Here is a 55502-nt window from a genome sequence, read left to right as displayed (position 1 = left end):
GAATGGCTTTCTTTTCACATTGGGAAATAAAGGTCACAATCATTCTTCATCTCCATTTTTAGAAGATAAAGCAGCTAATTTCACCTGATCAAACATCCAATCCAAGCAGCGATGCTCCGTAAATTTCTGCAATAACAACGCTCTAAAGTCCTGCTCCTTCATGCCTTCATTAGCACAGATAAAGGCATAAGGCAGTACCACTGCATCTTTAATTAAATCCGCTACGTCAAAGACCAAAGCGCCACGTCGGGTTTTTCCATGCATCACCGCAAAACCATGTGGAATGCCTAATACCCATAAAGTTGTGGCAGCTAGGCCATAAGCTAAATAATTCCCGTGATTTAAGAAGTCATTCGCCAAATCCCCCTGTTCAGGATTACGGCTAAAATCTTTTAAACCGGTACGTGTTGCTGCAATTTTATAAAGCTGCTTGGTCATTGCCGCTTCAGCCAATAACACATCACCCACTTTGGCTAAATACGGAATTTTCTTTTCAAAACCTGTCAAAGCCTGTGTAATATCAACATCATCCAGATAAAAACCTTCAGCTTTTAAGTCACGGTCTTTGTCCCAAACTTTTCTGATAAATTCAATCCGAGCCAACTGAAACTGCTTGGCAACTTCTAAACGTTTTGCATCATCAAACCAGAACCGCATCCAGCCTTGCATATATTCCGTTGGGCGATATTCACTTTGCGGCGTCATCCATTCAATTTCACAGCCCATAAATAACGGTGTACCGCCACCACCGGTAAAACCAACCAATACTCCTGCACTTGCCAGCATCCGCATGGCAGCTTGGGTAATCGATGTGCCTGTACCCAATAAAATGACAGTGGTATTGGCAATTGGAATATTCCAGTACTGATTTTCATTTTTGGCTTCGGTCAGATATAAAACTCGGCCATCTTTTTGCATCACACGGGCATGCTCAAGGTAATACAGGTTTGCCCGTTTTGAATGAAGAATTGCTTTTAAATCTGAGGGATTAAGTTGTTCCATTTTTTATTAATATAAAGTATTTAGTTGAACTAATTATATGAAAATCAAATTCTTATTCAATGCGACCAATATCTATAAGCGTCAGATCATGACGCTTATAGATATTAAAAATTTGCCACGAGGTTCATTGGATGTACATTCAAAGCCGCTGAATACCGCAATCCTGATTTTGTCTTTCTTTAAACGGACAAATACAATTTTGGACAATAAAAAATCGTTAAGCAGCATACTATTTGACATTGTTAAATCGCAGCACACACAGCAAGATCAAGAACGAGCCATTAAACAACATACTTATTAAATATCAATAACTTAAAATCAAAAAGAATCAATGGATACTGCTTAACCATAAAAATATCAATCGACTGCTAGAAAATCCAAACTTCTTCACCTCTTTTTTCTGCAAATTAAAAAAGCCCTCATCTTGCGATCAGGGCTTTTTATTTTCAGTTTTAACCTTGAAATCACATCAACATTAAACTGTTCTGCCACCATCGACTGGAAATTCAACTCCGGTAATAAATGCCGCCTGATCAGAAACTAAATATAACGCAGCATTGGCAACATCTTCGGTTTCCACAAAACGCCCCATTGGAATCGATGCAATAAATTTCACTCGATTTTCAGGGGTATCCGGCACGCCCATCGCGGACTCTAAAATACCTGTTGCGCCCAACGTTGGACAAATGGCATTGACGCGAATATTCCACGGTGCAAGCTCAACTGCCATCGACTTGGATAACATATTCACCGCGCCTTTAGAGCCGTTGTACCACATCAACCCGGGACGAGGACGAATACCTGCAACAGATCCAATGTTGAGAATGACCCCACTCTTTTGCTCACGCATCATCGGAATCACCGCATGGGAAAAATTGAAAATCGACTTAACATTAACCCGAAACACTTGATCAAAGGACGCTTCATCGACCTCTAACATCGGCATATTTTTATGGGTAACTCCGGCATTATTGACCAAAATATTAACCGTCCCAAGTTGGTCACGGACTTGGGCCACCGCATTTTGCACTGCATCAAAATCACCTACATCAACCTGAACAGCAATGGCTTTGCCACCAATTTCATTGGCAACGCGTTCTGCCGCTTGTAAATTCAGATCCAAGATTGCAACGGTTGCACCTTGTTGAGCAAATTGTTTTGCAATCGCTTCACCAAAGCCCGAACCTGCACCTGTAATAATGGCAACTTTATCCTTAAGATTTAACATACTTCTTCCTTACGATTAAAACCCAAACACTAAACCTCTTGCTGAAGTTCATTTTTGATCAATCATTAATTCATAAAGAAAGTACCTCCTTTTAAAGGATGAGCGTAGTTACGCGCAAGAGGGAGAGGATTTATATGAAAAATTCTCCTCCCCCCAAACCTTCTCACTGAGCCATATAGGGCACAAGAGAAGGTACTTTCAATATTAATCTGCCTATCAATTCATGATCATTTTCTGACTTTTACAAGAGATCCATTCATTGTTAAATTAAAATACTTTTACCAATCAAGGCATGACCACGACAGCACTTGATTTAATGTACAGGCGCTTTTTCCAAATCCGCTTGCTTCGCCCCCAATTCCGAACGTACCACTTGCTGTTCAAAACCTGCCCGATCTATTGCCGCGCGTTCACTACGATCCATCAAAGAAACTGCACAACTAACGATAAAGGCCAAAGGCATGGAAAATAATGCAGGATTGTCATAAGGGAAAATCGCTTGCGCATAGCCCAACACGCCGACCCACACCGTTGGCGACAAAATCACTAAAACAATCGCTGAAATAATGCCGGTGAAACCACCCCAAAGCGCACCCTTGGTGGTGAGGTCTTTCCAATACATCGCTAAAAACAGCACAGGGAAATTTGCCGATGCCGCGATTCCAAAAGTCAGCCCCATCAAGAAGGTAATATTCATTTTTTCAAATAAAATACCGCAAGCAATCGCAATGAGTCCGAGTGCAATTACTGCCATTCTGGACACTGCCATTTCTTGTTTTTCAGTCGCTTGACCTTTTTTAATGACTTTTTGGAATAAGTCATGCGAAATTGCAGATGCGCCCGCCAAGGTCAAACCTGCAACCACAGCAAGAATCGTGGCAAATGCAACCGCTGAAAGAAAGCCTAACAACAGATTGCCGCCTAATGCGCCTGCAAGATGGATCGCCACCATATTGGAGCCACCAATCAATTCACCACCGAGTTTGCCATCAACATAAAAACTAGGATTGGTGCCGATAATTGAAATTGCGGCATAACCGAGCAGACAAACTAAAATAAAGAAATAACCGATATAACCTGAAGCATAAAAGACTGATTTACGCGCAGCTTGTGCATCCGCTACGGTAAAGAAACGCATTAAAATATGCGGTAAGCCTGCTAAGCCAAAAATCAAACCCAATGAAGTCGATAAGGCATTAATTGGATTGGACAGCATCGAACCCGGTTCTAACACTTTTTGTCCTAATTGATGGTTTTTGACTGCCGCTGCGGCTAAATTATCAAGGCTAAAACCAAAGTATCTTAAGCATAAGAATGCCAGTACTGTGCCACCGAAGAGCAATAAAATCGCTTTGACAATTTGAATCCATGTCGTTGCCAACATGCCGCCAAACATGACATAGACCAACATCAAACAGCCGACCAAAACTACAGCAACGGTATAATCAATACCAAATAGCAGTTTGATGAGCTGCCCTGCACCCACCATTTGTAATAACAGATAACAACACACCACAATCAGCGAACCACAGGTGGCCAAAATACGTGTCTTATCCGGGTCTAAGCGATACGACACAATATCGGCAAAGGTGTATTTGCCCAAATTGCGTAAACGTTCAGCCATTAAAAAAGTTAAAATCGGCCAGCAGACAAAAAAGCCTGTGACATAAATAAAGCCATCATAACCTTTAAAAAACACCATACTGGATGCACCCAATAAAGTGGATGCTGACATATAGTCTCCCGCAATCGCTAAGCCATTTTGCCGCGCTGAAATTGAACCGCCCGCAGTATAAAAATCTTCTTTGGAATGGGTTTTTCGGGCTGCCCGCCAAGTGATGATCAAAGTAATCAAAACCACAGTGGCAAACATGCCTATTGCAGTCCAGTTTAGACTTTGTGAACTTGCAGCCTGTGCATGGCCGCTGGAGGCAATCAATAAAGTCAGGAGGAATAATTTATTCATATTGATACTCCTGCTTTAATTTTGCTTTGATGCGGTCAAAATATTGATTGGTAATGTAAATATAAATTCCTGTAATCAGCCAGCTTAGGATAATCACCAAAGCTGCAATGGGCATGCCAATCGGCATCACACGGTCACCCAAAGTTTGTGCCAAAATTTGCGGAGAAAAGCTGGCAATTCCAATAAAGATAAAATACATCAGTAACACACTGAAACTTAAGCACATGGCAAAGCGATTACGGGCTTTGACCATATTTTTAAATTGCGTATTTTGAATAATCGCGACTTCTATATTTTCATTATTTTGCATATCAAAAATCCTTTTTTTGATGGCTTTTTAATTACCTATACGGCACTGAGTTGCTGAAAATAGTGCTGATATTGTTCTCTAAGTTGCTTTTTACTGATTTTCCCTGTGGGGGTATGCGGAATGTCTTTCACCACAACCGTAGCTGAAGGCAGTGCCCATTTATGTAAAAGCGTGGATAAATACGAAAGCATTTCTTCATGGCTAATGCTTTGATTGTCCTTGGACACCAAAACCAATAGAGGACGTTCGCCCCATTTTTCATGTTCAACGGCAATCACGGCAGCTTCATGCACTTTGTGATAACCCATCGCCGCATTTTCAACTTCAACGCTGCTGATCCATTCACCGCCTGACTTAATCATGTCTTTGGCACGGTCGGTAATATGCATATAACCTTGCGCATCGATGGTTGCGATATCGCCGGTATCAAACCATTGTTGATTCGCTTGCTGTTGTTTCTGTTCTTCTGAGGCATTCAGATACTGTTGAACCACTGTATGTCCACGGATTTCCAGAACGCCCTCTTGTATCCCATCAAAAGGCAGTTCGGTACCATCCAAATCCTTTAAGCGCATTTGCATGCCAAAAATTGGACGGCCACATTTCACTACTTGCTGATCAAAATTTTCCGAAATCAGCGCTGTACGGTTAATTGCACCTAAAGAGCTGGTCTCAGTCATGCCCCAACCATTTTCCAGTTGAATGCCTAAATCTTGCATACTTTTGATCAGCGCTAGTGGCGCAGATGAACCGCCTGAAATGGCACGTTTTAACTTCAGTTGAATCTGCGGGTGTTGCAGTAAATGATTTTTAATTGATGTCCAGACCGTTGGCACGGCCATAGAAATATCGACCTGTTCTTGTTGCATCAACTGCACCATTTTGTCTGTCTGCCCTGCAAACTGGTTGGGCCATACCAACTTGGCACCACATAAAACTGCATTGAATGGCATATCCCATGCACTGATATGGTAAAGCGGCACCATCGGCATCATCACACTCCCCGAATGCAGCCCAACCACTTCCACCATACTCATGGTCATTGCATGCAATACGGTACTGCGGTGTGAATACAACACGCCTTTGGGTTGTCCTGTCGTCCCCGAGGTGTAACACAAACCGCTCGCCTGCGTTTCATCAATGTCTGGCCATGGATAACTTTCTGCTTGGGTCTGAATTAAAGCTTCATAAAACTGAAAAGGAAAACTTGCTGTTAAGTTCGGGTCAATATCCCCCAGCACAATCACCTGCTTTAAAAATGGTTTAAAACTCGGATATAAACGTTCTAATAGGGCTAAATTTTCCGGTTCAACCAAAAGTACTTCGTCTTGTGCATCACCAATAATTTGTTGAATTTGCTCATCCAAAAGCTTGGGATTAATGGTGTGATAAATACGCCCTGAACATGGAATGGCATAATGCAGTTCCATATGCTGATGAGTATTCCACGCCAAAGTACCGACTTTGGCCTGTTGAGAAATGTTGAGTTGATCTAAGGCATAGGCAAATTGCGCCACACGTTTAAACGCATCTTTATAGCGATAACGATGCACTGTCGTCCCATCAGATTTTAAAGAGACAATTTCTTGTTCCGCATGCACCGTCATTGCATGACGCATGATTGAGATAATGTTTAAATTGCAATGCATCATCAGTCCATTCATGATTCTTATATCCTTACACAATTTCCCAATTGAGTTCAGATAGACTATTGCAATGATGATGCCAACTTTTTATTTATTATTTTTCAATTAGTTATGATTTATAAAAAATTCCAAAACTGAAACCATTTTCAATAATGAAATATCGCCGATTTTAATTTTTCAATAACTTCATTTTGCGCCACAAAGTGGTCCGGCTGATATTCAGATTTTGCGCCACAATGTCCAGATTGCCATCGGCAGCATCAATTGCCTGTTCAATCATTTGCAATTCCTGATTAATTTTGACTGCTTTTAAGGGCTGATGCTGTTCCTGCTGATCAGGCTTTTGAAAAATCTCAGGAATATGCCGCTCAATCGAATGCGGTGACAACATGCTTTGATCTAAACGGCTCATCACCGCCAAACGCTCAATAATATTTTCCAGCTCACGAATATTGCCCGGCCAATGATATTTTTGTAAGGCTTTCAGCAGATGATCAGGCAACTGCTCTATCTTTAGATCATGCTTATTTAAAAAATGCGACACCAATTCCAGAATATCAACACGGCGCTGTCTAAGCGCAGGCACAAAGACCCGTAAAATATTCAGACGATAATACAGGTCTGCACGAAACTCGCCTTTTTTCACTTTGTCTTCAAGGTCACAATGCGTAGCGGCCAAAACGCGAATATTGACCTGATGACTGATAACCGAGCCTAAGCGATTGATTTGGCGTTCCTGCAACACCCGTAAAAATCGGGTTTGTAAATGCAAGGGCATATCGCCAATTTCATCTAAAAACAGCGTGCCATTATGCGCCGCCTCAATCAGGCCAACCTTGCCATTTTTCTTTGCACCGGTAAAAGCGCCTTCTTCATAACCAAAAAGTTCGCTTTCCAAAATGCTTTCAGGAAATGACGCACAGTTAATAGCGACAAACGGCGCTTTGGCTCTGACGCTGTATTGATGAATACTTTGCGCCAGTAATTCCTTACCGGTGCCGCTTTCCCCTGTGATTAAAATCGTGGCTTCACTTTGCGCATATTGCTGCGCCAATTCAATGCTTTGTAAAAATTGTGGGTCTTTGCTAACGAGATCTGAAAAACGATAGCGAGTATTGAATTTTCGGCTGGAAACTTTACGAAACTCACTGCTCGATTTTTCAAAACTCTCCAAATCCTGCGCACTGAGAATAAATCCATCGATGTGTTCATTTTTTAATAATGATAAATGTACGGCTAATTTTTTTGCCCCTACGGTAAGAATCTGATGACTATTGTCCAGATTCAAATCTAGATGCTGAAAAATCGTATGCACCGATTGATTTAAAACCGATGTCGCATTAATGCCCAATAAAGCCGTCATGGATTGATTGATAAAGCGGATATTACCGGTATCTGAAATAAAGCAAATTCCATCGGTCAAATGGTTAAAAATTTCTGTCAGTCGCTGCGTATGCTGTTTTTCTTCAAGAATTTTCTCTAAGCGTTGTAGCGCACTATAAAGATGATCCTGTAAAGAGTTGCTGCTGATTGCCAACTGTGCCGCCATGTTGAGACTCAGCGCCATTTCCACAGCCACCGGCGAACCAATCACCGCGTCAAAATCTTGCTGCTGCGCCAACTCGACAGATTTTTTGGCAGCCAAATAAGAATCATAGCTAAACTGCTGAATTTTTAGGGCAAAAACATCGGAATATTGGGTTAAATTGACACTTGAAGCGCTACCCAATAAGGCAATTTTTTGATACTGCTTGAGATTGGAAATGGCTTGAATGACATCGAAAGCCCCTGTACGAATCGGATGCACTTCGATCGGCAATTTCTTCTGCAAATAATGTGCGGTTGCACCTGTACAGAGTAAAATTTCACTGCCATTTTCCACCAATTTTTGCGTAACATCCAACACATCCGAAATATGACATTCGACAAAACCAATTTTATCGGTAGGTATTTTTTCCAGCGTCTGTTCCGCCAATGCTCGAAAGCCATTAACAGATGGCGTTTTAATATAACTCACCAAAATATTAATCGGCTTTTGATTCAGCATCTTTCAATCTTCCTATGCTTTGCTATGAAATAGGTGAACAGCTATGCCCACAATCAACTTTTATTTCTACGCCAGTCATTCCTCGACCTGCTTCTGATGCTAACAATAATAGCGCACCATTTAAATCGGAAAATTCAACAAATCGACGCATCGGGATACGTTTTAAAATGGCTTGTCCTGCTTCACTGGTCAAATAATCTTCATTAATTTCAGTCACCATATAGCCCGGTGCAATCGCATTAACACGGATATTAAAGCGCGCCAATTCCACTGCCATTGCTTCTGTTAAATGTTTCAAGCCCGCTTTGGATGCGCAATAAGGCGAAACACCTAAATTAATGGTTTCAGACAGGATGGAGGTAATGTTAATCACAGCACCGGCCACTTTCTGCTTCACCATATGCGACACCACTTCCTGTGCACACATCCACGGCGCTTTGAGATTGGTACCGACAATTGCATCCCAATCCTGATCGCTATAGTCTAAAAAGCGTTTGGAATCGCCCACGCCTGCATTATTAATCAAAACATTTACAGCGACTTGTTTTTGCTCTAAATCTTGCAGCATGGCTTGAACAGCAGCACGGTCATTAATATCAAATGTATAGGAATGTACTTTAATGCCATAATCCTGTTCCAACTGGCTTTGCAGCTGTTTTAAACGCTCCTCACGGCGGGCGCAAATAATAATATTCGCGCCTTGCTGTGCATAAAACGCCGCAATATGCTGCCCCAATCCACTTGAAGCACCGGTCACCAGAATATTTTTTCCTTTTAAATCGAACATTTTTTTATTTCATCCTGTCTTATTGCATGCTGAACGCGATGTTTTAAATTTTTTTATTTAATAGTTTTTTCGAAATACTCATACGGTGCACTTCATTGGCGCCATCATAAATACGGAAACCGCGCGCATCTTTAAAGATTTTGCACACTAGATTTTCATCGGTGATCGCCTGTCCACCGAGAATCTGCAAACTGCGATCAATGACCTTCCAGATATTTTCAGAACTGATCACTTTAACCAAACTCGATTCATAGTTGGCTTTATCGTTTAGGTCTAAAACTTGCGCACAATAATGTACCGACAAACGTGTGGTTAGCAGATCCATTTCATTGTCAGCCAGCATAAAGCCCACGCCTTGATGATCTCCCAAACGCTGACCAAAAGATTCACGTTCACGTGCATATTGCGTTGCAATATCGTGCGCACGGCGCGCTTGCCCTAACCAACGCATACAGTGGGTTAAACGTGCCGGCGCTAAACGCACTTGTGCATATTTAAAACCTTTACCAATTTCACCCAAGACGTTTTCTTTCGGGATGCGTAAATTTTCAAAACGCAAAATACCGTGCCCACCTGCAAAACAGGAATCCATGGCATTCATATTTTTTTCTAAAATAAAGCCGTCTACATTGGTATCGGTCAAAAACATTGAGGCAGAACCATCTTCCATTTTCGCCATAATAATCGCCACGGAAGCGCCATCTGCCCCTGTAATCAACCATTTACGTCCATTAATGACATAGTCATCACCATCTAATGTCGCTGTCGTCAATAACATAGAGGGGTCAGAACCTGCGCCCGGTGCAGGTTCAGTCATAGCAAAACATGAACGAATTTTGCCTTCCACCATCGGTTTGAGCCAACGTTGTTTCTGCGCTTCACTCGCCACGATATCCATCAAATGAATATTGCCTTCATCCGGTGCATGAATATTCATCGCAATCGGACCCAATGGAGAATATCCTGCCTCTTCAAAAGCTACCGCTTTTTGTAAATGTGTCCATGCTTGACCGCCCATTTCCACACTGGCATGTGGCGTCAGCAAACCATGTTCACGCGCTTTTTCTACCAATTCAGCACGCAATTCAGCACTCGGACCATGACTGTCCTGACGCGGGTCTTGCTCATAAGGCACAACTACATCGTTAATAAAATTACGAACTTTTTGCTGTAATTCAATTAAATCCTGACTCAGCGTTTTCATGCGACTTCCCCTTTAAATCCATTACTATTCATATAAATGTTGTAGACATGCTCTACAGCATTTTCAGATTCATTCACTTTTAAGATGTTATGAGCGGTAAAATTTTGCAGTAAAATGCGACTTTCCACGATCTGCTGATCTTGCAGATAAACATCAATAATATTCAGACACGCATAGTTTTGTTCTTGCGCTTGCACATCGTGATTGTGCAGACCTTGCACCCAATTCAATACGATTCGATTCACCGCATCATGCGCTGAAACTAAAATATGCTGCTTGCTCTGCTGAGGCTTAGACTGACTCTGTTGCATCAGCATCTGCTGAAACCACCCGATGACCCGCGCTTCAAAATCCGCCCAAGATTCACCCTGCAAAAAGTCATTCAAAGCAAATTTTTTCGGGTAATAGGCTTTTTTAATCAGCACTTCTGCCTGATCTACAGGAATGTCTTTGAGCCTCCCTGATTTAATCTCACGAATCGCATCATAAGAATCAATGTCTTTATGCGCCTGTTGCCTTGCCAAAATTTCTGCGGTTTGAATTGAACGCGGCATAGTGGAAGAAAAAATTTGATCCATCTGAATTGCTTGCAAATGTGTCGCAAGCAATTCAATTTGCTGTTCCCCCTGCGCAGATAAAGGCGCATATTTGGGATTGATCGGTTTTTGATCCGCATCAAAATAGTCCACATGACCATGCCGAACCAAATAAAGGCGTATCGATTGCATACTTAACCCGCCTTGATCATATTTAAGTCAAGCTGATTCAACTGTTGCAAAAGTTCCAACGCTTGTAAATCCGATTGTTTCGCCATTTCAACACACAATTGTTCTGTGCCTTGTTCAGGATCATGCACAGGAAAATGAAAATAATTTTGGAAAATTTCCAACCGTTGCTGTTCATTCTGGGCAGCGACTTCAATATAGTTTTTCAACAATTGAAAACTGCGTTGCAACATCAATAAGTGATATTTCGACTCAGGATGCTTAACCTGCAACTCATGTTTTAAAGTGGCTTGGCTGGCATCAATGAGCTGTAAAATTTGAGCTTGATTCATTCTTTATCCCCTATGATATCGAGAATATTTTTTTCTAATTGCGGTACGAGAAATGCGGTCAGCGCCAGTTCCAAAGACGGCTGGGTATTGTCTAAATTTCGGTTAGCTTGTTGCAATGCAATAATCGCCCAACGCACATGGGCCAACACATGCCAAAACTTCAGCTCAAACTCAGGAATAAAAATATCTGCACGTTCAGCATAAGCTTGCATAAAATCTTTGTATGCACCGATGCCGCCCGCCACTTGAGCGTTCTGACCAAAACGCCAGCATTTTGCCGTGAACCAGCCAATATCCTCTCGGCGATCCCCCCAATGGGCAAATTCCCAATCTAAAATGCCAGAGACGTGATCATGGTCAATCATGATATTGCCTGTACGATAATCCCCATGTACCAAAACCAAATCATCAATCACAGGCTGATGCTGCTTCATCCAAGAGATAGCGAATTCTAAAATTGGGCGATGGCTATTGAGCTTATGTAATTGCGATTGCAAGAGTGCAATCGACTGATTTAAATAGTCATCTTTGGCAGGCTTGGGAATAATTTTTTCAATTGCAGCATCAGATGAAATCGCATGCAGATCTGCCAGTCGTAGCCCAATATCTTTTAAAATCGCCACTTGCTGTTCAGGCTGATTCAAACGGACCAATTTATGTCCTTCTGCAATGCCTGAAATTTTCTGCATCACAAAAAAATCACTATTTAAAATATTGTCTTTGGCTTCAAATAATAATGGTTCAGGCACACGTACATTTAATTCATATAAACGCTGTAACAGGTCATATTCTTGTTTACGGTCTGAACTTGCATCGACACTGGTTTCTGCATTTTTTCTGAGTACAATTTCATAATCACTATGATCACGTTGACCCTGAATTGCCCAGTTTTCCTGAATCGCCCCGCCACTGAGTTTCTTAATGGTCATCGGTGAGTCTGTTGTAAAATCCAGTCGTTGCAATAACAGCGTTTGTAAGCCTTGAAGCTGAATGCCATCCATAACATATCTCCTTTTCTACACTGTATTAAGCAAGGAGCATGCCACTTAAAATTTATTTAATTTTCAACATCTTATATTTTTAAAATCTTTTCAATTTTGAAATTTAATTTCAATTATGAAAACAACTTCATGGAGGTTAATCTCAACTGGATCATGCGCTTTATCATTTCACTTTATAAAAAATGAATTGAGCTATTTTATGATTGAAGCATTTTACAAATGCCTTCGATTATATTCTGATCGTTTTGCTGTATAAGAATAAAATAGCGCTCTAAAAAGACTGCACCAAAAACCTACCGTACAGCCAATTGACCTTATTGCAACCAAACTTTGATCAATCATGGAAATATTACAATTTAGTTTGATGCTAAAACTCAGCGGTATACAAAATCAAATTAGACCTTGCATCTGCATAATATTTTTCAAATCATTGCTCAAAAGTCAGATCTATTTGAGATAGGAAAAGATTCTTGAAGTTTTAAATCGAGAAATTTTGCATTCACTCAAGCAATGAATTCCTGCTCAGTATCGTGAACTGCACTGAAGCGCAAACCATTATACCGTACAGCGATACGCTATGATTTACCACGTTGAAGCGGTTTTGGTACATTATTAAACTTTCATTATTTGGGGCCGAAAACGGGCGCCATTCCATTCTTAGACCTATGCAGCAATCCCCAAATAGCATACAAAAGCTCAATAAAAAGTAATGTGCAATACAAATTCAGAGTATTTTGACGGCTCAAAGCTGAACCATTTGACATAAAAAAGGCGAAATTTTTAAAATTTCGCCCTCAATTTATTGATTAATATCAATCAGAATTTTGGTAGGTTTAACCAGATTCGAACTGGTGACCTCTACGATGTCAAGGTTGATAACATACAATAAATATCAGTAACTTAAGTAGCAACGACACAAACACTGACACAGTCATTTTATCTGTTTAATATTGCTAAATTTCTTCTGACACAGTATCAATAGCTACAACTCTATCACTGAAAAATAAAAATGAAAACTTGGCTCTACTTTTACATAGAACACACAATAAAGAACCGCGAACCTTTTTATAAAGAAATCGGGTGGTCGCTTGGATTGAAAAACAGATATGTTGTTTTGAGTGAAGTGAGGAGTTGAAGTATTGATGAAGTGGAAAATAATTCAATTCACGCACTGCACACAAACAGTAACGTGAACTTTTGTTGAGATTGAATGAGCTGTGCAGCCCGATAGGAGGATGCACAGCAATAAAGTGGCCAGCTTCATTTCACTGACCATTTTTTATAAGCATTACCAAGTTTCACATCATAAGAATTTTTGGCATAAGCAGCACCGTTGTAGCCACGCGCAAACGCTTTCCAGTCTTTATTCTTGAGTACGTTGATCAAGCCATTCACTTTGATATAGCGACACATTGCATCAAGCTGTGAAGCTTCATCTTTATACATCGCATTTATAAATGCTTGTAGAGATGCATATCCTAAAGCCTTCCAGTGATAGCCCATGACCTGCCCAATGCCCCAGCTAGCCGACTCTAAAGCTGAAGCTCGATGGTATTGCGCAGCAGCATTTAAGCGACCATGTTGGGCTGAATACAAACCATAGCCACCGGCTGATTTATTGCATAGATCAGGGCGCTTAATCATCATTTTATCTGCGATCTTTGATTGGCCATTTGCGATCAAGCGTTGTCGCATGACATGGCGTTCAAATAAGATGACTGGAGTATTATCTGCGTTGAAACCAGATCCTTTACATTCCACTTCAATCACAGCTTTAAGCGCTGCGACTTCAATGCCGAGCGCCTGAGCTTGCGACTGAATTTGTGAATCAGTCAATTTTTTCATGATCTTCCCCGTGTAATTCAGGCTGCTTCTTAAGTCGAGCAAGCACCATAGCCACACCGACAAACATCCCTACCCATTCGGCAATATTTTCAGGAATTTTATTTTTGAGTTCCTGTGGAATTAAGACCCAAATATTCAAAAACTGCTCTGAAAATAAAATCAGGGCATAAAAAAAGGCGCTTAATGCGCCTACTTGTACTGACTTGAGTTTCCAAGCCTGTTTCCAATTATCAATCAATTTCATTTAATACTCCAGTTGCTCGCTTGACGTTTAAGCCACGATTCGATAAATGTACTTCCTAAAATCCCTAGTGCCGCCGCAATCGCAATCAGCGCAAGTGGCTCAATGTCTGGAATTTGCAATACAACAGCCCCCGCAATTGTTGATGTTGCTGAACCTAAAATTGTTCTGCCGATTGCTAAGCGCCATGACAACTTTTCGTCAGATACAAGCAATTTAGCAAAGCCAATCGCAGCCCCAATAACAATGAGCAGCAGTAAATTTTTCTCATGCTCTTGCATGAATCCCCCTATTTTTTTGACATTAAAAAAGCCCCGATTGGGGCTATGAAATATTTATACCTTATTTAAATGAGGACTAAGACAATCTTTTATATCTAAAGCAGGGACGCTTGGGTTTTTGTCAATAATTAAAATGTCTGTTGCATTATTCGGAACACAATAAATTTTACCGTTTGCGGCTAAAACGCCGCTATACCATTTACCCGTACCGCTTAAACTAGCACCTAAATTTGAACGTGTCGCGGTATCAGTGGATGGGTCAATAATTAAAATGTCTGTTGCATTTACTGGAGCACAATAAATCTTTCCGTTTGGTGCTAAGACTCCACCTAGCCATTTATACGTATCACCTAAACTAGCACCTAAATTTGAGAGTATTGCAGTATTAGTTTCAGGGTCAATGATTAAGATGCCTGTTACATTTAATGGAACACAATAAATCTTACCATTTGGTGCTAGAACTCCACCTACCCACTTCTCACTCCCCGTTAAACTAACCCCCATATTTGAGCGTGTTGCGGTATTAGTGGATGGGTCAATAATTAAGATGTCTGCGGCGTCACGGGGAACACAATAAATTTTACCGTTTGGTGCTAGAACTCCACCCTGCCATTTACTCGTACCGCTTAAACTGGCACCCATATTTGAGCGTGTTGCGGTGTTAGTTTCAGGGTCAATAATTAAAATGTCTGTTGCATTTACTGGAGCACAATAAATCTTTCCGTTTGGTGCTAAGACTCCACCTAGCCATTTACCCGTACCGCTTAAACTAGCACCTAAATTTGAACGTGTCGCGGTATCAGTGGATGGGTCAATAATTAAGATGTCTGTAGCGTTTTCAGGAACACAATAAATCTTACCATTTGGTGCTAGAACTCCACCTACCCACTTCTCACTCCCCGTTAAACTAACCCCCATATTTGAGCGTGTTGCGGTATTAGTGGATGGGTCAATAATTAAGATGTCTGCGGCGTCACGGGGAACACAATAAATTTTACCGTTTGGTGCTAAGACTCCACCTAACCATTTATACGTATCACCTAAACTGGCACCCAAGGTTGATCTTGTTGCGCTTGACTCAAAAGTATTAAAGTTACTTGCTGCTCTTGTTAAGTCAAACATCACTTTTTTATTTCCGAACCACAGACCCGCTGTTGTGTCCACAACAATCTCATTACTGATTTTCTCAGTTGTCGAATTATACGACCCAAATCGCACGTAATAAGTTTTATTGATTTCTGCCGTTGTATCTGCGTATGTCAAAACATCTATGCCTGTTGCAGTGGCAACAGGCATAGATTCAGGATTCATTGTTGTTTCAGACCGATAATAATTTGCAGCACTGTAACTGCCGTCGATCAAAAATTCATAGTCAATTTGAACACTCATGTTATCGTCACCGTTTCCCAAATATCGTATGGCGCGCTAAAGAAGATTGAAAGCCCTACAGTGTGTTGAAAAAATTGATATGAATCATATCCATCTCTCACTGTTTTTGCTGTTACTTCAATAGAACCTGTTTCGGCTTGCATTGCTGAAATTGCTAAAGTGTAAGTGTTGGTTCCAGTGGCATCTACGTTGTGCGTCGCAACAACTAGGCCATCTGCATCAAGCTCTTTGATAGTCAGCATTGTTGAAGTGCCACTTTCAATTGTAACGCCACCATCAGTCCAACCAAGAATTGAACCGCCCGTTTGCTGCACACGATTGCGATCTACCCACGTTAAAACCAAGTCTGTTTCAATTTCAGCTGGATAATACTCACCATTAATTTTGACATTTGCTGGCGGATAAGGGCGATTTGCCTCACCGCGCAATGTGATTGAATGCTCAGTTGCCAAAGCTGCTGAAAGTTGTGCAGAGCTGGTATTTGTCAATACTTTGGCATTTACGCTTTCACCGGCATAGTAGTCTGTATTGTCTACCGCCAGCCATTGATCGCAGAAATAAAGCCGCGCGTCAGCTGCATGAATCGCTGGAACAGTCCCAAGCACACCGCGTTTGACTGTAACTGTGTTTGCAACCAGATCAATTGCAGTAACAGCAAGCTTTTCGTCACCAAGCAGCAGCCATTCATTTATCTCAACTAGATTCAGATCTGTACCGTCTTTAATTGAAAGTACAGTCTGCATGCGGTCAATATCTGCACTTAATAGTGCAGATGGACAATAGTCCAATGTTGCTTTTGTGCTATAGCTGCCCTGCCCAGTCTGAACGTCTGCATTAATTGAATTGCGCTGATGTCGCGCCGCAATCACAGCCACCTTTGAAAGCGTTGGATCAGCGGCGAGCTCCGCATTCACTTCTGACTCACTCGCTAATTGCACAGCATCAAAATACGGCAGCTCGATCACACGGACTGTCGGATTGTCCTGCGGCGGCTGAATTGCAGGATTTTCCGCAGGCGGCACATAGGGTGCTACTGAGTTCATTGGTGTGCTGAATACATCCTCAATCGCTTCAATTTTTACACTAAGATCATGCGCATCACCGTAATCAATCGACTTTACGCGCATGATTGCGCCTGCGACACCATGAACATTCCAGTTCCAGGTAAAAGCATCGCCGACCGACAGCTTGCGGCCAAAATCGGGATGCACTTCATTCAATGTGACCACTTTCAGCGGACTTGAAAGCGCATGCAAATCACGCTCTGCCGCACGATATGCGGTGGCTGCATTGGTAAAGCCATCGTATTCAACAGGCTTATTAACTAAACCGTTTTGCGCAATACGCGCGGGATCTTGTGCGGTTGATGTCGCATTTTTACCGGTTTCTTTATTCCAGTAGGTCATAGTGACTTGATTGACCTGCTCCGCAGCAGTACGTATTTCATAGTCGGAGATTGAACGCACATTAGATTCATCCAGCACAACCAAAGATTCTGCTTCATAGTCATCGCGAATCAGCTTTAATGTCCATTTATTTGTTTTTTTATCAACAAAACAAGACGCATCAATGTGCTCGCAAATCAGATTGATGATGTTTTGAATCTGCCCTTCATCATCAAACACAATGCTCATATACATGTCTTCAGTGTTCAGCACACGCCACGCTTCAAGAAATGAGTCTTTATCCAGCGCCGATTCAGGCTGTCCAAGCCCCCATTGCACATTTGTGATGCACAGCCACAGCATATCCGCTGGATTCATGTCAGGCTCACCGGTGCGGACGCCAAACCATGCCTCTTCATTAATCAGTGCAGAGCCGTCATCTGTCCAAATTTTTGGACACAAAAAACCGCCGCCATAATTCAAATCAGAGCGCCACCAGTTGTCTTCTGGTGTGTTGTCAAGACTTGAGAGCGCGATATGATCCGGCATATCTGCATTGCCCGCATCTTTAATGAATTGTGTGTATAAGCAAAAATGCTTCACAGTGCTGAAATGGCCCTGCGCTGTTGCTGTATGCGCAGCTGTCACATCCTGCCCATCTGCAATAATCGCAAATGTATTTCGCGTTGCGCTTGAGTTTTCAGCAAAAAATGCATAGCCGGTGCTCATCATTGCAGTGAATGAATTACCGCTGACTTGATCTTTTTTAGCAATAAAATCACCGAATGCGCCGGCATCACTGACTTGAAAATCAATAAAATCCTTGAATGTGACTGTTGCATCAAATGCAATCACACGCACATTCATCACACAGTTAAAATACGTCTCTTTAAAAAAAATCAGTGTATTCACGATGCTTGAGAGCGTGTTTTTAAGACGCACAAAATCATTTACAGATAATGATTTTGAGCAGTCAAAAGCAAAGACAAAATTTGATGGTGTATTTGTCACATTTGAATTGATGCCGCCCACATACGAAACGCGGTACTTCCAGTCCTTCATGTAATTCTGATTGCCGATATATCCTTGCTTCCAGACAAATGAGCTGACGCCGCGGTATGCCGGCACGTTGCCGGCGCCTAGAATTGACTCTAAGTAAGGGTCAGGCTGCTGATCCGGTGTGCCAATGTAATAATTGAAGTCGCCGGCGATACCGCCGCTGGAATCATCACCGCCGAATAAATTCGGCTGTGATATACGGCTGGATTCATTGCCGACACCACCATACCAGGCTTCTTTGTCTTCTACCCAGATTCTGCGCAAGTACGCGCCTGCATGCGCCAGCACTGCATGAAAGCCTACATAATACTTATGCCCGACTGTTTGCTTCTTTCCGCCGCTCATCTTCTTCCGCCTGTGCAATTTCTACAATTTTTAAAGCCATCGCATCATTTGTTTTTTCAACAATGTCAGCATCAATGCCGTTCGCTAAAAAGTCTGGCCAATCCCATTTTTGGGCATCAAAAAAAGGCTTAACGCCCTCTTTTCTGCAGTACCCCGCCGCTCGGATGTGCCGAATATAAATTTTCATTTTCTAATCGCCTGTGTTGCTTGATCGCCGAACCACACGACACTTGCTTTTACGTCACGCGTGCCGAGCACTACTTTGTTTGTTACCCCCTCTTCGGCCGTGGTGATTTCTACGTCCTGTGCAGAAATTTTATTCTGCTGGCTGCGCGCCATTGAGTAGCTGACAATTAGCGAAACGACAATAGCGACTACTGCATAAATCAACATTTCCATATCAGATCACCTGTTTCTCCAGTGGGTTATCAGTCGGCACAAAGGGAAAGCCGCCATAATTCGGCATGTTGCCGTAGGCCTTGCATGCAGCTGGGGTCCGCATGCAGCCCGGATAAAGTGTCACGTGCGGGATTGCATCTTTTGCTGCCCGCAGTTCGGTTTCAGCTACAGAAAGCGCTGCAGTTTTGTCTGAAACTACCGTTTCAGCCTGCAGTTTTTCTGTTTGCGCCAATGCCAGCGCATCAAGCAATTCTTGATAGCCATCAGCTTCAGGATCAGCAGCATCGACCGCTGCATGTGCGTCAATTTCAGCTTGTGTTTTGATTGCTAAATCATCTTGAGCATTGCTTAATTCAAGCTGCGCAGCATCTAAAAGCAACTGTTTGTCTGTGATAATTGCCTGCAATGCGGCGAGATGTGCATCGTCAAGCGCATATTTAGAAAAGCTGTCATAGCGGCGTTTCAGAATCAGCGAATTCTGCTTGCTTTCATCAATTGTGATCAGCACGCCGCCCGGCGCTTCAATCATGCCGATTTTGAAATAATTGTCTGCGTATGATTCAAGCCCGCGCAGCACCACATTCAGCTTATCAATGCTTTTGATTGTAGTTTTGACTGCATAATCATCTTTATTTAGCCGGCACTCATCACTGAATACGCGATATGGGCAAGGCCCCTGAATTTTACGCGTAACAGCATTGCGGCCCACTTTTGTGTATTCAGTTTCAAACTGCAACGTAATACCGTCACTTTTAGGCTTCACTTTGACTAAGCGGCCCGACCAGAACTGATTAAATTGGGTGCCCTCATAAGCAAACATTTCAACCGTTGTCAGCTCTTCAAGTTCAGAACGTGAAAGGTTCTGCGCTAATTCAGACTGCAGAGAAAATTCAATATCCATGACTTCTTTTTCAAGAGACGTGCTGGATTTATGCCTGCCGCGCTTCAGTACATGCGGTTCAAACGAATACCCCAGGTGTTCAACAAAAGCATCACCGTTTGTATACGCGCGAACGACCGAACCCGTTTTAAAAAGATACAGCTCGCGCCGGGCAATTGTTTCGCGGCCATTGCCCAGCACTCGCTTAAAAAATTGCATCATGGCTCTATCTCCAAAATTGAAACCGCAGACTCGGTGATATTTGCACCCTTATATTGAATATCAGTTGAATCATTATTCAGCCGGTGCAGGCCTAAATAGCTGATCATTTGTATGCTGGCCGCAGGCTTATTTAATGCCGGTGAAATGGTCAGTCTTGTATTAACACCATTTTTTGCCGCAGCTGTGATTGTGTGTGCTGTCCAAGCATCCTTTGCTTTGATTGCGATATGCTTGCGGTGCGCAGCAAACTCTAAATATTGATTGGATTCAACATCCAGCACAGCGGCTACATGTCCTGTGCTTTTTACATAGAAATTACGCTCAAAGGTGGGCATCCAATACGGCCTGAACATGCCCAACCGGCGGAACAAAAACTGGCGGTATTCATGCAGCTCGGCTTGAGTTTTCATCAATGAGCGCATCGGTTTGCCGTATTTGGCGTGCAACCAATTTGTATGCTGATCGATCGGGCCAAGGCCAAAATCAACAACTGTTTGATGCTGCAGCACCGTGACATTCAGCGAATCTCCCTCCAGCAGCAACCGCTTGAAATATATGTCGTGACTCAAAAACTGAGCCGGAACCGGTGCAGCTATGTGCGGCGCATCCAGTACCTGAAATTGCAGTTTGGGCTGACTCCAAACCGCATTGATCGGTGCTGAAACGTCGCCCAACAAAAAGCCCACTCGAAGCGGGCATATTGTGAAGTTTTGCAGGTCTATGGATTGATGCAACTTGAGTCCATCGCTACGTACTTCTTGAATTTCAACAACAATACGCTCACTGCCTTTTTTGATTAATGCCAGGGAATCTTGCCGATAATCATAAATTGCCGTATTGCAGGTAATAAAATCACCCGATGCGGCGGCAACGCGCTGCCATTCAATATCTACCGGCACAGCCCACTTTAAGCGCAATCCGCCATATAGCACATTGAAATTTTGCCCCACAGCCTTTCGGAAAGTCACATAATCAATATTGAGCACCTGGGCTGCAGTTTCACGCAACGCGGTGCGCTGCTCTGCGCCGTTGTGCGATTCAAACATATATGTGCTGAAAGACAGTGACTCGGATGAACCGACCAACGTGCATTCAGTGAGCAATACAAGTTCGCCAAAAAGTGTGGTTTGGATTTTCATATTGCTCCTTAAAATCAGTTAGAAAAAAGCCCACCGAAGTGAGCTTATGGTATGCCGAGTGCGGCTTTAAAGTCAGAAGGGTTAGCCTTGATTTGATTAATTAAAATTTGCCCCCCAGCAGCGCCGCGCATGTAATTACCAACCAAATCATCTTGCTCAATCTGGTTTACGATGGTGAGCTGCTGCCCCTGTGCTGAAGCATTCTGCTGTGTTTGACTGACGTAATCTTGCATAGCAGGGCTTTGAACATTCATCAGTTTAGGCGCATCAAGTGCAATTGGCCCACCATCCGCATACGCATTTGGCAATCTGCCGGTTTGATTCATAAAGTTCAAAGTATCAAGACCAAGCATATTTACGGCTGCGGTTCGCATCATGAATTCGCCGTTTGAAGCCCAAATTGGAATTTCATCACTTGTTCCAGTGCCTTTGCCAGTGATGTGGCCACCAGTAGCAAACCCAACAGGGCTAAGTGCTGAGACAGCAGCTTCAAGCAGACCTGTTTGCATTACTGCCATACCTACTGCGGGCATGTTGTATGGGAATGCAGCCGAAGCCCATGCTTTAGAAATAGCTACTTTGCTGTCCATCATGACTGAGTACAATGCAAAGCTTTTTTGAGCCAATCCCAAAACGGTGTATGCAGAACTAGATGAATCAACTAAGCCCATCATCATGCCCGCAAAATCGGCACCATATTGCGCACCATAAGACAACTGCATTTCTAAGCGCTGGCGCTGATACTCTTCCTCAGTAATCAGCATTTCATCACGTGCAGCCTTTAGTAGATTCATGTCTTGCTGATACGGCGATTCATCAAGCCCCATCATCGATTTATAATCAGACCAAACGCTTTCACGTTTTTCATTTTGCTCAATACCCTGTTGTAAATTTGCACCCTTAATTAAGGTGTCCTTCATTTCAGGTGAGTATTCAGCTGTATTGAGTATCTCCTCCCTTACCAACGCATAGTATTGTTCAGCATAATCACTAGCAGTCATCCAGTTTTTGCGAACATCTAAAAGTTGTTTGGATTGAGATAAACGCAATTTGTCAGTTTCAATCTTGTACAATTCATTGAGTGATTGAATTTTTTGTTTTCTTTGCTCAGAAGTTAATTTCTGATCCGCTTGAACTTCTTGATGCTTAATATTGAAAGAGTACTCGAGTTTTTTCTGCTCCGTCATTCGATGCTCTGTCAGTTCGAACGCAAACTGCATGTCTGACAGTTTTTTAGTTTGCTCATAGCGCTCTTTTGCGACTGCCAAATATTCCTGACTTGCGCCAGCGCTCAACAAGCGCTGTACCTCTTTTTGATAATCAAGCATCTTTTGATCATCGCCGGAAGCATAGTCGTATTTGATGCGCTCTCGCTCTTGCAGGATTTTGTTGTAGTCACTTTCAGCTTTAGCTAATGCAGAAGTTGCTTTTGCGGTCTTTGCTTTTGCTTTAGCATTTTCATCAGCCTGCTTAGTATTTACTTTTAATCCAGTGTTACTAAGTTGTGATGCCGCTGTAGTTTTTAATATTGCTTGTGTTAATTTTCCTTGAGCATTTGCATTACCTGAAAATGCATCTACGGCTTTCTTTCCACTTTCAAGAGCTGTGTCGGCAACTGTTGACCACGATTGCTTAACAACGCTAGCGCCAGTTTTTAGAGCATCCACAGCACCGCTAAACGAACCTGCAGTTACTACATTGTACAGTGTCATACCTGTATTAATTAGGCCGACCATAGATTCGCGTGCTATGACAAACAAAGTTTTCAATACACCTGTAGCCGTCACCACAACACCAGCAAATGCATTCATACCAATGCTGACAATAGATACGCCACTATCCAAACCAACTGCTGAATTTGTTGTGTCTACAAATAAGCTCATAAGATTGGATACCGCAGGCATAACTGCGCTAACCAACTGGTTTTTCATTCCTTGAAACTGTAAATCTAAAGCTTGGGTTTGGGCTGCCAATAGCCGTGACTGCTCCATAGCCTCTTGTGTTTTAAGAACCCCTGCATCTTCTAGAGCTTCACCAAACTCATCTAACATTTTCCCGTTTTGAGCGAATAACGGGGCGAGGTTTCCAAGGTCAGATGCAAGACTTTCAAACACAAATCGTCGTTCTTGGCTTGTCACGCCAAGTTCATCCATTTTGTCGTTCAGCAGCTGAATAGCTTCAACACCATCCTTGCCTTGAAGCGTTTTCGAAAATGAACGAATTTGATCTTCGGTCATTTTGGTGTTGTTTTTTAATGCATCAAAAAAATCAGCTGCGCCACCGCCTTCGGTTGCGCTAAATTCACCGAGCTTTTCTTGTACATCAGCAAGTATTGAGCCGAGCTGATCTTGCGATACACCAAAGCCCAGTGCAGCATGTTCTAAGATTTGAAAGTTTTGAACTGATGTGTTGGCGCGATCGGCCAGCATTTGAAGCTGTACATCAGCCTTAGCTGTTTCAATCGCCATTTTAGCTAAAGCAGCTGCTCCAATCACCACACCACCTGCAGCCATGCCTGCAACTGCTGCACCTGCAACTAGTACATTCCCTCTAATAGACCCAATTTTGGAATTAAATCCATCAATGACGGAGCCTATTTGTGTGCCGCTAAAAGCATCAACCACTTGCTCTTTGAAACCTTTTACCGCATCCCCCATTTTTGTTGTGGTATTTTTCGTAGTTCGCTCAGCCTTATTCATACCCTCAACGTATGAACCTAGCTTGACAACTAAATCGAGTGTTAGTCGTCCTAGTGATGAAGTTGCCATGCTATTCTCCAGGCAATAAAAAACCCTGCATAAGCAGGGTTTGGGTTCTAAAATCAGAGTTTACATTGGTCTAAAATTCACCCCTACTATGTTATGCTTCTTAGCGGAATGAGTAGCGCAAGCCTAAACGATATGTTGTGCCGTTCACATCAAGTTCACTAAGATTTCCCGCATCATAGCAAACACCATTCAAGCAAGCTTCAGAGTCTTGATTGTACATCCATTTATAACCAAGGCCACCATAAGCAGCAACATTTGGTGTGAATTTATAGCCGAGCTCCAAGCCAACAGGAATGGTTAGATACTCAAGCTCTAATTCAGCACCATCACCTTTCCCATCTACCCATGAATACCCCAAGCCCGCAGTACCATTGATGTAAACTTTTTTCTCATCATAGAAATTGTAAACACCACCTAACGAAAACTCTTTGAGTTTTAATTCATCTTTTTGCTGCTCGTACTTAGCAAAAAGACCGCCTTTTTCATTTAAAAAATAAGTAGCGCCAAGCTCCCAACCCTTTAATCGAAGCTTAACATCCTCTTTATCAAGCATGCCGCCAACATAGCCGGCATTAAACGTGATATTGCTTAGATAGGGCGCGGACATGGATTGTGGTTCATGGTTATTCTGCGCATTTTGACCACCAAGTGGTGCTGGTGAGCCGTACTGAATTGGTAGCGGTTTGTCTGCAAAAGCTAACGATGAAATGAAAGATAAAGTTGCGATTGCTAATGTTTTTTTCATAATACCCCCTAGTAAGGTGGATAACATACTCAATTTTCAGCAGAAAGTACATACAACCAAAAGGCCAACCTAGGTTACCCCCTTCATCATTATTTCATCGACGGTATAGACCTTTTCTTGAGGTTTATCCTCATGTGGCATAAACACCAACGGATCTACATCTTTAGCACCTTTCGCCCCTAAGTATGTAGCTGTCATGCTTCCCAAGCCCTGCTCGATTCTTCGACCAATAAAAAGTGAACCGCGAAGATTTCGATACGCAGTCCAAAACATGAATTCCTCATAGCTGAGGTTATTTTTCGCCTCAGCTATGGTTTTTCCACCTATGCCGTTTAAAACTAGCTCGGCCCAGAGTTCTTCGTGCTTGTCGATTCCTTTCCCAGTTTTTCAACATACTCTTGCAGGCCTTTCAAACCAGATACTTCACTAAAAATCTGATTTGCTAAAGATTGAGTAAAGTTATTTTCAACCTGTTCAGCAGTAAATAGCTGGTTGTTACTCTCATCCACCAAAGCTAGAGAAATCCAATCGGATACAACACCACTATCGCCTGAATTTAGGCGGCTATGTAAGCTTTCAGTTTTTGAAAATGGAAGTTGCTTAATACGCAAGTCAACCGACTCCATGGCCCCGTTGTGGTAAAACACCACAACGGCTTCGCGAATTTCTCCAACCAATAGGCCCTGCCCAATGGCTTTAATGTCCATTCGGCCTTTCTTAATCTTTTTAGCCATAAATCAAATGCCCTTAGGTAATTGTGCGGATAGTTTCATTAACACTTGAAGTGCGTTTCATAGGGATTGCATAGTTGACAAACTGGCCTTTAGGGAATGTTGGTGTTGCTAACTTTAAGTAACCAGTCCATACCCACCATGTACGTGTTTCAGGTAACGTCACAGTGTTTCCAGAAATTGTTGGAGGATCATCTGAATCACTTGAACCTAAAAAAAATGTTGGTTTCACACGAGGTTTTGATTTAGATAATTGCAATAATTTGAGATGCGATGAATTTTCGTCATCCATATCAATTGTAATTGACCCATCACCAGGAGTTACTTTGCCCGCATCGAAATTATCTTCGTTGTCATCCAAGCAAGTAACGTCGATATCTTCTTCAGAATCAGTTCCAAGATCTAATTCTTTAGCGCATTGAACGCGCTCAACTGTGGCGGCACCTGCCACATGATAGAACAGGTGTGAACCTTGCACTTTAATACGCATGAGTAGCTACTCCTCAATTTTTTTGCATAAAAAAAGCACCCGATTGGGTGCTGTGTAAAAAATTGGTTTTATTGAATCGCTATTACTAGCTTTGCTGTTGCCTCAATGACTTTTGCTAATGGAAACAAAGCAATGATCATCAAAACCCAATAACAAAAAATTCTTACCGATTTATGTTGCTGTACGAGTTCTAGTGCTTTCACTATCCAGTCCCCGATGTTAAAATTCATTTATGGTTTGCTTCCTTCTGCATCAAGGTTGTGAACACAAAAAAGCCCATGATTACGAGTCACGGGCTTTTTGCTTTTTAAGGTATTTAAATTAAGTTTCAGCCCACCAATTCATATCCCAACCACGGCCATGCAATTTGGTCTCAGTATCGATACTATCGGGATGCTTTCCGTTGTAATAAAACCCAGCTTTTTCAAGCAAAGTGCGCACTTTCAGGCGCAACGTTTCAGCTTCTTTGGGATTGGTGTGCCATATCACCATTTGATATGTGTCATTTTCATCAACCGCACCGCAATCAATTGTGTTTTCAGGTGCTGAACCAATACCGCTAAATACCAAATACGGCGTTGTGGTGCATTTATCCGCTACGCTCAGAAATATTCGATCTCCGAATATTGGTGCTAAATATGTATCGGCTTTAATCGTCTTGGCAATTGGAGCTGTCATGTGATTTTGCCCTTCTTAATTGCAGTCTCAATTGATTTCATAAAGTGTTTATTAAATTCAGCAGTTACGCGCTCAATATTTTCAGATAGCGCTGGTCGCATAAACGGCACAGCTGGAAAGCGCGATGTACCAAACTCAATATAACGCCAATAAAAAGTATCTCCTCCGGGGTTTTTACTGCTGCCGTCAGTAGCATATTCTTTACCTGCGCGGCCTTTTCGAACATTGTCTTTTGTGTTGGCATAATTTTTTGCACCACCCAAAACGCCAACGCGCATCACTACGGTGTTTAAATCCCTGCTTTTACCACTTCTGATAGCAATATTTTGTTGGATGCTTTCTTTGGTCTCTGGATCGTTAATCCGCGCAGCGCCGACCATAGCTGCCATCTGTACTAGCTGCATGGCCTTACGTGCTGCGCTTTTTGCTTTTCGATTTACAGATTTTCGATCTTTAAGCGCATCAAGATTGCGCATGAAATCATCCATGCCTTCAAGTTTAAAATCGGCTGACATAAGCACCTCAAATAGCTGAAAGCAAGAACGTTACCGACTCATAACCTGTGTTTGTATCTTCGAGCGCTTGGCTATCAATTGCGTAGGTTTTGCCTTTGTAAATCACGCGCATTGTGGTGTCGATATCTTCTCGATAGCGGATCTTCAATCGCGCAACGACTTTGGATTGGTTTGCCTGTGCTGCGATTAAATCCTTGCCTGAAAGATGGGTGACTTTTGCCCATAAAGGCATGAAATCTACCCATTGCTCAGGAAGTGGATAACCATCTTCATCCCTTCCTGACGCAAAGTGTTGCACCATGATTCGATGGCGGAGTTCGCCTGCATTCTGTGACAAATCACACCCCCATATTCCGGTAAGGCTGAATTAAGGACCAGTATCCTAAAGGCAATTCTATCGTTGCCTGAGTGGTGGCTTCCCGATTGGCATAAAGGTGTGCCACAAAGAGAAGCCGTGCAGCATCTAAAGCCTTGTTATCAACCAGATCATCTTCATTTTCTCGCTCAGCCTCAGTTGCGATAACTTTGCGGTCTAAATGTGCTTGGATTTGCTCATTGGCAGCATCGATATATGCTTCTATCAAAGTATCCTCATCATCATGATCTACACGACAATGCAACTTAGCTTTTGCGAGATCAATCATTCTGGTTTGGCCTGTTTTGCTGTGGTTTTGGTTGTTTTTGGTTTTGGTTCTTCAACAGATTCAACTAAAACACCCTTATCAACTAAGTGTTTTACATCCGCTGGATTTGCTGTGCGCTTATCACCAGTCTGGTAATACTTATCGCCATAATGCTCGCGCTTAACATCGTACTCAGCCATGACTATCTCTTAATAAATAAGGGCCAGCAATTTGGCCCTTATTGGATTTTGGATTAACCACCAGAAACTGCTGGGGTAATATCACCATAGATAAACGCTTCTGGACGATAAACCGCCAATGCCAGACGCTCTTCCGCAAGAATAGTCACCAAGTTTTTAACAAAGTCGTCTTCGTTCTCAGTTGCCACTTCAACACGTGAAGCCCAGCGGTCAAAGATTTGAGCACCCATTGAGAATGCACCGGTTAGGAATTTACCTGCGGCAATCGCTTGTGTTTCTGCAACCGGAAGCCCCCACAGAGTTGGGTTTAGATTGCCTTGTGGATTGCCGATGATGTACTGACCAGATGTGTCTTTCAGAGTTTCAATTGCAGCCCAGTCAATCGGGTTTAGCACATGGCCGCTTGCAGGGTATTCAGCAAGAATTGCCTGAAGCATTGCGAAGCGCAGGGTGTCAATTTTGCTTTCTGCGGTAGTGGATACACCTGCGGGGCGCACATATCCGGTGGCTTGCGGAATAATACCAAGCAAGTTTTGACCAGTGCCGTCACCGTTCAGGATTTGCTGCTCTTCTTTGAAAGCAAGACCATAGCGCAAGCGACCATCGATATAAGACTGCAATTGCGATGCATCATCAAGAATTTGGCGTGATGCCTTCATGTAGTGAGCGATAACTTTTGCAGTAGTCGATTTCAGGTCAAATTTAATGTCAGACTGCGGCTTTAATGCACCTTCAGCCACCATACCAGCAGCATTCACAAAACCAGTTTCTTGAACGTATTCAAGCGCGTTACCGTCCATGCGACCCTGCATCAACAGGTCACGGATTGTAAGCTTACGATCCTGTGGAGTAATAATGCCCGGTAAACGTGTAGTTTGTACTAAATCACCAGCTGAGCCAGCAGCATCAGTTGTTGCTGAAGTGATAGTAGCCTTAATCTCAAGGTTTGCTTTACCGCGCTGTCCAGCTGAACCAACCAGTGATTTAAACTGATCAGATTCCACAAATTGACGACCAAGAGATTTAACTTCTTCTTTGCCGTCCTGTGGGCGACGCGCCATTTTTTGCTCAAGCTCATCAAGTCGAGCTTTAGCTTCATTCAGCTTTGTAATTGCTTCATCAGCAGTTTGTTTTGCAGTTTCAGAGATTTTATCATTGTGCTCTGCCTTACCTTTAAACTCTTCAGCAATGCATTTCACATGATCCACTTGTTTTTTAAACTCTTGAGCGAGCACTTCGATTTGATCAGTCATTTTGACTTCCTTTTAAAATATTAAGAGCATTTAAAATTGATTTCGCTTGGAACTTTTCATCTTCGGACTCGCTCAAAAGATGACGCAAACCCTTGCCAGCGATTGCAGTGGCTTGCGATTTTGAAAAGCCTGACTCTCTCAGGAACTTTTCAAATTCAGGTAAAGTTGGCAATTCACCATCTTCTAATTTGGATTTCACGGATGTGATAAGACTTTCTTCATTGGCAGGCTTGGTCACAATTGAAATCTCGCCTAGGTCAAGCTCGATTAACTCTCGGATACCGTTTGTTTGTTGGTTGGCCTTCTTGGTTTTGTAACCAATACTTAAACCATCAATGGCACCAGCTTTTAGCAACGCATGCGTAGATTTTGCTCTTGGCACATCATCAATTAGCAATCGACCTTCAACAAAAAGCCCTTTTTCATCTTCATAGATGTTTGTGTACACTCCGATTGGTTCACCATCGTTGTGATTCCACAAAACAGGGGGCATCTTGTTTTTCTCAGCCCATTTTTCTAAAGATTTAGCAAATGCTCCTGGAAGAATTACGTCGTTGTACCAGTCAACATTGCCAAAAACCGCACCATAGCCCGAAAAAAAACCGTCCTCTTGGACGGCTTTAATATTTAAATTAAAACTTTTTCTAATCATTCTTTTCACCTTTATCGGTGCCCAATGGAACCATTTGCATTTGAACCATCAACTGATCTGCGGTTGGATCATCAGCCCTTGGCATATCCTCAAGCTCTCGCACTTCATTGCGGGTATATAAACCGTTCTGAGTCATTTTCACGTAGAAATCAGCTCTTGCAGCATTATTGGCGCGCAGTAGGCCATCAACCGCAAACTTAGGTCGATATTTGTATTTATCTTGTGGCAATAACAACTTCCGAGCGATTGTCTGCTCATATCGAACCAGTTGCGGATTCAGTGAATAAGTAAGGAATCCCTGATTGGTTTGCTCAAGGCTTGATGCCCATGAGCTGGCTTTGTTTGTGTGTCCGATCAGTTGCGGTGGGACACCAAAAGCCCGGCAAATTTCCTCAATACCAAAATAACGACTTTCAAGAAGTTGAGCATCAACCGGATTAATACGAATATTTGAAGCGCTGGCTACTTTCATTCCCGCTTCAAGCGTCATGAACTTACCAGCATTCTCGGGTCGGCTAAATTCAGCTAAACCTTTTCGAAGTTTTACTCGCTGCTCATCAGTCAGAGTCTTTTCACCAGTTTCAAGGAACCCCCCGACTTTTAAGCCGTTTTTAAACCAGTCCTGTGCTTGATTGTTGGCATCAAACTGCATGCCAATCGTCTGAGCAAAGAATTGAATTGCCGACAACCCAACATATCCATCCAAGGTAAATCCCTTAAAATGCAGAATTTCATCATCGGTATAGATCTTAACTTTGCCATTTTCCGTGTAATGGTATTCAAAGCTTCCGTCTTTCAGGCGCTTTTTAACCATTTCACTAGGAAACAATGGTTCTAAAGAAATAACACTTCGATTATTGCGACGAGTAATGTAGCTATACGCATTACCCCATAAATCCAGACACGCTGACTGAATCTGCCAAAACTCACTGGCACACATGTCTGCATTGGGTGAATCATGCAGAATTCGATATAGCTCGTGGTCTTTAGCAATCTTTTTATCAGTGTTGTACAAGTGAAGTGGCAATGTTGAAATAGTTTCAGCACGTAGTTTTACACATGCCCAAACTGCCGATAACTTCAGGGATGTTTCAGGGCTGACAACCGCACCACCAGAAGACATGTAACTATCTACTGGATAGGAAGTACCCCCTTTCTTTAATTGAGTTTTTCCAGTCAATCGTGACCAGAAGCGAGACCAGAATCCCGTGTCTTGTAAGTCGCTCATGCTATCACGATGTCCTCTAAATATCCGTCAATGTCATAGTTTTTAACTTCCGGCGCCAGACTCATAAGTGCCACGGCGTTAAACGTAGCAATCAATGGATCAATCTTACCCACGCCCGATTCCTGTTTACTGATCATCATGCCGTTGCCTTTCACGACTGCGCGCGCATTGCCAACACACCACGACATAAGGCCTTGCCCTGCATGGTAAAGATTGCCTTCTGCTAATTTGCGTTCGGTTGTCAGGATGTACCCCATTAATTTAAAACCTTGAGGTACGGCAGTGAGCTTGTCTTCAGGAATGCCAGCGTCAAGTAAGCCATCCAGTAGACCACCCAAGCCAAGAGGATCGAGTCCAACTTTGTCGAGCTTTCCTGAGTCAAAAACTTGTTTTGCAATCGCTGCGAGTTGGTCTATGTCGTCTCCCACTCTATCAACAATAGTTAGGCTGCCTTCACGTTCATAATCTGCATACTTGGGCGCATTCTCTTTACGCCTCTCGACAGCAGTTTTATTGCACCAGGCATGATTCCATAACCACCAAATACGAGCGTTTCCTTTCAAGCGACCTAGACAGCTAAATCCAAGCAAGTCATCAAGGCCACCACCATCCACGCCAAGCGTGATTACGTCTGATTTCTCAATCAATCGCTCAAGTGTGATAGTTTCCCTTGCCTGCTGTAACCAATACTCAGCACCTGCCCAACGGTTTGCACGAAGATTAATACCAATCTCAACATTGAGCCGCTTAGCCAGAAAATCTCGAAAGTCTGACTCTTCACCATCGCGTGACTGCTCAAAGTCATCCTCTAACTGAACTGGATCGACCGAGGTCCCATAGTTTGGGTTTGGGATATGGAAGTTTTCTTTTTTAAGATGCTCCCCATCCTCAATCATCTGCTTTGGGAATTCGTAAATCAGGGGCAGAAACTTATTGTTCTGTTTAATCCCATCACGAACATCGCGGGCATAGTCTAATTTTTGCTTAAACACGCCACACGGCTGCTCATTGGCCTGAGTTGTCAGGTAGATAATGCAACCTTCTGGGCGTGATGCCAGACCACCAGTCGCTTCACGAAACATGCTGGCCGCACCTGCGTTCTTTTGGAACAGGTGCAACTCGTCAATCAGAATCCATGAAGCCTTTTTACCACCTACCGTATTTGATTCAGCAGCAACCACCTTAAGAGTGGCATTGGTTGATCGATGTGTGATTGTTTTGGTGTGCTCTGAGATATTAAGCAATGCGCTTAATTCTTCATCCGCTTTAATCGCATCCCTGATTGGAATAAAACTATTGTCTGCGACCTCTTTTGTGGGTGCGAGAATAATCAACTCAGCAGATCCGCGGTCATTCATGATCAATGCTGTCAGCATAATGAACGCTGCCAGTGTTGATTTTGAGTTCTTCTTTGGAATTAAAAGGAAAAATTCACGGATTAAACGCCGACTCTCATCTTCGCTATAAGCACCAAAGATTGAGGCTACAAACTCAAATACCCAAGGCCGTGTAATCTCACCCATGGTTGGCTGCCCAAGCACATCAGTAACAATTAAGGACTTAAAAACATCCAATGCCATTTCCGCTTCTTCTGGGAATAATGGCTTGCATGGCATGAGTGACTGCCCTTTTGCAATCTTTTGCTCCCAATCAGGGCAACTCGTACTCCAATTGAGTTCTTTCATTTTTCAGCCTAACTGTAATTTGCTTTTCTTGCTGATCGAGTAGCATATTTTCCACCACCAGTTGCAGCAGCCTTGGCATCATCTGCCTGAGATTCCTTTTTGCCTTTTTCAGCAACCTTGCCATGTTTGTATGGAAGTACAGCTTTGGCTGCATTGAATCGCAGGAACATATCATCACTCTTGTTCATGACATCAATTAAGAATTGCAGAGGATCGTCTTTGGCATAATCTTCATCGTCCAAGGGATTATCATTTTCATGAGTGCTGGCAGGTTTAACTTTAGGTTTTTCAGGAGTTAACTTTTTCTTTTCAGAAGTTAACTTTTTGGCTGTTGAATATTGGTCAATATACGCAATAATTTCAGGATTTTTGGAAAGCTTTGAGCCTTGTTGCATCGCTGATTTTTCAGGATATCCTGCTGAAATTGCTGCATCTTTTTTACTCATGCCATCAACAATAGCTTGAGCAAAAGCTTTCATTTTTGCTGTTAAAGCCATTGCGATTCCTTAACTCTAAAAGTTAACTTTTGCTGAAAAGGGAAATTTTTTTATAAATGAGATGGGCGGCGATAATTTATTTGGAGGGACTCTGAACAAAACAAGTCCCCCCGATGGTTATCACTAGATTAATTGATAAACTCGATCACTCTTTAATCCATTGCATTTTCTGCAAGCACATCTCAAGTTTGACTCAACATGCAGACCACCTTTGCTTAGTGGAATAATGTGATCTACCTCTGGCGCATTGTTCTCTAAAGTGCCTCGTAGTTTCTTTGGTGTTTCAATCCCACAGATATAACAACGATACATATCACGCTCTAAAATAAAATCAGGACTAATTGCTTCAGCAACTCTTGCACCTCGCTCTAACGCCCTGCGTTTAGACTTGGCTGCCTTCTTGCTCTGCTTGTAAGAATCAGTCTGTCTATACTGCTCTTTCTTAATTTTTGAATACTCTTTACGGCAAGTGGGATGAACCAATACGTGTTTGGAATAAACGATTTCACCGCAATGCCTGCAACATCTTGAGTCTTTAGCTTTTCGAGTTATTCTTTTAATAGCTTGAATCTCCTTAAGGAGATAGGTATCAACAATAGGCTTTGGTTTATTATTCTCAGCTATACGTCTTAATGCACTAAACTCACTTCTGATAAATGCCTGCCACTTAAAGCCGCATTCTCTTGAACAACATAAGCCAGCATCTCTACTTCCATGACTAGATCTCTTGATCTCACCTTTGCACTGGATGCATGTCAGCACCTTGTATTTTGGTTTGTTGCTGCTGCATCTCCTTGAGCAGTACTTGCCATTCTTTTGCCTAGGCTTGAATACTGTATTGCATACATAACAGTTTACTTCTGGATAGTCTTTGACTTGCCACTTGGCTCTATTGTTATTGGCCACATGAACTAGTCTACAGGCTTGCGAGCAAACTACTGATTTTCTTTGGTATGGAAGGAATGATTCACCACAAACAACACAAGGCTTTGGATGTTTCCATTCTGGTTGTTTATATGATTTGGTTTTAGCTTTACTGACAAATGAAAGTAGTGCAGAATTGTCCGCAGTCATGTTGTTACCTCGAATAACAATGTGGTCATAAGCCCTTTAAGATTGCCGTCTTTCGGGGCTTTGTTTTGTCTAATAATTATACCACAATACTACATATATCCTTGTTTTATTTCTTCTTTTGCCTTAATTGAATCATGGCAATATTTGCATAACGGCTGCCAATTCTTCTCATCCCAGAACAGTGTCTTATCTCCCTTATGCGGGATAATATGATCGACCACAGTTGCTTCAGTTACTCGACCAAATCTGTTCTCACAATACGTACATAACGGATTGGTTTGAAGGAACTTTGCTCTGGCCTTTCTCCAGTCATGGTTATAAAGTTTCTGGAATTGATTGCGAAACCCTGTCTGGACCACTTCACGTCTTGGCTGCTTGGGTGTCATCGCCTGCAGTTTGGTTTGGAGTCTTGGGAGTTTCATGAATCAAGGTACTCATGGCAACTTGGTTCGTCTTGTTCTTGCTCGAGCAACAGTAGCAACTCGCTGTTCTGCTGGGTTTGTATCTGCAGCAGATTGATCAACTGACTGTTCTGCTGCATCACTTGATTGTTCTGCTTTACGATCTCGGTTAGTAAGTCGAGCAATTGCGTTTGCGATTGATTCTTTTGAGCTGCCATACATTGCCTTCAGTTTTTGTCTGCGTTGTTCACAACCTTCACATGCCATAGTTATTTACCTATGAATACAGCGCTTCACGTAGATTCTTAATGCGCTCTTTAAGTTTAATCATGATGCCATCTATTGCTAGCATCTCATTACGAGTTAATCCGGTTCGACTTAGATTTTGATACTTTGACAGCTCAGCACTACAAAATTCTAAATCATGCTTCGCTTGTACTTTATCTGCCATAAATCCACCGAATTTAAAAAGAAAGACCCCTCAACATCTAGAATGCGAGGGGCTTTTGTGTGCCGTAATACGTTCGGCAAATTATTTGGGTAACTTTAGATCCACATCAGGAATGATAACGCTTGGCCTGAAATCAACTTTGTACTGGTAGGTACTGACACCTTTGCTATTTAGCTGCTCGGAAAAGTAAGTCACATTGTCAGAAATGCCTAGTGAATGCTTTTTAAATTCCGTATCGCTCGTCTTACAGGTCACATCAACCTTTCGTTCACTAACAGCTTCAAAGGCACACTTTCCTTCAATCGTTAGAACATAGTCACCAGTAACACCGTTATAAAAAACGATTCGTCGATCTAATTGGAAGTTGTCTGCTGCATGAGATAGATTTCGTGAGGCAACCTGAGCATCTCGAGAACAACCAACAGTAGCCATTGCACACATTAAACCCAGCGCAATTATTTTAGTTTTCATCATTTTGTTTTCCTTTTTTTTTGCAAAAATAAACCCCACTCATTGGCGGGGTTTTTAAATTTCTTTCAAACAATCCCGACAAACCTTTATCTCATCACCATCTATCGTGTGGTCAATTTCAACCGCACCATGAAAGCCGAATAAGCATTTTAAAAATTGGAGCATGTAAATCCCCTGAATTGGGTGGCGGCATAAAGATTTAAACCACTACGATTAAATTAAGCCGCCATAGGTGCCCCGATATTGCTTACACAAAAAACATTTCTCAGGGCATTAAAAAGGATGTGGCAAATTGCCACACCCTTTGCCTATAGTTCGATATTAATCAGCTCGGCAACTGATCTACCGCTACTCACAATCACACACACCTAACATGCAAGGCCTGCTTTACTTGCTTTCATCCTCTTTAAGGTCGGGTTGCCAAGCCCTAGCTGAAATTACCCAAGAGTGGGCGTTTACTCAAGGCATGTTCTGCAAATTGGCTTTTTGCAGGCAATAAAAAAGCCCACCATTTGGCGAGCTTTCTTTGATGCTTAAACCTACTCTTTTGAACACTTTACTTCAAACTGGTATTCATCTTGGGTAACCTTAATTTTAATATTTTTATATTTTCGTTTGTTTGGATCCATTGCCGACCCTGCTACTTCCTCAAAAAAGCCTCGATCATTCATTAGATCGCCATACGCTTTATAACCCAACAAAATCTTTTCAGGTTTTTTGCCGTTAACTACTAATTCACTAAGAGTATCATCTAATTTCTTGATAGTTAGAATTGCCATTTCGGTTAAAGCTCAAAACAAAAAATTCATTATCGCTTATTTTCGTGAAGAAAAAATGTCAAAAAGCCCACCTTTTAGTGAGCTTAATTTAGTCATGGTCAGAAACTGCGTAATACGACCAGTATAGTAAAACTATACCTTGGTTTCCGAAATAATGGAATCCCTATGCACGCATTTCTTTGTAAGTATTTTTCTTATACTTCTGAACAGCTTGAGAGGCCTCTTCAATCGCAGACTCAAGCGCCAAACACATCAGATTTTCGTATGGCTTCCATGTCTTACGATAAAGTTCGGCTTGCATCTGCATCGAATTAATACCCGCATAATACAATCGACCTTGCGCTGTGAAATTCCCTTCAAGCTCAGGATTCAAAGCAAAGTCAATTACCATACGTGCAACCAAGTATGCCAAATGGTTCATGGTGATATGCTCAGGCTCACGCTTTTTATCACCCTTAGCATTGACCAACATAATTTTAACTAAGTGATTACGCACATACTCATAATCACTTTCACACTTCCCATCAAAGACAATAAGCGCTGTAACTGACTTTGCGAGCTGTGTTTCCATACTCGCAATCACACCCAAACGATCTTCATAATTCAAAGGTTTCTCCCCAGTGCCATGTGCCTGTGGTTCAAAGTTTGGTGACTTCGCTGTAATACCTTTGGTCAACCACTCAAACGGTTCAAATTTCTCTGCTACTGCATTCATCCCGCCACCCAATCACTTAAAAAATTTGCATGTGTGTTGGGTTCCATTAACCCAATAAATATCCTGTGTTTTACAAACTTGAAGCGTGTTCCACGTATTTAATGCAACTGCAATAATCGCTATAACTATAAATCCAACCACCCAAAGCCAATCATGATTCCTGCGTTTCATCCCTATTCCCTCAAACCTCTCTAATATCGATATCGTGTACTGTTTTCATAAGGTGTTTCTTGTTGCGATAGCTTTGCAATTTCCGCGTTATTGCCGACTTCACATCTTCAACAATGAATTTCCCGTTTTCGATGTACGTAAAATCCGCGTAATACCTCAATTCAGGTTTTGCCCTCTTCTCTCCTTCCAGTTTTACTTTGGGTGCCAGTACAAATTTAACCTGACACCGTAACTCTGAAATTTCACCTCTCTGCATTAACGCTGTAAGCTCGATATAGCGTTTGTATTCCTTTTGGCTATCGAACTTCATTCCGTCCTTTTCAATGCGCTGTGCGTTGAATTTGTTGCGCCCTGGCTTGGTTTTAGCCTTGGGTGCGTATTGCTTGTGATATTCAGCGAGTGAGATGCTGGTCATTAGTCACCAGTTCCAATCAAAGCTCGTTGCATAGCTTTAACCGTTAATTCAGGATCATTTTGCTCAAACCTAAAATAACTATCTGCAACACTTCGCGCTAACTCATTCCGAGATTTGTAGGTTTTTGCTTGGTCACGGTAGTTGTTACGCTCACGATCAAGATTTTCATTAAAGGCAAGCAGCTCAGCATGTTCTTTTTGAAGCTGATCCAGCGACATTTTTAAGTATTCACTCATCTCTCAATCACCTTCGTAGTCGGCGCAATATGATTGCGAATGTCTGATACATGGTCTGTGCGGTCGTGGTCTGCGATGGCGGCGCGAAGCTCAGCGTGTGTAAAACCAACAGAGCTTCTTTGCCACATGCCGTTAATCACACTAATTTTCCAATCTTCAGGCACAGCATGTTTTTGAAGCATACCATCAAGCGCTTTTGCATTTTTCAACCCCAATTTTTCGATTATTAGGTTCATTGGCACGACTCCACGTCTGCGATGGCTTGTTTAATGCGAATCCAATATGGATCTGAATAACAGCCTGAGATCATGTGTTCATATTCAGCAATTTCTACAGACTCAAAATCCTTTACAATTAACTCATATGAGTCGACAAGGCGTTTTAGATCTAATATGGGAAATTGATTGTATTCATCATCATTAAAATCGTAGTACCACGCGCCAACGATTGTGTTGAACCGCGCCCATTGAAATTCCCCTCCAAACAACACCTCTTTTGCATAATGGCCACCAAGTGAGTTTTGATTAAAATGTGTTGCTGTGCTTGGAGACCACTTAATTACATCTTTTGCTTTTTCGCATCCAAACTTTTTAACAAACTCGTTTGCTTTCATCCCTTCACCCCAAATAACTGTTTTGATTTCTCAGTGGCCATGTATGCCAAATTTCTGCCCAACTTTCTTTCGCATCGCTCTAAATAACCCAAACCAACAAGCGCATTGAGATAGCGATTCAGTGTCCATCTTGTTTTATCGACCACATTTTCCTGAAGATCCATCCATGTGATCGACCGGCCCGCAAATACAGTGAACAAGAGGATATCCAGCAGCACTTCAAAGCTCTCAGCATAGTCATTGTGCGGCACACCAACCCAATCTACGGTTTTGTTGTCTAATGGATGTTTCATGCAGCACCTCCCACGCGCTGAATTTGCTCAATCGCCTGACTGTCTAGATTCGAGAACTGGCAATACTTCAACTGCGCATGCATATACGCTGTGCCTTGCTCGCCATGACGGTTTTTACCAACAATTGCCTCGGCAATACCTTGCTGCGGAGACTCCTTGTGGTAAACCTCATCGCGATATAAAAATACAATCTGATCAGCATCCTGCTCAATTGCTCCAGACTCACGCAGATCAGACAGCAGCGGGCGCTTGTTTGGGCGCTTTTCTAGATCGCGGTTTAACTGCGACAGCAGCACAACAACGCAATTAAATTCTTTCGCCAGTGCTTTTAACTCGCCAGTGAAATACGCAATCTTTAAATCTTCACGAGCAAACTGTTTTGTGGTCTTCATGATCTGCAGGTAATCAATAAACACAGCGCCAATAGATCCGTACTGATGTTTCAGTTTGCGCATCGATTCCCGTACATTCGCGATGGATGGGCGTGATGTATCGTTAATCAGCATTGGCACACGTTTCAGCATCGTCACTGCGTTTGTGTACGATGTGAATTCCTCTGATGTCAGAGTGTGTGGCGCATTGCGAACCTTTCCGATATCAGCTGGACCAATTGCGCAGCACATACGCATAGCAATCTGATCCATCGGCATTTCACCAGACATAATCAGCGCGGGCTTGTTTTGGAAAATTGCCACATGACTTGCAATGGTCTGCAGCATTGTGGTTTTACCCATGGCTGGACGCGCAGCAAGAACAAGCAAGGACCCTGGTTCAATATCACCTAACTTGCGGTCAAGATCATAAATACCTGTCTGAATGCCCTTGATTGTGGTAGCGCCGCTGGTGAACGCCTCAATCTTGTGATGCATCTCGACAAATGTACCTGCAGCAGCATCATGGATATGACACAGTGCATCTGTGGCCTGTTCGGTATTGATCTCAGCCAACATGCTTTGCGCTTCTTGAATCAGCTCCCCGCGGCTCACTGTGAGATTCTGAGCCTTCAGTATGATCTTTTGCGCTTCTGACTCAAGTTTTCGGCATGCTGTAAAATCTTTTAGTTTTTCAGCATACGGAATCAGATTGTAAAAACTCGAAGGCGCATCCTGCAGAATCTGCATCAAGTACTGCTCACCACCAGCCTGTTCACTCATGTCGTGTGATTTAAGCCAATCGTTCACCAGTACTGCGTCATACGGAGAGTTTTTAGCATCAAGCGCCGCAACGGCGTTAAAAATTGATTTATGGCGTGTTGAGTAGAAATCAGCGTCAGTGAGCAGGTTTTCGATTTCACTGTATGACGCAGCAACGGTAATTAGCGCAGCAAGTACGGATTGCTCAATGGCTAAATCAAAAATTTTAGTTTCAAGCATGGCGACCTCCTAAAAATCCCTTTGGTTTTTCAGGGAGGTTAATTGCTGGCGCCTGTGATTGAGCAACTGGCAGTTGTGCATTTTTTTCAAAAAGTTTTTCAGTGAGTCTGCTATCGCGTTTCACCCACTTCACGAAATTCGAATACATCTGGCTATCTGTCACCGCGCCAGTGTGAATTTTGTTTTCGTAGTGAGGATTCACTTCAAGCAAAATTTCTTCCGCCTGAGCTTGGGTAATTTTTGGTAATCCAGAACGCTGTAACCAAGAATTCAATTCGTTTAACTTTGGAGTCCAGATTTTGAGTGCGCGCTCAATTAAATTTTCTTCAGGATTTTGAGTTTCAGGAACAACTGGATTTTCAGGAGAAACACTCTCTGAAGTATTCTCTGTGTATTCTCTGTATGTATTCTCTGTATTAGTTGGGCGGATTTGTGCATCTAGTTTGGCGGAATTGTGCATACAGTCTGGCGCTTCTGTGCATTCAGATTGGCGGATTTGTGCATCTAGTTTGGCGGAATTGTGCAACTGTGATGAATCAAGGCTTTCAGAGTATTTAATAAGTGATTTGTACAGATTTTCTCGCTCAACACGAAAATGCAATTTACACGGCACACCCACCTTTTTTTCCACCAAGAAACCAAGCATTTTTAAAGTTTTTCGAGCGGTATCTTGTTCACGACGAGTAAGCCCAGTTTCCTGCGTCCACTCTTCATGAGTTTTATAGATCCAGCCGTCTTTATTCTTGGTGCGAGAAGTCCAGTAAACCAGCTGTGAAAGCATGAGCGCGCCATTGATGCCGCACCCAATAAAAACGTAGTGTTTGTTAAACGCGATTGGCTGATCATTCATGGCTTCAATCAATTTAATCATGGGAATACTTGTGTTCACGCAGCGCTCCTGCATTTGCGTAACTGGCGTTCTAACACAGCTACAAAATTCACTTTTACCGATGCTGCATAAGTGTCTACCGGCATAGATTGGGGTTTGATTGCTCTGCGCAGCTCAGCGCGTCTTTGCTCAACCATTTGGGCTAATTTCGCCGTCATGACACCTCTCCCACCGCAAGCTCTACTGCCGTCATCCGGCGCTTAGCATTCAGCTCCGCAACCCGCGCATGTCGCACCAAATGGCCCAAAGCAAAATTGCGGTTGCCATTCAGCAGCACGCCATTGCCCTGTACTTTATGCACAGTCATTAGGTGATCCGGTTTAAGCGCGTCGATAAAAACCACGGTATCCCCAGCCAGAAAATCAGATTCAGAAATAAGGCAGGTATTGCACTGCTCTTCTTTGAAATTGCTGCACTTGTTAGTGCATGGGTGTTGATGTAAACTTTGTTGCATATTTAATCCTTACTGATTGAATTACTAACCGCTTTCCTGTTCACGCAGGAAGCGGTTTTTTAATACCCTAATTTTTCTTTCTGAACGCTAATCTCGTCATGGAATAAATCATCCACAGATTCAATTCGGTTCATCCAGCTCTTCGACATCACAAGCAATGCTTCAACTCGTGATTTATCAATGCTTTGATATTCCTTCGGCACAATCTTTAGGCCAAGACAGCTCAACAACTCGCAAAAAGTTTCAATTTCCGTCAAGTCATTGTTTTTCTTTTCAGTTTTCATTCTCGAAAGAGTGCTTGGATCAACGCCTAGCTGCTCAGCCAATTCGCTTTGCTTGCTATTCGCAAGCGCCTGCAAGATCCGAGAAATGCTATTTCTGGCGCTTGCGGATGGTTCAATTGATACTTTGTTCATTAACACTCCTGAGCTACGAGTTCTTGATTTCGCAAGTAATCGAAATCTGCTTCTGGACATAAAGAATCGCAACGCACCTGACCATTACTGGCTTTGTCGATGCGAATCGCTAAAGGTGCACCACACTTTTTGTTCACGTAGATAATTTGTTGAAGGTTGCCAACAGTAGTTGCGCACTCTTTTGCAAATGCCTCACGCCCTTCCGGGGTAAGACTTAAAAGATAGGTTTTGAGCTTTTCAGTATTGGAGGAAGACATCTATATCTCTTTGTTTAATATATTTAGTAAATACTAATTTTAATTACTAAATATGTCAATAAATCTTTAGTTGTTACGAATTTACTTTTTACTAAAAACTATGTGAAATACTAAATATGGATAAAATTGCACTAAGACGCAAAAACTTGCGCACAGCTATTGATGCTGCCAATAAAAGATTGGGATTTAAGTCTGATATCGCTTTTTGCGAGCATTTTGATCTAAATGCTAGCCATATCTCCCAACTCATTAATGGGCATGGGAGTTTTGGCGAACGCGCAGCAAGAAACCTTGAGAAAAAAGCAGGTTGGCAAAGTGGGCTGCTTGATGAAATCCTAGAAGATGAAACCCATCACCCTAAAGTTAATGTATCTGAAAGCAATGTTTCTCTTCTTGATTCACCATTGCAAGCAATCCCTTTACTTGATTATGTTCAAGCGGGTCTATTTCATGAGGTTGGTTACGACGGAATTAATCCACTAGGAACAAGTTGGACAACATACAAAAGTCCTCGCCCTGAGTGTGTTTTTTCCCTAAAAGTTGAAGGCAAGAGCATGTCTCCTGAGTTTCAACCGGGTGATGAAATTGTGGTTGATAGTTCACTTGAGGCCAAGCCTGGCGCACTGGTTATTGCTCAAGAAGTTCAGCACGGACAAGCCAAAACAACATTTAAGAAATATCGTGTTATTGGAATTAATGAGTTTGGTGTAGATGTGATCGAGCTTGTTCCTTTAAATTCTGATTTTCCTACATTAAATTCCAATCAAATAGATATATCAATTATTGGTGTGGTTGTTGCTCACAACAGAAGGTTTAAATATTAAAAAACAAAACCCAAGCGTTCATGCCTGGGTTTTGTTTAAACAGCGAACTGACGCAGTTCAACAAAGTTGGGGTTAAGTGTGGATTTTAGTGATTATATTGTTTATGTCGATGAGAGTGGTGACCATACGCTTAATGGGTTGAATGCGAAGTATCCAGTATTTGTTTTGGCCTTTTGTATCTTTCATAAAAGATACTATACGGAAACTGTCATCAAAAATCTTGAGCAGCTTAAGTTCAAGCATTTCGGTCATGACATTATTGTAATGCACGAGCGAGACATCCTAAAAGGCACTAATGACTTTAAGAATTACTCATCAAAGCAACAAAAAGAGTCATTGCTTAATGATCTGACCACCTTAATGCAAGATACTAATTTTATTTTAATTTCTTGTGTGGTTAGAAAAGACCAGTTAATACAGAAATATACCACCCCTAAAAATCCATACTTTATTGCTTTAGAATTTGGCCTTGAAAGGATTTATAAATTCTTAGTTGAAAAGGGTCAGCAGAATAAGAAAACTTTCATTGTTTTTGAGAAGCGCGGGGCCCAAGAGGATAAAGATTTAGAGTTGGAGTTTAGAAGAGTTTGCGATGGTAATAATTTCAGCAAAATATGCTTACCATTTGAGATAAAAATGGCATCGAAGAAAGTGAACTCTTCCGGGCTTCAAATTGCCGACTTAGTTGCCAGGCCAATTGGAAACCATGTATTAAAACCAGATCAACCTAATAGGGCATTTGAAGTTTTACAAACTAAATTCTACAGCTCAAAAGGCCGAAATGGAGCTGGCACAGGCTACTATGGATTTGGTTTAAAGATATTCCCAAATTACAAATAAACAAAAGGCCCTAACATAACGCTAGAGCCTTTTGCCGACTGGGAATCCCCGGTCCATGGTTAAATTATAGGTTATAAATTAAATTTATGCAATTGCGCATAATTTTTTCGCTAAATACGCATAAAACAGAACTGCGAACCCGACGCAGTCCTTTAGAACAGATCGGGCGGAGAACTTATGTTTGAATTAATTGTTATTGATGTATCTGAAGCCAAACCAAAATCACTCTATGCTAGACAATTCAAAACTCATCCTCGCATAGGTGAGTGGATTGAAATAGATGAAAATGACGAGGGCGTTCTATATGAAGTTGTTAAGGTTGCTCACTCAACAAATGGTGGTGGTTCAGATTTGTACGTAAAGCCTCTAGGGCTAACTTACGAAGTTGTTGGGAATCTTTGTGGTAAAAGTGATTAGCGATATTTAAATGGTTTTCGCTCAAATCATTAGGATTAGTAATTAAAACACCGATAAGTTTCACGCCAGTTAGTGGGGATGAATCCATTACCTCTATTAACTGACCATCTTTTGTAATACCAATCATTCTAACGACTCCACCCAACCCACCACCACGGTGGGTTTTCTTTTGCTCATATTACCATTTACTAAATATTTTACTAATTTTATTTAGCAAAACTATTGACTAATTATTTAGTAAATACTAAATTACACATCGTAGACAACAAAAAAGCACACCGATCTCTTACCCCCGATGTGCTTTGCAACTTGCGAGATGATTATGACAAAAACCCTTACCCCTTTCAACAGCCTTGCTGTAAGTGTGTTTACAGCCAGCGTCGCAATTGGCGCATTAGCATACGCATATCAGCCAGACTTTGGCGGCATGCCATCATCCAATGATCAAATTGCCCCAGCTTATAACGCTGTGGCCGCTATGCAATTCAACACCGCCAACTCAGGCACTGCAGTCGTCCGCTTAGACGGCTTTACCCTAGACGTCAGCTTTGACTTCGAACGCATCGATGACTCATACGGCGTACCCGGCAGTGAATTCACCAATGCCGAAATCACAAACCTCTCTATAGACAAAGTCATGGATGCATCTGGCTACCCAATCCGCGACTTCACCGACTTCAATGATCATCTAAGCATCAACGCAATGCTGGTGGCTCACATGTTGAAAAGCAAAATGCTGGAGGCTGCCTAATGAACAAGACTTTTGATAAACCATTCCGCGAAGACTTAGGTCTTGATGCTGCCGGCTTCCACCGCATCCGCATGGGTAACACTGTGTACTGCGTTAAAAACAACGTCATTTACACGCTATCTGCAGACGGCCAGCTGACACAGGTTGATGAAAGCACGCTGACAGCAAAGTCTTGGATCCGCCGCAATGTGAATGAAGTACTTGGCGCACAGAAGATGACTGCCCGCTTCATCTGCCGCGTGCGCGGCGGCTACAAAGTGGATGTGAATGGTACCGAATACATTATCAGCGTATCTGCAGACTACTCCAGAGGCTTCGACCGTAATGTATTTGAAAAAAATGCCCCGTTTTTCTCCTGGTCAAGTGGCGTGGTTGAAATCAAACATGCCATGCGCCGCGCGGCCCCTGCAGATCTGGTCAATTCATTGCTCTTTCAAACTGCAGTTAAAAGTGTCGTTAACCCGCAGCGCAAGCTGGATCGCGTGACCCGGCACCACAGCTTCACGCGCTGGAACTCACGCCATGAGTGTGAGCAGTACAAGATCGCCAAACACAACACTGATGCCTTTGGGAATACGTTTAAGTAATTGATATTGCGTAAAACCAGTAATGAATAGTGAGTAATGAATAATGAGTATTGCAACCTTAATTTTGGGCCAGTCCGGAACTGGAAAAACCACAAGTCTAAGAAACTTAGACCCGCGTAATGTGCTTTTAATTCAGGTAATTAAAAAGCCGCTGCCGTTCCGCTCTTCCGACTGGACTTACATCACGCCAGAGAACAAGCAAGGCTCTGTTCTGGTGTCGGATAACCCTCAATTCATCATCAATGTGATCAATGGGTCCAAGCGCCCAATCATCATTATTGATGACTTTCAGTACGTCATGGCCAATGAATTTATGCGCCGCAGCGCGGAACGAAGTTTTGACAAGTTTACTGAAATTGGCCGAAACGCTTGGGATGTATTTAACGGCGCTATTGCCGCGCATGACCATAAGCGCGTTTACATCCTCAGCCATACGGAAGAAGACAGCCAAGGGAAAACCAAAATTAAGACCATCGGGAAGATGCTGGACGAGAAAATCACGCTTGAAGGCATGGTCACCATTTGCCTGCAAACCTCTGTAATCAATGACCAGTATGTCTTTCAGACTAAAAACAATGGCACATCAACTGTTAAGGCGCCAATGGATCTCTTTAAAGAGGATCACATTGACAACGATTTAAATGAAGTGGATGTGGCTATTTGTGAGTTTTACGGCATTCCAAATCCACAGCTGCAGCCACAAAACCAACAGCAACAAACAGCTTAATCCTTATATTTTTTGGAGATACATCAATGAATCAGCAATACAAACAATTTGGCTTTAATCCTGAATCTGCAAAACAAGCGGACAGCAGCGCGCGGATTGAAGAGCCGGGCAAATATGTGGGTGTTATTAAACACATGGAATTTATCACCGCAAATTCCGGCACCACTGGTTTTGAGATCGAGTTTGAAACAGACAATAAAGAGTCTGCTTCATTTTCAATTTGGACTGAAAAAAGTGATGGTACTGGCTTGAGCGGTATTCATAAAGTTAATGCTCTGCTTGCTTGCGCAGGCGTGCGCGGGCTGACGCCGACAAATGGCCAGCTGGAAAAATATGACTTTGATCTCAAAGAGCGCGTTACTAAAAATTGCATCATTGCACCAGAAATTGCAGGCAAGCGCATCGGCTTATTACTTCAACGTGAAAACTATCAAAATAATAGCGGTGACTGGAAATTTCAGATGAATTTCTTCTCATGCTTTCAGGCCCAAAGCGAACTTATGGCTAAAGAGGTTCTTGATCGCAAAACTACACCAGAGGCCCTGCCGAAATCGCTCGCATCGCTAATGTCCAACCCAATTACAACGCGCAAGCCTAAAAACAATAACGGCGGCTATCAGCAAAATAGCAACGGCGGTTATGGCAATAACAGCCAAGGTTTTAATCAAAACAATGGTTACAGCCAAGGTGGGTTTGATGGGTATTACGGCGATGTTCCGCCAGTTTTAGATAACGGACTTCCATACTAATAAGTAAATGACAAATTTATGCATCCAAGATAAATCCGCGGATGCATAAGGAGAAAAAATGAATATTTTAAATGGACAGCAAGCATTTGCTGAAATGGCTGCCGGTCAAAAAATTGAATGCCGCCATGCCGGATCCGATCTTGATTTTGATGAGATCCGCAATTTCCCTGCGACTGTTTTTATTGATCAGGATTATGAATTCCGCATTGCTGTGGTCTACATGACTATTGGCTCTATGCTTGTGCCGGAATCAATTACTGAAAGCCCAAGCAAAGGCACTCAATGCTTCCTGCCGTCAATTCTCACTGAAATTAAGGCCAAGGGTTTTAAGTGGAAAAATTCTGACATGGACTTAAGCCTGCTTTCCCGCGGTTTGGTTCACTTGTATGAAGAAAATGCCATCACGCATGCCAATGCCCTAATTGCGGTGAGCCAAGGCTCATTGGGTGAAACTGTAAAAGTTAATTTGGATGATCGTTTACCATGGGAGCAGGATGAGCAGAATTCGGCATCTGCTGATATTGAAGAAAAGACGCCACCCGCGGAAGAATCCAAAGCTGATCCTACTTCCGTTGAAGACCAGCCATCATCTACGGAAAAGGATTTGACTGTCGATGAATTAAAGCAGCTTCAGTTGGAAGTGGAAAAGTTGGTAAACGAACCAGCCGCTGCGGAAGATCTACCTAAGAAAGACTTGGTTCATGAGGCTTTGCTTGAGGATTTACTGGAGCGTGCCGCAAATGCAAACACTCCAGCAGAGGCCAATGCCCTCGTTGGCTACACGAGAATGTGGACCGAGGAGCAGCGTAAACCCCTGCTTGATGCAATTCATAAACGCTTAAATGAATTAAATCCACCTGAGCGCGCAGAGGCAAAAGAGCCGCCATCATTGATGGTGCAAATTCAGAATGCCAAAGATTTGACTGAATTGGATTGTCTGGAAATTGAAGTGTCGACTCGACATGTGGATATTCAGCCAAAGCTCATGGGCTATGTGAAGCGCCGCCGCTTTGAATTGGAGAATCAAGGCAGTGAGGCTATCCAATGATGTGTCCTCAGCAGCTGATACTGGCATTCACCATGTTTGTGGCAAATGACGGCTACCAATGTGTAATCAACAAGATCATTGGCGAGGCGGTGTTTACGAAAGCAAATAAGCCAGGCCTAAAAATAGACCGGCTTGGCAAGATGAACGAAGCAGCGCAAAAACGATATGAGCTGTTTCTAAGAATGTGGCTTAAGAATGGCAAAGAATTCATTCTGCGCCTTCAGGCTCAGGCAATTATGTTGAAGGTGGCGTGATGGATATTCAGAAAGAAAGAGAAGCGTTTGAAAACCATTTAAAAAAAATGGGAAAAACCGACAATGAAACATTTTCTAAGAATGAAGATGATTCCTATCAAATGGATATTATTCATTTTGGCTGGAAGATATGGCAAGCAGCCAAAGCCCAAGCGGTGCCGGGATGGGTTTCTGTTGAGGATAAACTACCAATAGATGGTCAAGATGTAATTGCTTTTGATGCTATTAAGCATTGTGTGTTTAAGGGTGGTGATTTTTTGCAAGGGTATATTGAGTCAGACACAGGGCATGAATATGAGGAACCTGTGGAAGTTACCCATTGGATGGCAGTTGAAGCGCAGGAGCCGACCAATGACTGAAGCTAAAAAAGAACAGTGTGTAAATACTGGTAACTGGGTTGAAATGTGCGAATTTCTCAGTGAGGTGACTCGCAATCAATATGGCGACATTCAGGGTCTAACCATGAGTAGACGTGACATTGATTCATGTCGGCTTCAAATTGTTGCAGGTCGATTCAAAAAGAATCGCGTAGCTTTAAATTACTGCCCTTTTTGTGGTGTTGATATTCGCACTGAACACAAGGAGCTAACCAATGAATGAATACAAAATTAAAAGCCTAAAGGACTTGCTGAGCATCCCTGTAGATCGAATTGATGATTGCTTAGATGAGTTAAAAGATGGCCTGAAGTTAATGCATTCTCAAATGGCAGCTCTTGAAATCTCTGTGACTGATGTTGTGTTTGATAACTTCACTTGGAAAGATGATGGTGCGAAAAATATGATTAGCAATGTGCACTTTGCTTGTAGTGGCGTTACTCAAATTAAGGTGGGTCAAGATGACTGAATACTGCTTCATGTGTAAAAAGTTCACAGTCCGCTGTGGTGTGTTTTGTAATGAGTGTGGGTTTGGGTGAGGTGTAGGTATGGGAGCATTTAAGTACACAATAACCATTGAAGCCGATGCGCCTCCCAAGATTACGCTCGGGGAGAATATCGGTGGTGGGATTGTTAAGGAAATGAAGGTGCTAGATGCTGAGTTATTAAGCTCAGAGCAGCTTGCAGCAAAATACAATATTAGCTCGCAAACTGTTAGACGCAAACTAGCAGCACACAATCAAGGGTTGCAAGGCAAGCATCTTTATAATGTTGTCATTGCGGATGGGATCCTAAACCCTAAAGTCAAAAAGTCCACTGGTGGGGCTAGGCGTAAAAATTAACGCCTAGCTATCTAGCATTTTCAATATATCCTTGACGTCGGGATTATAGTAAGTGTTCACCAGAACTTTAATTGTTTTATGTCCAGTAACTTTGGCCAAAACCTCAACTGGCAATTTCTGATCATTTACAAAACGGGTAATCGCTTCATGACGTGTGTCGTGAAATCTAACATCTTCAACGCCTGCCCTTGCTTTTGCGCGTTCAAATTGCAACCTAAACGCATTCTCAGAAAGTGGGATTAATCTGTCGTCGTTGTGCTGAATCAGCGCCATTAATTCTCTAGCTTTTCTAGTTAGCGGCACATCCCTTTCATCGCCATTTTTTGTATCAGACAAGTGAATATGATCTTTAAATATATTGGCTCTACGAATTGATAATATCTCACCACGACGCATAGCTGTTTCAATTGCAAATAAAAACGCCCAAGCAACATACTGGCTACTGGCGCGTGGCACACTACCCACTTCATATTTTAATGATGCAAGAATTTTATCTATTTCGGATTGCAGAATGCGTCTATTTCTTGGCTTTGGCTTACGTGGTTTTTTCAAACTAAAAAAAGGATTATTGTCTAAAATAAACAATTCTTTTTGCGCAAATGTGAACACGGAGCTATAGAGAGATATTTCTTTTAAGACTGTTCCATCCGATACTTCTGATTGTCTTTTGTTACGCCAGTGCGTTAAATCCTGCGGCGTGATCTGCGTAATATCTTTTTGGCCCAATAAGCCGAAGCGCTTATCAAACGAATCCAGTTGCTCGCGAATATATTTTTTAGATTTTGAATCTCGGCCATGTGCCTTGTAATAGAGATTAAATAAATCAAAAAATGTGGTCACAGTCTTGCGCTGTTCTTCTATTTCTTCTTTTGGTGTTGAATTGGCTTCAATGAGTTTATTCATGGCCCAATGCAGGCACTCTTGTTCTGTATCTCTTGTGCAGTACTCGCGTTTACCGTGGACCATAATTGATATAGACCAACTACTACCGCGCTGTCTTGGTTTTGGTAATTTCATTGCTGCTCACCATTTATGTAAAGTTATGTAAGAAATGAGCGCCACGTTTTTTCAAACAAGGTTACACAGACTTTCTGACACAAATCCTGACACAATGATGACACAAATTAAGTTTTGAGTGTTGTCTAATTCACAACAACGACAACAAGCGCAACAACACACAGGCAATAAAAAAGGCTTGCAAGTACGTGATATTCCTTGCAAACCCTTGATATATATATGGTAGGTTTAACCAGATTCGAACTGGTGACCTCTACGATGTCAACGTAGCGCTCTAACCAACTGAGCTATAAACCTAGAATGTGTAGCATCATATTCATTTTTGTTGATTTAAACAAGATATTTCATAACTTCTTAAGCACAGATGCACAAGTTTTAAGCGAAATCTTTATTTCTTTCATCTTTTCTTTTTGCTGGCCATTTGGCATATAGGCATACTGTTCATAATGCTGCTGCAGCTGCTGAAAATAAATCTGCTTCTCCTGAGGAATATTGACTGAAATGCGTTTCATCCATACTGCAAATGTTTCTGCATGATGTTTCTTGAAATGATCGGGCAGCTGCCGGTTAAACCGGGCAATAGCCCGCTCTGCTTCTGGCATTCCCTGCCTGGCCTGCCAATAAATATATGCAAAATACAGCAGCAGCAAAAAAAGCATGCTTGCAATCAAACTCACCGCAGCGGAATAAACCGAATTCAAGCCTATTTTCTGAAACCTGCTTTGCTGTGCTTCTGCATTATAACCAACCACCTTGCTTTGCCATTGGTAGCTGGCATAATCACTCCAAATGCGCATTTTGGTTAAAAAAGCATGCTGCCGATACGACCAGCTGGATTGCTTCCCGCCCAATACACTGTCATTATTTTCTATATAATTTTGCATGCCTTCATCAACACGGTTTGGCGCAATAATCGCTGTTGGGTCAATTCTCTGCCATTGGCCATTCAGCCAAACTTCCGTCCAGGCATGAGCATCTAGCTGACGGACTTCCCAGCTTTTCCCATCCGGCGCCAATTGACCGCCTTGATAGCCTGTGACTACACGGGCCGGTATGCCTGCATAACGCATCAGCATGACAAAGCTGGAAGCATAATGCTCACAAAAGCCCTGACGGGCGCCAAATAAAAAATCATCAATGCGGTTAGCGCCCAAAATGCCAGGGCTTAAGGTATAAGAAAATCCATTGTGCCGATACCAATTCAAGACCCGCTGAATATACTGTTCTGGATTATAGCCGCTCTGCTGATACAGCGTTTTTGACAATTGCTGCGCTTTTAAATCCTTCTGTTCAATCACTTGAGTATTGCGTTTATTGAGCCAATTCCGCTGCTGTTCATCTTGAATGGAAAGATCCGCAAGGCCAATCCACAATAGATGAATCGGCTCATTTTTTAGCACTTGCCGCTGAGAGGTAATGCGCCAATCTTTGCCCTGCTGATATTGGCTGTCAAGCGGCATGGATTTTTCCAGCCCCATAATCCAGTTAACCAAAGGATCTGCAGGCAAATAGCGGTATTCAAATTGCGCATTGTTATGCGGATGACTTTGATCCGGCAGCTTCAAGCGCCTAATTTCATTTTGCTGAAGCAATTGCTGATTGCCATAACTGCTGGTCCAGCGCGTCCCATCATATTCATCTAAAACCAAAGCGCGCCAATACAATTCAGAACGCGGCGGCAGCTGACGCATATCTCCGACAACCCGGAATGCCAAAGCGCTGGATTGTGAAAGCTGGGAGATATCTCCAGGTGACATGGTATCGCTGATGCCTGTGACTGCTTTATCTTGCGGAACAGGAATATGCCACAGCGGCGGCAGGCGCGGAAAAAACATAAACAGCAAAACAAAAAACGGCAATGCGTACAGCATAAACCTGCCAACATGTCCCGCATCCTGCTTTAAAGATGACCATGAGGAGTTTTGCGGTTTTGGAAAAAGACTGGTCTGCAGACGGTACAGCCCGATAAAATTGCTGATTAAGCACAGCAGCACCATCACGGCCATAGCAAAAGACTGGCTCAGCAAAAAACTGCTGGCGCTGACAAATAACGCAAAATTAAACAGAATGATCGCATCACGCTGTGTCTTGGTTTCCAGCGCTTTGGCAAAAAGAAAAACACTTAAAACCGAGACGCCCGCCTCTACACCAATAAAGGTTTTATAGCTGAAATAAATGCTGGCCAATGCCGTCAATGTCAGCAATAAAGTCCATATTTTTTTAAGCTGCGCCTGCGGCTTGAGTGCAGCATGCAGCAGATAAAGCCAAATGACGCCCAATACGGCGGCCAGCGCTGCAGGAATAAAAAATGCCTGAGCAGCCAGCAGCAGCGCCAAGCTGATCAGCATTGAAATCCGGACTGAAAATGCAATCATGGTTAAGCCTTCGCCAAGAGCAGTTTTGCCTGCAGCAATTGATTTTCCCCAGTACCGCTCGGCAGCAGCGCATTCGGCAAATGCATTGAATATGAACAATTCAGCAATTCACACTGTTCTGCCAGCCCCATCATGAGGCTCAATTTTTCTTCGTGTGATTGGCTCGGCATATGATCATAATGAATTTCCAGCACATGCAGATCCTGATACTGTTCAAAAACTTTCAAGTATAGGCCTTGCCCGCGCGCAGCATGCTTCCAGGATACCGCCTGCAAGGACTCGCCTTCACGGTAGGTTTTCAATTCCCGAAATTCATCAACATCCTGTTCAAAGCGGTGATGCATATTTTTATTTTCCGCAAGGCTTGAGGATGAGCGCGGCGCAATCCAGCTGACCGTCTGCAAATACAAGTATGTCCACGCGCGGACCAATCCAAAAGGATAAACTGAATAAATCTGAATGGCGGGATAATGAAATTCACCACGCGCCGCTGGCAGAAAACTGAGGCGAAAAGACTGCTTCTGCTGATTCAGCAAAAGCTGATGCAGCTGATCATCCACTTTCAGCCATAAATAGCACGGCTGTCTGCGCGGCTGATGAAAATACACATCTAAATGCAGTGCGCTTCCCACTTGCCCGGCATCCTGCCCATGCACCTCAATTTTCAAGCCATGCAGCTGCTTAAAAGTCAGGTAAAAACTGATGCACAGCACGGCGCTGATTAAAAAACAGAATCCTAAAATCAGGTTGTTGGCATAGTTCACTCCGGCAATGAAGGTGATCAAGATCAGCACCAAAAACAAATAGCCCTGCCGATAAATAAAGACCAGCACGTCATTCTGATTCAGCTGTTTTTCCTGCTCGAACTTAAAACGCTTTTTCAGCCAGTTTTGCCATGCAGCGACCAATTTTCATCTCCCAATCTGGCGGATTTACATCACGCTGACTCTCTGCATGATTTTGACCGTTTCCGCTTCACTTGCGCCTATGCGGTGCGCCACCACAGCATTGAATACAGCCTGCACATCATCCGGCGTTACAAAACCGCGCTGCTCAATCAAAGCATGCGCCTGCGCCGCCTTTTTCAGCGCCAGCACGCCGCGGGTAGACAGCCCTTGGCGGCCTTTACGGGTTTCTTCAGCCAAATCCAAAATATATTCCAATACTGTATCCGCCGCATAAATCTGTTCTGCCAGCAGCTGCAGCTCTAAAATATCCTGTTCATCAAAGACATGTTTCAAATTGGCAATGAGCTGCTGTCTGGAGCTTTGCTGCAGCAAAGCCTTTTCCGCTTGGCGCGACGGATAACCCATCGAGAGGCGCATTAAAAACCGGTCTAATTGCGATTCCGGCAAAGCATAGGTGCCGCTTTGAAACAGCGGGTTTTGCGTAGCAATCACCCAAAACGGCCGCGGCAGATCATAGCGCACGCCATCCACCGTTGTTGTGCCTTCTTCCATCGCCTCCAGCAAAGCGCTTTGTGTTTTTGGGCTGCTGCGGTTGATTTCATCGGCCAGCAAAATTTGGGTGAAAATCGGCCCCTGTTTAAATTCAAACTGATGTTCTTTTTGATTGAACATATTGATGCCAATGACATCACTGGCCAGCATGTCATTGGTAAACTGAATGCGCTGAAACTTTAAGCCGGCCAAATGCGCCAAACTGCTGGCTAATGTGGTTTTTCCCAGTCCTGGCAAATCTTCAAAAAGCACATGCCCGCCCGCCAGCAAGCTGCATAATGCCAGTTTCGTCTGCTGATTTTTATCTAAAATGATCTGATTGATCTGGCTTAGAAATTCATTGATTTTGGGATAAAACGAAACCATTTTTTGCTGATCTAAATCTTCTGCTAATGTTTCTTTTAATTTTTCTTTTTCCCAAAACACGTTAATTCCCCAAAATACAAAAGCATAGTAAGGTTTAAACATACAGGGTTTTCAATCAGACGCAAAGCGCTTAGCGCACATCTTCATGCGGATTATGTGACTGGGTCATTAAATTTTTACAGGCATTTATGCATGAAAGCGCGGCGTTGACAGCGCAAAGGTTTCTGTTCTTTACAGCAGCCCTCTCCCAGCCGGATAGAGCCTTATCTACCCAGCTTAGCTGCATAATAAAAAGCGCCCCGAAAGGCGCTTTTAATGACTTTAGATTATTCCATTAGCATGGGCATTTTTTCATGCCACCGCC

71 protein-coding genes and 1 tRNA gene (2 of these 72 cut by a window edge) are annotated in these 55502 nt (G+C 42.7%); 13 read left to right on the top strand and 59 right to left on the bottom strand.

The window, feature by feature from the left end:
* The 53 genes from cas3f to ACE3T3_RS02905 all read right to left on the bottom strand — a co-directional run.
* On the bottom strand, window positions 1–43 hold the beginning of the coding sequence (gene cas3f / locus ACE3T3_RS03165; protein WP_374663967.1) for a type I-F CRISPR-associated helicase Cas3f. 3461 nt of this gene lie to the left of the window's left edge; only the first 43 of its 3504 coding nucleotides appear in the window; the start codon lies at window positions 41–43; the stop codon falls past the left edge of the window.
* A complete protein-coding gene (gene cas1f / locus ACE3T3_RS03160) occupies window positions 40–1002 on the bottom strand; it encodes a type I-F CRISPR-associated endonuclease Cas1f (protein ID WP_374663965.1) in 963 nt (320 codons plus the stop codon). The genes cas3f and cas1f overlap by 4 nt, the downstream gene beginning before the upstream one ends.
* Window positions 1003–1477: 475 nt before the next feature.
* On the bottom strand, window positions 1478–2230 hold the full coding sequence (locus ACE3T3_RS03155; protein WP_374663963.1) for a glucose 1-dehydrogenase: 753 nt from the start codon (window positions 2228–2230) through the stop codon (window positions 1478–1480).
* A 313-nt stretch (window positions 2231–2543) separates the two neighbouring features.
* On the bottom strand, window positions 2544–4196 hold the full coding sequence (actP, locus tag ACE3T3_RS03150; RefSeq protein WP_374663961.1) for a cation/acetate symporter ActP: 1653 nt from the start codon (window positions 4194–4196) through the stop codon (window positions 2544–2546).
* A complete protein-coding gene (locus ACE3T3_RS03145) occupies window positions 4189–4506 on the bottom strand; it encodes a DUF485 domain-containing protein (protein WP_374663959.1) in 318 nt (105 codons plus the stop codon). The genes actP and ACE3T3_RS03145 overlap by 8 nt, the downstream gene beginning before the upstream one ends.
* 35 nt (window positions 4507–4541) lie before the next feature.
* On the bottom strand, window positions 4542–6173 hold the full coding sequence (locus tag ACE3T3_RS03140; RefSeq protein WP_374663991.1) for a long-chain-fatty-acid--CoA ligase: 1632 nt from the start codon (window positions 6171–6173) through the stop codon (window positions 4542–4544).
* Window positions 6174–6321: 148 nt separating this feature from the next.
* Window positions 6322–8199 carry a sigma 54-interacting transcriptional regulator gene (locus tag ACE3T3_RS03135; RefSeq protein ID WP_374663957.1) on the bottom strand — a complete coding sequence of 626 codons (1878 nt, stop codon included), beginning with the start codon at window positions 8197–8199 and terminating at the stop codon, window positions 6322–6324.
* Window positions 8200–8221: 22 nt separating this feature from the next.
* Window positions 8222–8986: an SDR family NAD(P)-dependent oxidoreductase gene (locus tag ACE3T3_RS03130; protein ID WP_374663955.1), complete on the bottom strand. Its 765-nt coding sequence runs from the start codon at window positions 8984–8986 to the stop codon at window positions 8222–8224.
* A 43-nt stretch (window positions 8987–9029) separates the two neighbouring features.
* Window positions 9030–10190 (bottom strand): acyl-CoA dehydrogenase family protein, encoded by a 1161-nt coding sequence (locus tag ACE3T3_RS03125; protein ID WP_374663953.1) that lies wholly within the window; start codon window positions 10188–10190, stop codon window positions 9030–9032.
* Window positions 10187–10918: a histidine phosphatase family protein gene (locus tag ACE3T3_RS03120; protein ID WP_374663951.1), complete on the bottom strand. Its 732-nt coding sequence runs from the start codon at window positions 10916–10918 to the stop codon at window positions 10187–10189. Before ACE3T3_RS03120 ends, ACE3T3_RS03125 begins: the two co-directional genes overlap by 4 nt.
* A 2-nt stretch (window positions 10919–10920) precedes the next feature.
* Window positions 10921–11247, bottom strand: coding sequence for a hypothetical protein (locus ACE3T3_RS03115; protein WP_374663949.1), 327 nt, complete (start codon window positions 11245–11247; stop codon window positions 10921–10923).
* Window positions 11244–12248, bottom strand: coding sequence for a phosphotransferase family protein (locus ACE3T3_RS03110; protein WP_374663948.1), 1005 nt, complete (start codon window positions 12246–12248; stop codon window positions 11244–11246). Before ACE3T3_RS03110 ends, ACE3T3_RS03115 begins: the two co-directional genes overlap by 4 nt.
* A gap of 1260 nt (window positions 12249–13508) precedes the next feature.
* Window positions 13509–14096, bottom strand: coding sequence for an N-acetylmuramidase family protein (locus tag ACE3T3_RS03105; RefSeq protein WP_374663989.1), 588 nt, complete (start codon window positions 14094–14096; stop codon window positions 13509–13511).
* Window positions 14077–14337, bottom strand: a complete 261-nt coding sequence (locus tag ACE3T3_RS03100; RefSeq protein WP_374663946.1) for a hypothetical protein — start codon at window positions 14335–14337, stop codon at window positions 14077–14079. Before ACE3T3_RS03100 ends, ACE3T3_RS03105 begins: the two co-directional genes overlap by 20 nt.
* A complete protein-coding gene (locus ACE3T3_RS03095; protein WP_374663944.1) occupies window positions 14334–14615 on the bottom strand; it encodes a holin in 282 nt (93 codons plus the stop codon). The genes ACE3T3_RS03100 and ACE3T3_RS03095 overlap by 4 nt, the downstream gene beginning before the upstream one ends.
* Window positions 14616–14669: 54 nt before the next feature.
* On the bottom strand, window positions 14670–16004 hold the full coding sequence (locus ACE3T3_RS03090; protein ID WP_374663942.1) for a hypothetical protein: 1335 nt from the start codon (window positions 16002–16004) through the stop codon (window positions 14670–14672).
* Window positions 16001–18793, bottom strand: a complete 2793-nt coding sequence (locus tag ACE3T3_RS03085; protein ID WP_374663940.1) for a phage tail protein — start codon at window positions 18791–18793, stop codon at window positions 16001–16003. Before ACE3T3_RS03085 ends, ACE3T3_RS03090 begins: the two co-directional genes overlap by 4 nt.
* Window positions 18759–18980 (bottom strand): hypothetical protein, encoded by a 222-nt coding sequence (locus ACE3T3_RS03080; protein ID WP_374663938.1) that lies wholly within the window; start codon window positions 18978–18980, stop codon window positions 18759–18761. The genes ACE3T3_RS03085 and ACE3T3_RS03080 overlap by 35 nt, the downstream gene beginning before the upstream one ends.
* Window positions 18977–19192: a hypothetical protein gene (locus tag ACE3T3_RS03075; RefSeq protein ID WP_374663936.1), complete on the bottom strand. Its 216-nt coding sequence runs from the start codon at window positions 19190–19192 to the stop codon at window positions 18977–18979. Before ACE3T3_RS03075 ends, ACE3T3_RS03080 begins: the two co-directional genes overlap by 4 nt.
* A gap of 1 nt (window position 19193) precedes the next feature.
* Window positions 19194–20294, bottom strand: a complete 1101-nt coding sequence (locus tag ACE3T3_RS03070) for a phage BR0599 family protein (protein ID WP_374663934.1) — start codon at window positions 20292–20294, stop codon at window positions 19194–19196.
* The gene (locus ACE3T3_RS03065; RefSeq protein ID WP_374663932.1) at window positions 20291–21433 is read right to left on the bottom strand and encodes a hypothetical protein; all 1143 of its coding nucleotides are present in this window, start codon (window positions 21431–21433) and stop codon (window positions 20291–20293) included. Before ACE3T3_RS03065 ends, ACE3T3_RS03070 begins: the two co-directional genes overlap by 4 nt.
* Before the next feature lie 44 nt (window positions 21434–21477).
* Window positions 21478–24201 (bottom strand): hypothetical protein, encoded by a 2724-nt coding sequence (locus ACE3T3_RS03060; protein ID WP_374663930.1) that lies wholly within the window; start codon window positions 24199–24201, stop codon window positions 21478–21480.
* Window positions 24202–24301: 100 nt separating this feature from the next.
* Window positions 24302–24946, bottom strand: a complete 645-nt coding sequence (locus ACE3T3_RS03055) for a hypothetical protein (RefSeq protein WP_374663928.1) — start codon at window positions 24944–24946, stop codon at window positions 24302–24304.
* 69 nt (window positions 24947–25015) lie between these two features.
* Complete coding sequence (locus ACE3T3_RS03050; RefSeq protein WP_374663926.1) at window positions 25016–25219, bottom strand: hypothetical protein; 204 nt, start codon at window positions 25217–25219, stop codon at window positions 25016–25018.
* A gap of 65 nt (window positions 25220–25284) precedes the next feature.
* Window positions 25285–25680 carry a phage tail assembly chaperone family protein, TAC gene (locus tag ACE3T3_RS03045; protein ID WP_120402459.1) on the bottom strand — a complete coding sequence of 132 codons (396 nt, stop codon included), beginning with the start codon at window positions 25678–25680 and terminating at the stop codon, window positions 25285–25287.
* 13 nt (window positions 25681–25693) lie between these two features.
* A complete protein-coding gene (locus ACE3T3_RS03040; RefSeq protein ID WP_374663924.1) occupies window positions 25694–26167 on the bottom strand; it encodes a phage tail tube protein in 474 nt (157 codons plus the stop codon).
* A gap of 321 nt (window positions 26168–26488) precedes the next feature.
* Window positions 26489–26845, bottom strand: a complete 357-nt coding sequence (locus tag ACE3T3_RS03035) for a DUF3168 domain-containing protein (RefSeq protein ID WP_374663922.1) — start codon at window positions 26843–26845, stop codon at window positions 26489–26491.
* The gene (locus ACE3T3_RS03030) at window positions 26842–27360 is read right to left on the bottom strand and encodes an HK97-gp10 family putative phage morphogenesis protein (protein WP_120402456.1); all 519 of its coding nucleotides are present in this window, start codon (window positions 27358–27360) and stop codon (window positions 26842–26844) included. The genes ACE3T3_RS03035 and ACE3T3_RS03030 overlap by 4 nt, the downstream gene beginning before the upstream one ends.
* Before the next feature lie 7 nt (window positions 27361–27367).
* Window positions 27368–27697 carry a phage head closure protein gene (locus tag ACE3T3_RS03025; RefSeq protein ID WP_374663920.1) on the bottom strand — a complete coding sequence of 110 codons (330 nt, stop codon included), beginning with the start codon at window positions 27695–27697 and terminating at the stop codon, window positions 27368–27370.
* 1 nt (window position 27698) lies between these two features.
* Window positions 27699–28004: a head-tail connector protein gene (locus ACE3T3_RS03020; RefSeq protein WP_374663918.1), complete on the bottom strand. Its 306-nt coding sequence runs from the start codon at window positions 28002–28004 to the stop codon at window positions 27699–27701.
* Window positions 28001–28183 carry a hypothetical protein gene (locus tag ACE3T3_RS03015; RefSeq protein WP_374663916.1) on the bottom strand — a complete coding sequence of 61 codons (183 nt, stop codon included), beginning with the start codon at window positions 28181–28183 and terminating at the stop codon, window positions 28001–28003. The genes ACE3T3_RS03020 and ACE3T3_RS03015 overlap by 4 nt, the downstream gene beginning before the upstream one ends.
* A 53-nt stretch (window positions 28184–28236) precedes the next feature.
* Window positions 28237–29436, bottom strand: coding sequence for a phage major capsid protein (locus ACE3T3_RS03010; RefSeq protein ID WP_374663914.1), 1200 nt, complete (start codon window positions 29434–29436; stop codon window positions 28237–28239).
* The gene (locus tag ACE3T3_RS03005; protein WP_374663912.1) at window positions 29429–30088 is read right to left on the bottom strand and encodes an HK97 family phage prohead protease; all 660 of its coding nucleotides are present in this window, start codon (window positions 30086–30088) and stop codon (window positions 29429–29431) included. Before ACE3T3_RS03005 ends, ACE3T3_RS03010 begins: the two co-directional genes overlap by 8 nt.
* Window positions 30081–31316 carry a phage portal protein gene (locus tag ACE3T3_RS03000; protein WP_374663910.1) on the bottom strand — a complete coding sequence of 412 codons (1236 nt, stop codon included), beginning with the start codon at window positions 31314–31316 and terminating at the stop codon, window positions 30081–30083. Before ACE3T3_RS03000 ends, ACE3T3_RS03005 begins: the two co-directional genes overlap by 8 nt.
* On the bottom strand, window positions 31313–33001 hold the full coding sequence (locus ACE3T3_RS02995; RefSeq protein ID WP_374663908.1) for a terminase large subunit: 1689 nt from the start codon (window positions 32999–33001) through the stop codon (window positions 31313–31315). Before ACE3T3_RS02995 ends, ACE3T3_RS03000 begins: the two co-directional genes overlap by 4 nt.
* 8 nt (window positions 33002–33009) lie before the next feature.
* On the bottom strand, window positions 33010–33498 hold the full coding sequence (locus ACE3T3_RS02990) for a terminase small subunit (protein WP_374663906.1): 489 nt from the start codon (window positions 33496–33498) through the stop codon (window positions 33010–33012).
* Between the two features lie 123 nt (window positions 33499–33621).
* Entirely contained in the window at window positions 33622–34572 is a 951-nt protein-coding gene (locus ACE3T3_RS02985) for an HNH endonuclease (protein WP_374663904.1), read from the bottom strand.
* Between the two features lie 89 nt (window positions 34573–34661).
* Window positions 34662–34994, bottom strand: a complete 333-nt coding sequence (locus tag ACE3T3_RS02980) for an HNH endonuclease signature motif containing protein (protein ID WP_374663902.1) — start codon at window positions 34992–34994, stop codon at window positions 34662–34664.
* Window positions 34991–35191 (bottom strand): hypothetical protein, encoded by a 201-nt coding sequence (locus tag ACE3T3_RS02975; protein WP_374663900.1) that lies wholly within the window; start codon window positions 35189–35191, stop codon window positions 34991–34993. The genes ACE3T3_RS02980 and ACE3T3_RS02975 overlap by 4 nt, the downstream gene beginning before the upstream one ends.
* Before the next feature lie 59 nt (window positions 35192–35250).
* Window positions 35251–35424: a hypothetical protein gene (locus tag ACE3T3_RS02970; protein ID WP_171407617.1), complete on the bottom strand. Its 174-nt coding sequence runs from the start codon at window positions 35422–35424 to the stop codon at window positions 35251–35253.
* Between the two features lie 81 nt (window positions 35425–35505).
* Entirely contained in the window at window positions 35506–35895 is a 390-nt protein-coding gene (locus ACE3T3_RS02965; protein ID WP_180110144.1) for a hypothetical protein, read from the bottom strand.
* A 539-nt stretch (window positions 35896–36434) separates the two neighbouring features.
* On the bottom strand, window positions 36435–36674 hold the full coding sequence (locus ACE3T3_RS02960; protein WP_121532598.1) for a hypothetical protein: 240 nt from the start codon (window positions 36672–36674) through the stop codon (window positions 36435–36437).
* 163 nt (window positions 36675–36837) lie between these two features.
* Window positions 36838–37389 carry a hypothetical protein gene (locus tag ACE3T3_RS02955; RefSeq protein WP_374663898.1) on the bottom strand — a complete coding sequence of 184 codons (552 nt, stop codon included), beginning with the start codon at window positions 37387–37389 and terminating at the stop codon, window positions 36838–36840.
* Between the two features lie 181 nt (window positions 37390–37570).
* Window positions 37571–37975: a DUF1064 domain-containing protein gene (locus tag ACE3T3_RS02950; RefSeq protein WP_374663896.1), complete on the bottom strand. Its 405-nt coding sequence runs from the start codon at window positions 37973–37975 to the stop codon at window positions 37571–37573.
* On the bottom strand, window positions 37975–38211 hold the full coding sequence (locus ACE3T3_RS02945) for a hypothetical protein (RefSeq protein WP_374663894.1): 237 nt from the start codon (window positions 38209–38211) through the stop codon (window positions 37975–37977). The genes ACE3T3_RS02950 and ACE3T3_RS02945 overlap by 1 nt, the downstream gene beginning before the upstream one ends.
* The gene (locus ACE3T3_RS02940; RefSeq protein ID WP_374663892.1) at window positions 38208–38447 is read right to left on the bottom strand and encodes a hypothetical protein; all 240 of its coding nucleotides are present in this window, start codon (window positions 38445–38447) and stop codon (window positions 38208–38210) included. The genes ACE3T3_RS02945 and ACE3T3_RS02940 overlap by 4 nt, the downstream gene beginning before the upstream one ends.
* A complete protein-coding gene (locus ACE3T3_RS02935) occupies window positions 38444–38824 on the bottom strand; it encodes a hypothetical protein (protein ID WP_374663890.1) in 381 nt (126 codons plus the stop codon). Before ACE3T3_RS02935 ends, ACE3T3_RS02940 begins: the two co-directional genes overlap by 4 nt.
* On the bottom strand, window positions 38821–39117 hold the full coding sequence (locus ACE3T3_RS02930; protein ID WP_374663888.1) for a hypothetical protein: 297 nt from the start codon (window positions 39115–39117) through the stop codon (window positions 38821–38823). Before ACE3T3_RS02930 ends, ACE3T3_RS02935 begins: the two co-directional genes overlap by 4 nt.
* Entirely contained in the window at window positions 39114–40490 is a 1377-nt protein-coding gene (locus tag ACE3T3_RS02925; RefSeq protein WP_374663886.1) for a replicative DNA helicase, read from the bottom strand. The genes ACE3T3_RS02930 and ACE3T3_RS02925 overlap by 4 nt, the downstream gene beginning before the upstream one ends.
* On the bottom strand, window positions 40483–41379 hold the full coding sequence (locus ACE3T3_RS02920; protein WP_374663884.1) for a DNA-binding protein: 897 nt from the start codon (window positions 41377–41379) through the stop codon (window positions 40483–40485). The genes ACE3T3_RS02925 and ACE3T3_RS02920 overlap by 8 nt, the downstream gene beginning before the upstream one ends.
* A gap of 154 nt (window positions 41380–41533) precedes the next feature.
* Window positions 41534–41833, bottom strand: a complete 300-nt coding sequence (locus ACE3T3_RS02915) for a hypothetical protein (RefSeq protein WP_374663882.1) — start codon at window positions 41831–41833, stop codon at window positions 41534–41536.
* A gap of 59 nt (window positions 41834–41892) precedes the next feature.
* Window positions 41893–42249: a helix-turn-helix transcriptional regulator gene (locus tag ACE3T3_RS02910; RefSeq protein ID WP_111884014.1), complete on the bottom strand. Its 357-nt coding sequence runs from the start codon at window positions 42247–42249 to the stop codon at window positions 41893–41895.
* Window positions 42249–42506, bottom strand: a complete 258-nt coding sequence (locus ACE3T3_RS02905) for a hypothetical protein (RefSeq protein WP_374663880.1) — start codon at window positions 42504–42506, stop codon at window positions 42249–42251. The genes ACE3T3_RS02910 and ACE3T3_RS02905 overlap by 1 nt, the downstream gene beginning before the upstream one ends.
* A 116-nt stretch (window positions 42507–42622) precedes the next feature.
* Here ACE3T3_RS02905 and ACE3T3_RS02900 point away from each other — a divergent pair, with 116 nt between their 5' ends.
* From ACE3T3_RS02900 to ACE3T3_RS02840, 13 genes are all read left to right on the top strand, one after another.
* Complete coding sequence (locus ACE3T3_RS02900; RefSeq protein ID WP_374663878.1) at window positions 42623–43330, top strand: LexA family protein; 708 nt, start codon at window positions 42623–42625, stop codon at window positions 43328–43330.
* Between the two features lie 78 nt (window positions 43331–43408).
* Window positions 43409–44170, top strand: a complete 762-nt coding sequence (locus tag ACE3T3_RS02895; protein ID WP_374663876.1) for a DUF3800 domain-containing protein — start codon at window positions 43409–43411, stop codon at window positions 44168–44170.
* A 177-nt stretch (window positions 44171–44347) separates the two neighbouring features.
* A complete protein-coding gene (locus ACE3T3_RS02890; protein ID WP_374663874.1) occupies window positions 44348–44587 on the top strand; it encodes a hypothetical protein in 240 nt (79 codons plus the stop codon).
* A gap of 322 nt (window positions 44588–44909) precedes the next feature.
* On the top strand, window positions 44910–45338 hold the full coding sequence (locus ACE3T3_RS02885; RefSeq protein ID WP_374663872.1) for a hypothetical protein: 429 nt from the start codon (window positions 44910–44912) through the stop codon (window positions 45336–45338).
* On the top strand, window positions 45338–45925 hold the full coding sequence (locus ACE3T3_RS02880; RefSeq protein ID WP_374663870.1) for a hypothetical protein: 588 nt from the start codon (window positions 45338–45340) through the stop codon (window positions 45923–45925). Before ACE3T3_RS02885 ends, ACE3T3_RS02880 begins: the two co-directional genes overlap by 1 nt.
* A 43-nt stretch (window positions 45926–45968) precedes the next feature.
* Entirely contained in the window at window positions 45969–46652 is a 684-nt protein-coding gene (locus ACE3T3_RS02875; RefSeq protein WP_374663868.1) for an ATP-binding protein, read from the top strand.
* Window positions 46653–46678: 26 nt separating this feature from the next.
* Window positions 46679–47401 carry a hypothetical protein gene (locus tag ACE3T3_RS02870; protein ID WP_374663866.1) on the top strand — a complete coding sequence of 241 codons (723 nt, stop codon included), beginning with the start codon at window positions 46679–46681 and terminating at the stop codon, window positions 47399–47401.
* A 58-nt stretch (window positions 47402–47459) separates the two neighbouring features.
* Window positions 47460–48449, top strand: coding sequence for a hypothetical protein (locus tag ACE3T3_RS02865; RefSeq protein ID WP_374663864.1), 990 nt, complete (start codon window positions 47460–47462; stop codon window positions 48447–48449).
* Window positions 48446–48703, top strand: coding sequence for a hypothetical protein (locus ACE3T3_RS02860; RefSeq protein WP_374663862.1), 258 nt, complete (start codon window positions 48446–48448; stop codon window positions 48701–48703). The genes ACE3T3_RS02865 and ACE3T3_RS02860 overlap by 4 nt, the downstream gene beginning before the upstream one ends.
* Window positions 48703–49062: a DUF551 domain-containing protein gene (locus ACE3T3_RS02855; protein WP_374663860.1), complete on the top strand. Its 360-nt coding sequence runs from the start codon at window positions 48703–48705 to the stop codon at window positions 49060–49062. The genes ACE3T3_RS02860 and ACE3T3_RS02855 overlap by 1 nt, the downstream gene beginning before the upstream one ends.
* Complete coding sequence (locus ACE3T3_RS02850) at window positions 49055–49303, top strand: hypothetical protein (RefSeq protein ID WP_374663858.1); 249 nt, start codon at window positions 49055–49057, stop codon at window positions 49301–49303. The genes ACE3T3_RS02855 and ACE3T3_RS02850 overlap by 8 nt, the downstream gene beginning before the upstream one ends.
* Window positions 49296–49547, top strand: coding sequence for a hypothetical protein (locus ACE3T3_RS02845; protein ID WP_374663856.1), 252 nt, complete (start codon window positions 49296–49298; stop codon window positions 49545–49547). The genes ACE3T3_RS02850 and ACE3T3_RS02845 overlap by 8 nt, the downstream gene beginning before the upstream one ends.
* A gap of 79 nt (window positions 49548–49626) precedes the next feature.
* Entirely contained in the window at window positions 49627–49920 is a 294-nt protein-coding gene (locus tag ACE3T3_RS02840; RefSeq protein WP_374663854.1) for a DNA-binding protein, read from the top strand.
* 3 nt (window positions 49921–49923) lie between these two features.
* Here the strand turns inward: ACE3T3_RS02840 and ACE3T3_RS02835 are convergent, their stop codons facing one another.
* From ACE3T3_RS02835 to ACE3T3_RS02810, 6 genes are all read right to left on the bottom strand, one after another.
* Complete coding sequence (locus tag ACE3T3_RS02835; RefSeq protein WP_374663852.1) at window positions 49924–50937, bottom strand: tyrosine-type recombinase/integrase; 1014 nt, start codon at window positions 50935–50937, stop codon at window positions 49924–49926.
* 220 nt (window positions 50938–51157) lie between these two features.
* Window positions 51158–51234, bottom strand: a tRNA-Val gene (locus ACE3T3_RS02830).
* A 47-nt stretch (window positions 51235–51281) separates the two neighbouring features.
* Window positions 51282–53312 (bottom strand): transglutaminaseTgpA domain-containing protein, encoded by a 2031-nt coding sequence (locus ACE3T3_RS02825; protein WP_374663851.1) that lies wholly within the window; start codon window positions 53310–53312, stop codon window positions 51282–51284.
* A gap of 2 nt (window positions 53313–53314) precedes the next feature.
* A complete protein-coding gene (locus ACE3T3_RS02820) occupies window positions 53315–54220 on the bottom strand; it encodes a DUF58 domain-containing protein (protein WP_374663849.1) in 906 nt (301 codons plus the stop codon).
* A 24-nt stretch (window positions 54221–54244) separates the two neighbouring features.
* Window positions 54245–55138: an AAA family ATPase gene (locus ACE3T3_RS02815; protein ID WP_374663987.1), complete on the bottom strand. Its 894-nt coding sequence runs from the start codon at window positions 55136–55138 to the stop codon at window positions 54245–54247.
* Window positions 55139–55472: 334 nt separating this feature from the next.
* Window positions 55473–55502, bottom strand: the end of a protein-coding gene (locus tag ACE3T3_RS02810; RefSeq protein WP_374663847.1) for a YbdD/YjiX family protein. The gene runs 276 nt beyond the window's last position; the window shows 30 of its 306 coding nt (coding positions 277–306); its start codon lies off the right edge, out of view; the stop codon is at window positions 55473–55475.

The organism is Acinetobacter sp., from assembly GCF_041919735.1.
Classification (GTDB): domain Bacteria; phylum Pseudomonadota; class Gammaproteobacteria; order Pseudomonadales; family Moraxellaceae; genus Acinetobacter.
This window is presented reverse-complemented; position numbering and strand designations above follow the sequence as displayed.

Excerpts from the sequence above, each read along its gene's own strand:
- cas1f (WP_374663965.1), bottom strand. The coding sequence starts at position 1,002 with ATGGAACAACTTAATCCCTCAGATTTAAAAGCAATTCTTCATTCAAAA.
- ACE3T3_RS03155 (WP_374663963.1), bottom strand. The coding sequence starts at position 2,230 with ATGTTAAATCTTAAGGATAAAGTTGCCATTATTACAGGTGCAGGTTCG.
- actP (WP_374663961.1), bottom strand. The coding sequence starts at position 4,196 with ATGAATAAATTATTCCTCCTGACTTTATTGATTGCCTCCAGCGGCCAT.
- ACE3T3_RS03145 (WP_374663959.1), bottom strand. The coding sequence starts at position 4,506 with ATGCAAAATAATGAAAATATAGAAGTCGCGATTATTCAAAATACGCAA.
- ACE3T3_RS03135 (WP_374663957.1), bottom strand. The coding sequence starts at position 8,199 with ATGCTGAATCAAAAGCCGATTAATATTTTGGTGAGTTATATTAAAACG.
- ACE3T3_RS03130 (WP_374663955.1), bottom strand. The coding sequence starts at position 8,986 with ATGTTCGATTTAAAAGGAAAAAATATTCTGGTGACCGGTGCTTCAAGT.
- ACE3T3_RS03125 (WP_374663953.1), bottom strand. The coding sequence starts at position 10,190 with ATGAAAACGCTGAGTCAGGATTTAATTGAATTACAGCAAAAAGTTCGT.
- ACE3T3_RS03120 (WP_374663951.1), bottom strand. The coding sequence starts at position 10,918 with ATGCAATCGATACGCCTTTATTTGGTTCGGCATGGTCATGTGGACTAT.
- ACE3T3_RS03115 (WP_374663949.1), bottom strand. The coding sequence starts at position 11,247 with ATGAATCAAGCTCAAATTTTACAGCTCATTGATGCCAGCCAAGCCACT.
- ACE3T3_RS03110 (WP_374663948.1), bottom strand. The coding sequence starts at position 12,248 with ATGGATGGCATTCAGCTTCAAGGCTTACAAACGCTGTTATTGCAACGA.
- ACE3T3_RS03100 (WP_374663946.1), bottom strand. The coding sequence starts at position 14,337 with ATGAAATTGATTGATAATTGGAAACAGGCTTGGAAACTCAAGTCAGTA.
- ACE3T3_RS03095 (WP_374663944.1), bottom strand. The coding sequence starts at position 14,615 with ATGCAAGAGCATGAGAAAAATTTACTGCTGCTCATTGTTATTGGGGCT.
- ACE3T3_RS03090 (WP_374663942.1), bottom strand. The coding sequence starts at position 16,004 with ATGAGTGTTCAAATTGACTATGAATTTTTGATCGACGGCAGTTACAGT.
- ACE3T3_RS03085 (WP_374663940.1), bottom strand. The coding sequence starts at position 18,793 with ATGAGCGGCGGAAAGAAGCAAACAGTCGGGCATAAGTATTATGTAGGC.
- ACE3T3_RS03080 (WP_374663938.1), bottom strand. The coding sequence starts at position 18,980 with ATGAAAATTTATATTCGGCACATCCGAGCGGCGGGGTACTGCAGAAAA.
- ACE3T3_RS03075 (WP_374663936.1), bottom strand. The coding sequence starts at position 19,192 with ATGGAAATGTTGATTTATGCAGTAGTCGCTATTGTCGTTTCGCTAATT.
- ACE3T3_RS03070 (WP_374663934.1), bottom strand. The coding sequence starts at position 20,294 with ATGATGCAATTTTTTAAGCGAGTGCTGGGCAATGGCCGCGAAACAATT.
- ACE3T3_RS03065 (WP_374663932.1), bottom strand. The coding sequence starts at position 21,433 with ATGAAAATCCAAACCACACTTTTTGGCGAACTTGTATTGCTCACTGAA.
- ACE3T3_RS03060 (WP_374663930.1), bottom strand. The coding sequence starts at position 24,201 with ATGGCAACTTCATCACTAGGACGACTAACACTCGATTTAGTTGTCAAG.
- ACE3T3_RS03055 (WP_374663928.1), bottom strand. The coding sequence starts at position 24,946 with ATGAAAAAAACATTAGCAATCGCAACTTTATCTTTCATTTCATCGTTA.
- ACE3T3_RS03050 (WP_374663926.1), bottom strand. The coding sequence starts at position 25,219 with ATGTTTTGGACTGCGTATCGAAATCTTCGCGGTTCACTTTTTATTGGT.
- ACE3T3_RS03045 (WP_120402459.1), bottom strand. The coding sequence starts at position 25,680 with ATGGCTAAAAAGATTAAGAAAGGCCGAATGGACATTAAAGCCATTGGG.
- ACE3T3_RS03040 (WP_374663924.1), bottom strand. The coding sequence starts at position 26,167 with ATGCGTATTAAAGTGCAAGGTTCACACCTGTTCTATCATGTGGCAGGT.
- ACE3T3_RS03035 (WP_374663922.1), bottom strand. The coding sequence starts at position 26,845 with ATGACAGCTCCAATTGCCAAGACGATTAAAGCCGATACATATTTAGCA.
- ACE3T3_RS03030 (WP_120402456.1), bottom strand. The coding sequence starts at position 27,360 with ATGTCAGCCGATTTTAAACTTGAAGGCATGGATGATTTCATGCGCAAT.
- ACE3T3_RS03020 (WP_374663918.1), bottom strand. The coding sequence starts at position 28,004 with ATGATTGATCTCGCAAAAGCTAAGTTGCATTGTCGTGTAGATCATGAT.
- ACE3T3_RS03015 (WP_374663916.1), bottom strand. The coding sequence starts at position 28,183 with ATGGCTGAGTACGATGTTAAGCGCGAGCATTATGGCGATAAGTATTAC.
- ACE3T3_RS03010 (WP_374663914.1), bottom strand. The coding sequence starts at position 29,436 with ATGACTGATCAAATCGAAGTGCTCGCTCAAGAGTTTAAAAAACAAGTG.
- ACE3T3_RS03005 (WP_374663912.1), bottom strand. The coding sequence starts at position 30,088 with ATGATTAGAAAAAGTTTTAATTTAAATATTAAAGCCGTCCAAGAGGAC.
- ACE3T3_RS03000 (WP_374663910.1), bottom strand. The coding sequence starts at position 31,316 with ATGAGCGACTTACAAGACACGGGATTCTGGTCTCGCTTCTGGTCACGA.
- ACE3T3_RS02995 (WP_374663908.1), bottom strand. The coding sequence starts at position 33,001 with ATGAAAGAACTCAATTGGAGTACGAGTTGCCCTGATTGGGAGCAAAAG.
- ACE3T3_RS02990 (WP_374663906.1), bottom strand. The coding sequence starts at position 33,498 with ATGGCTTTAACAGCAAAAATGAAAGCTTTTGCTCAAGCTATTGTTGAT.
- ACE3T3_RS02985 (WP_374663904.1), bottom strand. The coding sequence starts at position 34,572 with ATGACTGCGGACAATTCTGCACTACTTTCATTTGTCAGTAAAGCTAAA.
- ACE3T3_RS02980 (WP_374663902.1), bottom strand. The coding sequence starts at position 34,994 with ATGAAACTCCCAAGACTCCAAACCAAACTGCAGGCGATGACACCCAAG.
- ACE3T3_RS02975 (WP_374663900.1), bottom strand. The coding sequence starts at position 35,191 with ATGGCAGCTCAAAAGAATCAATCGCAAACGCAATTGCTCGACTTACTA.
- ACE3T3_RS02970 (WP_171407617.1), bottom strand. The coding sequence starts at position 35,424 with ATGGCAGATAAAGTACAAGCGAAGCATGATTTAGAATTTTGTAGTGCT.
- ACE3T3_RS02965 (WP_180110144.1), bottom strand. The coding sequence starts at position 35,895 with ATGAAAACTAAAATAATTGCGCTGGGTTTAATGTGTGCAATGGCTACT.
- ACE3T3_RS02960 (WP_121532598.1), bottom strand. The coding sequence starts at position 36,674 with ATGGCAATTCTAACTATCAAGAAATTAGATGATACTCTTAGTGAATTA.
- ACE3T3_RS02955 (WP_374663898.1), bottom strand. The coding sequence starts at position 37,389 with ATGAATGCAGTAGCAGAGAAATTTGAACCGTTTGAGTGGTTGACCAAA.
- ACE3T3_RS02950 (WP_374663896.1), bottom strand. The coding sequence starts at position 37,975 with ATGACCAGCATCTCACTCGCTGAATATCACAAGCAATACGCACCCAAG.
- ACE3T3_RS02945 (WP_374663894.1), bottom strand. The coding sequence starts at position 38,211 with ATGAGTGAATACTTAAAAATGTCGCTGGATCAGCTTCAAAAAGAACAT.
- ACE3T3_RS02940 (WP_374663892.1), bottom strand. The coding sequence starts at position 38,447 with ATGAACCTAATAATCGAAAAATTGGGGTTGAAAAATGCAAAAGCGCTT.
- ACE3T3_RS02935 (WP_374663890.1), bottom strand. The coding sequence starts at position 38,824 with ATGAAAGCAAACGAGTTTGTTAAAAAGTTTGGATGCGAAAAAGCAAAA.
- ACE3T3_RS02930 (WP_374663888.1), bottom strand. The coding sequence starts at position 39,117 with ATGAAACATCCATTAGACAACAAAACCGTAGATTGGGTTGGTGTGCCG.
- ACE3T3_RS02925 (WP_374663886.1), bottom strand. The coding sequence starts at position 40,490 with ATGCTTGAAACTAAAATTTTTGATTTAGCCATTGAGCAATCCGTACTT.
- ACE3T3_RS02915 (WP_374663882.1), bottom strand. The coding sequence starts at position 41,833 with ATGCAACAAAGTTTACATCAACACCCATGCACTAACAAGTGCAGCAAT.
- ACE3T3_RS02910 (WP_111884014.1), bottom strand. The coding sequence starts at position 42,249 with ATGAACAAAGTATCAATTGAACCATCCGCAAGCGCCAGAAATAGCATT.
- ACE3T3_RS02905 (WP_374663880.1), bottom strand. The coding sequence starts at position 42,506 with ATGTCTTCCTCCAATACTGAAAAGCTCAAAACCTATCTTTTAAGTCTT.
- ACE3T3_RS02900 (WP_374663878.1), top strand. The coding sequence starts at position 42,623 with ATGGATAAAATTGCACTAAGACGCAAAAACTTGCGCACAGCTATTGAT.
- ACE3T3_RS02890 (WP_374663874.1), top strand. The coding sequence starts at position 44,348 with ATGTTTGAATTAATTGTTATTGATGTATCTGAAGCCAAACCAAAATCA.
- ACE3T3_RS02885 (WP_374663872.1), top strand. The coding sequence starts at position 44,910 with ATGACAAAAACCCTTACCCCTTTCAACAGCCTTGCTGTAAGTGTGTTT.
- ACE3T3_RS02880 (WP_374663870.1), top strand. The coding sequence starts at position 45,338 with ATGAACAAGACTTTTGATAAACCATTCCGCGAAGACTTAGGTCTTGAT.
- ACE3T3_RS02875 (WP_374663868.1), top strand. The coding sequence starts at position 45,969 with ATGAGTATTGCAACCTTAATTTTGGGCCAGTCCGGAACTGGAAAAACC.
- ACE3T3_RS02870 (WP_374663866.1), top strand. The coding sequence starts at position 46,679 with ATGAATCAGCAATACAAACAATTTGGCTTTAATCCTGAATCTGCAAAA.
- ACE3T3_RS02865 (WP_374663864.1), top strand. The coding sequence starts at position 47,460 with ATGAATATTTTAAATGGACAGCAAGCATTTGCTGAAATGGCTGCCGGT.
- ACE3T3_RS02860 (WP_374663862.1), top strand. The coding sequence starts at position 48,446 with ATGATGTGTCCTCAGCAGCTGATACTGGCATTCACCATGTTTGTGGCA.
- ACE3T3_RS02855 (WP_374663860.1), top strand. The coding sequence starts at position 48,703 with ATGGATATTCAGAAAGAAAGAGAAGCGTTTGAAAACCATTTAAAAAAA.
- ACE3T3_RS02850 (WP_374663858.1), top strand. The coding sequence starts at position 49,055 with ATGACTGAAGCTAAAAAAGAACAGTGTGTAAATACTGGTAACTGGGTT.
- ACE3T3_RS02845 (WP_374663856.1), top strand. The coding sequence starts at position 49,296 with ATGAATGAATACAAAATTAAAAGCCTAAAGGACTTGCTGAGCATCCCT.
- ACE3T3_RS02840 (WP_374663854.1), top strand. The coding sequence starts at position 49,627 with ATGGGAGCATTTAAGTACACAATAACCATTGAAGCCGATGCGCCTCCC.
- ACE3T3_RS02835 (WP_374663852.1), bottom strand. The coding sequence starts at position 50,937 with ATGAAATTACCAAAACCAAGACAGCGCGGTAGTAGTTGGTCTATATCA.
- ACE3T3_RS02825 (WP_374663851.1), bottom strand. The coding sequence starts at position 53,312 with ATGATTGCATTTTCAGTCCGGATTTCAATGCTGATCAGCTTGGCGCTG.
- ACE3T3_RS02815 (WP_374663987.1), bottom strand. The coding sequence starts at position 55,138 with ATGGTTTCGTTTTATCCCAAAATCAATGAATTTCTAAGCCAGATCAAT.